At 59.7% G+C, this 57671-nt stretch carries 49 protein-coding genes (1 of these 49 running past the window's edge); 31 read left to right on the plus strand and 18 right to left on the minus strand.

Annotated features, from left to right (window positions below; all coding sequences use genetic code 11):
- The first annotated feature begins 452 nt into the window (after window positions 1–452).
- Both rhtA and K5E40_RS00010 read left to right on the plus strand, forming a co-directional pair.
- Complete coding sequence (gene rhtA, locus K5E40_RS00005; RefSeq protein ID WP_221729124.1) at window positions 453–1340, plus strand: threonine/homoserine exporter RhtA; 888 nt, start codon at window positions 453–455, stop codon at window positions 1338–1340.
- Between the two features lie 172 nt (window positions 1341–1512).
- Window positions 1513–1794 (plus strand): hypothetical protein, encoded by a 282-nt coding sequence (locus tag K5E40_RS00010; RefSeq protein WP_221729125.1) that lies wholly within the window; start codon window positions 1513–1515, stop codon window positions 1792–1794.
- A gap of 1 nt (window position 1795) precedes the next feature.
- Here K5E40_RS00010 and K5E40_RS00015 read toward each other — a convergent pair whose 3' ends face one another.
- The gene (locus K5E40_RS00015) at window positions 1796–2359 is read right to left on the minus strand and encodes a TetR/AcrR family transcriptional regulator (protein WP_221729126.1); all 564 of its coding nucleotides are present in this window, start codon (window positions 2357–2359) and stop codon (window positions 1796–1798) included.
- A gap of 89 nt (window positions 2360–2448) precedes the next feature.
- Here K5E40_RS00015 and K5E40_RS00020 point away from each other — a divergent pair, with 89 nt between their 5' ends.
- Entirely contained in the window at window positions 2449–3177 is a 729-nt protein-coding gene (locus K5E40_RS00020; protein WP_221729127.1) for an SDR family oxidoreductase, read from the plus strand.
- A gap of 34 nt (window positions 3178–3211) precedes the next feature.
- Window positions 3212–3808, plus strand: a complete 597-nt coding sequence (locus K5E40_RS00025; protein WP_221729417.1) for a 2-hydroxychromene-2-carboxylate isomerase — start codon at window positions 3212–3214, stop codon at window positions 3806–3808.
- A 48-nt stretch (window positions 3809–3856) separates the two neighbouring features.
- Here the strand turns inward: K5E40_RS00025 and K5E40_RS00030 are convergent, their stop codons facing one another.
- The 5 genes from K5E40_RS00030 to K5E40_RS00050 all read right to left on the minus strand — a co-directional run bounded on the left by K5E40_RS00030 (window position 3857) and on the right by K5E40_RS00050 (window position 8581).
- A complete protein-coding gene (locus K5E40_RS00030; RefSeq protein ID WP_221729128.1) occupies window positions 3857–5665 on the minus strand; it encodes an aminopeptidase P family protein in 1809 nt (602 codons plus the stop codon).
- A gap of 55 nt (window positions 5666–5720) precedes the next feature.
- Window positions 5721–6887, minus strand: coding sequence for an aminotransferase class V-fold PLP-dependent enzyme (locus K5E40_RS00035; RefSeq protein ID WP_221729129.1), 1167 nt, complete (start codon window positions 6885–6887; stop codon window positions 5721–5723).
- Between the two features lie 205 nt (window positions 6888–7092).
- Complete coding sequence (locus K5E40_RS00040; RefSeq protein ID WP_221729130.1) at window positions 7093–7707, minus strand: LysE family translocator; 615 nt, start codon at window positions 7705–7707, stop codon at window positions 7093–7095.
- A 101-nt stretch (window positions 7708–7808) separates the two neighbouring features.
- A complete protein-coding gene (locus K5E40_RS00045; RefSeq protein WP_221729131.1) occupies window positions 7809–8078 on the minus strand; it encodes a hypothetical protein in 270 nt (89 codons plus the stop codon).
- A gap of 137 nt (window positions 8079–8215) precedes the next feature.
- Window positions 8216–8581, minus strand: a complete 366-nt coding sequence (locus K5E40_RS00050; protein ID WP_221729132.1) for an antibiotic biosynthesis monooxygenase — start codon at window positions 8579–8581, stop codon at window positions 8216–8218.
- A 93-nt stretch (window positions 8582–8674) separates the two neighbouring features.
- Between K5E40_RS00050 and soxR the strand changes: the two genes are divergently transcribed.
- The 10 genes from soxR (at window position 8675) to K5E40_RS00100 (ending at window position 16197) form a co-directional block, all read left to right on the plus strand.
- The gene (gene soxR, locus K5E40_RS00055) at window positions 8675–9121 is read left to right on the plus strand and encodes a redox-sensitive transcriptional activator SoxR (protein WP_221729133.1); all 447 of its coding nucleotides are present in this window, start codon (window positions 8675–8677) and stop codon (window positions 9119–9121) included.
- 119 nt (window positions 9122–9240) lie between these two features.
- On the plus strand, window positions 9241–9699 hold the full coding sequence (locus tag K5E40_RS00060) for a VOC family protein (RefSeq protein WP_221729134.1): 459 nt from the start codon (window positions 9241–9243) through the stop codon (window positions 9697–9699).
- Between the two features lie 294 nt (window positions 9700–9993).
- On the plus strand, window positions 9994–11193 hold the full coding sequence (locus tag K5E40_RS00065) for a PepSY domain-containing protein (RefSeq protein ID WP_221729135.1): 1200 nt from the start codon (window positions 9994–9996) through the stop codon (window positions 11191–11193).
- Window positions 11190–11732, plus strand: a complete 543-nt coding sequence (locus K5E40_RS00070) for a thiamine pyrophosphate-binding protein (protein ID WP_221729136.1) — start codon at window positions 11190–11192, stop codon at window positions 11730–11732. Before K5E40_RS00065 ends, K5E40_RS00070 begins: the two co-directional genes overlap by 4 nt.
- The gene (locus K5E40_RS00075) at window positions 11729–12070 is read left to right on the plus strand and encodes a hypothetical protein (RefSeq protein ID WP_221729137.1); all 342 of its coding nucleotides are present in this window, start codon (window positions 11729–11731) and stop codon (window positions 12068–12070) included. Before K5E40_RS00070 ends, K5E40_RS00075 begins: the two co-directional genes overlap by 4 nt.
- Window positions 12067–12642, plus strand: coding sequence for a DUF6162 family protein (locus tag K5E40_RS00080; RefSeq protein WP_221729138.1), 576 nt, complete (start codon window positions 12067–12069; stop codon window positions 12640–12642). Before K5E40_RS00075 ends, K5E40_RS00080 begins: the two co-directional genes overlap by 4 nt.
- A gap of 35 nt (window positions 12643–12677) precedes the next feature.
- Window positions 12678–13607 (plus strand): metal ABC transporter substrate-binding protein, encoded by a 930-nt coding sequence (locus K5E40_RS00085; protein WP_221729139.1) that lies wholly within the window; start codon window positions 12678–12680, stop codon window positions 13605–13607.
- Window positions 13604–14383 carry a metal ABC transporter ATP-binding protein gene (locus tag K5E40_RS00090; protein WP_260455448.1) on the plus strand — a complete coding sequence of 260 codons (780 nt, stop codon included), beginning with the start codon at window positions 13604–13606 and terminating at the stop codon, window positions 14381–14383. Before K5E40_RS00085 ends, K5E40_RS00090 begins: the two co-directional genes overlap by 4 nt.
- Window positions 14383–15282, plus strand: coding sequence for a metal ABC transporter permease (locus tag K5E40_RS00095; RefSeq protein ID WP_221729140.1), 900 nt, complete (start codon window positions 14383–14385; stop codon window positions 15280–15282). The genes K5E40_RS00090 and K5E40_RS00095 overlap by 1 nt, the downstream gene beginning before the upstream one ends.
- The gene (locus K5E40_RS00100; RefSeq protein ID WP_221729141.1) at window positions 15283–16197 is read left to right on the plus strand and encodes a metal ABC transporter solute-binding protein, Zn/Mn family; all 915 of its coding nucleotides are present in this window, start codon (window positions 15283–15285) and stop codon (window positions 16195–16197) included.
- Window positions 16198–16280: 83 nt separating this feature from the next.
- Here the strand turns inward: K5E40_RS00100 and K5E40_RS00105 are convergent, their stop codons facing one another.
- The 5 genes from K5E40_RS00105 to K5E40_RS00125 form a co-directional block, all read right to left on the minus strand.
- Complete coding sequence (locus tag K5E40_RS00105) at window positions 16281–16505, minus strand: MbtH family protein (RefSeq protein WP_221729142.1); 225 nt, start codon at window positions 16503–16505, stop codon at window positions 16281–16283.
- Between the two features lie 83 nt (window positions 16506–16588).
- The gene (locus K5E40_RS00110; RefSeq protein ID WP_221729143.1) at window positions 16589–18001 is read right to left on the minus strand and encodes an aspartate aminotransferase family protein; all 1413 of its coding nucleotides are present in this window, start codon (window positions 17999–18001) and stop codon (window positions 16589–16591) included.
- A gap of 143 nt (window positions 18002–18144) precedes the next feature.
- Window positions 18145–18630, minus strand: a complete 486-nt coding sequence (locus tag K5E40_RS00115) for a GNAT family N-acetyltransferase (RefSeq protein WP_221729144.1) — start codon at window positions 18628–18630, stop codon at window positions 18145–18147.
- Window positions 18631–18846: 216 nt separating this feature from the next.
- Window positions 18847–20169 carry an ATP-binding protein gene (locus K5E40_RS00120; RefSeq protein ID WP_221729145.1) on the minus strand — a complete coding sequence of 441 codons (1323 nt, stop codon included), beginning with the start codon at window positions 20167–20169 and terminating at the stop codon, window positions 18847–18849.
- Window positions 20169–20849 (minus strand): response regulator, encoded by a 681-nt coding sequence (locus tag K5E40_RS00125; RefSeq protein WP_221729146.1) that lies wholly within the window; start codon window positions 20847–20849, stop codon window positions 20169–20171. Before K5E40_RS00125 ends, K5E40_RS00120 begins: the two co-directional genes overlap by 1 nt.
- A gap of 269 nt (window positions 20850–21118) precedes the next feature.
- Between K5E40_RS00125 and K5E40_RS00130 the strand changes: the two genes are divergently transcribed.
- The 5 genes from K5E40_RS00130 (at window position 21119) to dsbG (ending at window position 26020) form a co-directional block, all read left to right on the plus strand.
- On the plus strand, window positions 21119–21811 hold the full coding sequence (locus K5E40_RS00130; protein ID WP_221729147.1) for a hypothetical protein: 693 nt from the start codon (window positions 21119–21121) through the stop codon (window positions 21809–21811).
- A gap of 76 nt (window positions 21812–21887) precedes the next feature.
- Window positions 21888–22580 carry a hypothetical protein gene (locus K5E40_RS00135; RefSeq protein ID WP_221729148.1) on the plus strand — a complete coding sequence of 231 codons (693 nt, stop codon included), beginning with the start codon at window positions 21888–21890 and terminating at the stop codon, window positions 22578–22580.
- Window positions 22581–22671: 91 nt separating this feature from the next.
- Window positions 22672–24405, plus strand: a complete 1734-nt coding sequence (gene dsbD, locus K5E40_RS00140; RefSeq protein WP_221729149.1) for a protein-disulfide reductase DsbD — start codon at window positions 22672–22674, stop codon at window positions 24403–24405.
- Window positions 24405–25274 carry a TlpA disulfide reductase family protein gene (locus tag K5E40_RS00145; RefSeq protein WP_221729150.1) on the plus strand — a complete coding sequence of 290 codons (870 nt, stop codon included), beginning with the start codon at window positions 24405–24407 and terminating at the stop codon, window positions 25272–25274. The genes dsbD and K5E40_RS00145 overlap by 1 nt, the downstream gene beginning before the upstream one ends.
- Entirely contained in the window at window positions 25250–26020 is a 771-nt protein-coding gene (gene dsbG, locus K5E40_RS00150) for a thiol:disulfide interchange protein DsbG (RefSeq protein ID WP_221729151.1), read from the plus strand. Before K5E40_RS00145 ends, dsbG begins: the two co-directional genes overlap by 25 nt.
- Window positions 26021–26128: 108 nt before the next feature.
- Here dsbG and K5E40_RS00155 read toward each other — a convergent pair whose 3' ends face one another.
- Window positions 26129–26944 carry an alpha/beta fold hydrolase gene (locus tag K5E40_RS00155; RefSeq protein ID WP_221729152.1) on the minus strand — a complete coding sequence of 272 codons (816 nt, stop codon included), beginning with the start codon at window positions 26942–26944 and terminating at the stop codon, window positions 26129–26131.
- Between the two features lie 121 nt (window positions 26945–27065).
- On the minus strand, window positions 27066–40064 hold the full coding sequence (locus K5E40_RS00160; RefSeq protein WP_221729153.1) for a non-ribosomal peptide synthetase: 12999 nt from the start codon (window positions 40062–40064) through the stop codon (window positions 27066–27068).
- Between the two features lie 366 nt (window positions 40065–40430).
- On the opposite strand from K5E40_RS00160, the gene K5E40_RS00165 reads away from it, so the two are divergent.
- Window positions 40431–40985 carry an RNA polymerase factor sigma-70 gene (locus tag K5E40_RS00165; protein WP_221729154.1) on the plus strand — a complete coding sequence of 185 codons (555 nt, stop codon included), beginning with the start codon at window positions 40431–40433 and terminating at the stop codon, window positions 40983–40985.
- Between the two features lie 137 nt (window positions 40986–41122).
- On the opposite strand, the gene K5E40_RS00170 is transcribed toward K5E40_RS00165, so the two are convergent.
- The 3 genes from K5E40_RS00170 to K5E40_RS00180 form a co-directional block, all read right to left on the minus strand.
- Entirely contained in the window at window positions 41123–42136 is a 1014-nt protein-coding gene (locus K5E40_RS00170; RefSeq protein WP_221729155.1) for a GNAT family N-acetyltransferase, read from the minus strand.
- 86 nt (window positions 42137–42222) lie between these two features.
- Complete coding sequence (locus K5E40_RS00175; protein ID WP_221729156.1) at window positions 42223–43020, minus strand: ABC transporter substrate-binding protein; 798 nt, start codon at window positions 43018–43020, stop codon at window positions 42223–42225.
- Window positions 43021–43112: 92 nt separating this feature from the next.
- The gene (locus K5E40_RS00180; RefSeq protein WP_221729157.1) at window positions 43113–43736 is read right to left on the minus strand and encodes a TetR/AcrR family transcriptional regulator; all 624 of its coding nucleotides are present in this window, start codon (window positions 43734–43736) and stop codon (window positions 43113–43115) included.
- A 184-nt stretch (window positions 43737–43920) separates the two neighbouring features.
- On the opposite strand from K5E40_RS00180, the gene K5E40_RS00185 reads away from it, so the two are divergent.
- The 8 genes from K5E40_RS00185 (at window position 43921) to K5E40_RS00220 (ending at window position 53178) form a co-directional block, all read left to right on the plus strand.
- On the plus strand, window positions 43921–45711 hold the full coding sequence (locus K5E40_RS00185) for an acyclic terpene utilization AtuA family protein (RefSeq protein ID WP_221729158.1): 1791 nt from the start codon (window positions 43921–43923) through the stop codon (window positions 45709–45711).
- Between the two features lie 12 nt (window positions 45712–45723).
- Window positions 45724–46593 (plus strand): SDR family oxidoreductase, encoded by an 870-nt coding sequence (locus tag K5E40_RS00190; RefSeq protein ID WP_221729159.1) that lies wholly within the window; start codon window positions 45724–45726, stop codon window positions 46591–46593.
- A 3-nt stretch (window positions 46594–46596) separates the two neighbouring features.
- Window positions 46597–48213: a geranyl-CoA carboxylase subunit beta gene (gene atuC, locus K5E40_RS00195; RefSeq protein ID WP_221729160.1), complete on the plus strand. Its 1617-nt coding sequence runs from the start codon at window positions 46597–46599 to the stop codon at window positions 48211–48213.
- Window positions 48214–48243: 30 nt separating this feature from the next.
- On the plus strand, window positions 48244–49401 hold the full coding sequence (gene atuD, locus K5E40_RS00200) for a citronellyl-CoA dehydrogenase (RefSeq protein WP_221729161.1): 1158 nt from the start codon (window positions 48244–48246) through the stop codon (window positions 49399–49401).
- Window positions 49398–50195: an enoyl-CoA hydratase/isomerase family protein gene (locus K5E40_RS00205; protein WP_221729162.1), complete on the plus strand. Its 798-nt coding sequence runs from the start codon at window positions 49398–49400 to the stop codon at window positions 50193–50195. Before atuD ends, K5E40_RS00205 begins: the two co-directional genes overlap by 4 nt.
- Window positions 50196–50247: 52 nt before the next feature.
- Window positions 50248–52209, plus strand: coding sequence for an acetyl/propionyl/methylcrotonyl-CoA carboxylase subunit alpha (locus tag K5E40_RS00210; RefSeq protein ID WP_221729163.1), 1962 nt, complete (start codon window positions 50248–50250; stop codon window positions 52207–52209).
- 70 nt (window positions 52210–52279) lie between these two features.
- Window positions 52280–52822, plus strand: a complete 543-nt coding sequence (locus tag K5E40_RS00215; RefSeq protein ID WP_221729164.1) for an exonuclease domain-containing protein — start codon at window positions 52280–52282, stop codon at window positions 52820–52822.
- Between the two features lie 71 nt (window positions 52823–52893).
- Entirely contained in the window at window positions 52894–53178 is a 285-nt protein-coding gene (locus tag K5E40_RS00220; RefSeq protein ID WP_221729165.1) for a pyrimidine/purine nucleoside phosphorylase, read from the plus strand.
- A 72-nt stretch (window positions 53179–53250) separates the two neighbouring features.
- Here the strand turns inward: K5E40_RS00220 and K5E40_RS00225 are convergent, their stop codons facing one another.
- Window positions 53251–54057, minus strand: a complete 807-nt coding sequence (locus tag K5E40_RS00225) for an MOSC domain-containing protein (protein ID WP_221729166.1) — start codon at window positions 54055–54057, stop codon at window positions 53251–53253.
- 91 nt (window positions 54058–54148) lie between these two features.
- Window positions 54149–55084 carry a chemotaxis protein CheV gene (locus K5E40_RS00230; protein WP_221729167.1) on the minus strand — a complete coding sequence of 312 codons (936 nt, stop codon included), beginning with the start codon at window positions 55082–55084 and terminating at the stop codon, window positions 54149–54151.
- Between the two features lie 453 nt (window positions 55085–55537).
- On the opposite strand from K5E40_RS00230, the gene K5E40_RS00235 reads away from it, so the two are divergent.
- From K5E40_RS00235 to K5E40_RS00245, 3 genes are all read left to right on the plus strand, one after another.
- Entirely contained in the window at window positions 55538–56008 is a 471-nt protein-coding gene (locus tag K5E40_RS00235; RefSeq protein WP_221729168.1) for a hypothetical protein, read from the plus strand.
- Window positions 56009–56496: 488 nt separating this feature from the next.
- Window positions 56497–57390, plus strand: coding sequence for a sensor histidine kinase (locus K5E40_RS00240; RefSeq protein ID WP_221729419.1), 894 nt, complete (start codon window positions 56497–56499; stop codon window positions 57388–57390).
- On the plus strand, window positions 57387–57671 hold the start of the coding sequence (locus K5E40_RS00245) for a response regulator transcription factor (protein ID WP_160058885.1). 375 nt of this gene lie beyond the right edge of the window; only the first 285 of its 660 coding nucleotides appear in the window; its start codon is at window positions 57387–57389; its stop codon lies beyond the right edge, outside the window. The genes K5E40_RS00240 and K5E40_RS00245 overlap by 4 nt, the downstream gene beginning before the upstream one ends.

Below are 57671 nucleotides of genomic sequence, written 5' to 3' on the forward strand. Positions count from 1 at the left end.
GCGGTTGGTTAAGATCTTTCGTCTCAACCGAGGCGCGCATTCTACAGCAGCCTCATTTGCTGTCAAGTGATTATTTTCAGAAGCTTTCGAAGAATTCTTCAACAACTTCAACCACTTGCGCCTCCGATCTCTCGTCAGCGGGAGGCGAATTCTACAGCGTTACACGCTGCTGTCAACACCTCTTTTTCAACTTCTTTCTGGCCTCGATAACCTGAAGCAACCCACTGCCGAAAACATCATAACTCATTGAATCTCAAGGAGTTTTCCGTTTCGACTGCGCCGGAAGTGGGGCGAATTATAGGCTTCCAGAATCTGCCGTCAACCGTTAATTTCTTTTTTCTATCGGTAGCCGGAAAAAGCCCCGTATATATAGACGCAGCCGCAGCGAGTGCGCAGTATATTGCCCAACGCCTAGAACAATACCCAGTTCCCACCTTGGACGATACCGCGCAATGAATGACCAACCCCGCTCTCTTGCCTCCATGCTGTTCCCGGTTGGCCTGCTCTTAATAGCCATGGCATCTATCCAGTCCGGCGCGTCTTTGGCCAAAAGCATGTTTCCGGTGGTTGGCGCTCAAGGGACAACCACCCTGCGCCTGATCTTCGCCAGCGTGATCATGTTGTTATTGCTGCGCCCATGGCGAGCGAAGCTAACCGCCAAGTCGTTGCGCACAGTGATCGTCTACGGCATGGCATTAGGCGGTATGAACTTCCTCTTCTATATGTCTTTGCGCACGGTTCCGCTGGGAATCGCCGTTGCTCTCGAATTCACCGGTCCGCTGGCTGTAGCTATATATGCATCCCGTCGCGCCATCGATTTTCTATGGATCGGCCTGGCAGCAACCGGGCTGCTGCTGTTGATACCTACAGGAGCAACAACCGCCGGCATCGATGGGGTCGGCGCCGGGTATGCGTTAGGTGCCGGCGTCTGCTGGGCGCTTTACATCCTGTTCGGTCAGAAGGCCGGTGCCGACAACGGTGTTACAACCGCTGCGTTAGGCGTGATGATCGCGGCTTTGTTTGTGGCCCCCATCGGTATCGTGCATGCCGGCGCGGCTCTACTGACGCCATCGCTGATTCCGATTGCCATTGGCGTTGCCATCCTGTCCACCGCCCTTCCCTACACGCTGGAAATGGTCGCACTCACGCGTATGCCCGCACGCACCTTCGGTACGTTGATGAGCATCGAACCCGCGTTCGGAGCGTTGTCGGGACTGCTGTTCCTGCAGGAATACCTCACACTGTCACAATGGCTGGCGATCCTGTGCATTATCCTGGCTTCCGTCGGCGCGACCATGACTATGGATAGCGCGGCCAAGCCTGTCATTGCGGCAGATTGAAACAGGATTTGACGAAGGTCTGGCAATTGGCGTTCATTTAGGCCATGTTTAAGCCCTTAACTCAGTGCCAGATATGGATTTTTTCGGATAGGGATATCGAAACGCTTAGAGTGCGAGCGAATACAGGCAGACCCGAGCGAGAGACTCGTGGCCGCTAGCTATAAGGACAGTAATGAAGCGAATTTTGATACTGGTAGCCGTACTCGCAGTCGCTGGCTGCGCGGCAACTTCGAAAACTTCGGTAAAGCACGGCAAGAAAGGACTGCACATCAACTGTTCGGGACTCTCGTCCTCTTGGGATCGGTGCTATACCAGCGCAGCTAATTCCTGCGCTCCGAAAGGCTACAGGGTCATCGCCAAATCGGGGGATGCCGTGGAGGAACCAGGCGACTATCCGTTTGGCCTCAACCCCGCTGGCTACACAAGTCGCAGCATGATCGTCATCTGTAAATAGATCACGGCTGTGTAGCGATCTGGCGTCCAATCTCGTTGTGACTGGACTTCAGCACCGCTCGCTGAATGTCCGGCGTGGCCAGCATACGCGCCACCACCAGTGCCCCAACACACTGCGAAAGGACCGACCAGGCCAGACTGTCGCTCTCAAGTATCTGCGCCCAACGCTCTTGAAGCCGGCATATCCACAACTCTGCCTGTTCACGCACCTGAATGTCCGAACGTGCGATTTCCGCCCCTAACGCTGGCAAGGCACAGCCGGATTCAGGCTGTTCAACGTGGGCCATACTCAAATAGTGCTTGAGACAGCGTTCCAGTCGCTCACGATCCTGCGTGCCATGCCCGCCCAGTCGCTCAAGGCTTTGACCCAACTCTCGCTCGACGATGGCAGAGAACAACGCATCCTTCGACGAGAAGTGGCTGTAAAACGCCGCACCACTCAAGCCAATGGCCTTCATCAAGCCATCGACGCCAACCGTGGAAAACCCGGATCGCTTGGCTGAAAGCGCACTGCTCTGCAATAGTTTTTCCCGGGTTTCCAGTTTGTGACTGGCGGAGTAACGCATGTGTTTGCCCTCGATTGGCCGCCTTGACGTTGCCTGGATCCTAGCATAACGTTCGTTCACTTAACGATCGTTTAATAAAGGGGCTACCCATGAATAACAAGAAGGTCGTATTGGTTGTCGGCGCAGGCGATGCGACAGGCGGCGCGATTGCCAAGCGCTTTGCCAGGGAGGGATTCATCGCTTGCGTCACGCGGCGCAGCGCCGACAAATTGCACCCGCTGGTGGAGTCGATTCTGGCCGAGGGTGGCGAAGCTCACGGTTTTGCCTGCGATGCGCGCAAGGAAGAAGACGTCATCGCGCTGATTGAAGACATCGAAACTCGCCTCGGTCCGATTGAAGTCTTCGTATTCAATATCGGCGCGAATGTGCCGTGCAGTATTCTCGAAGAAACCGCTCGCAAGTATTTCAAGATCTGGGAAATGGCCTGTTTTTCAGGTTTCCTCAATGCTCGCGAAGTGGCCAAACGCATGGTTACCCGTCAACGCGGCACCATTCTCTTCACGGGTGCTACCGCCGGACTTCGCGGGGCGTCGGGTTTCGCCGCGTTCGCGGGCGCCAAACACGGTATCCGCGCTCTGGCACAGAGCATGGCGCGTGAATTGGGGCCGATGAACATTCACGTCGCGCATGTAGTGGTCGATGGCGCCATCGATACCGATTTCATCCGCAACAGCTTCCCCGAGAAGTACGCCTCCAAGGACCATGACGGTATTCTGAACCCCGAACACATTGCCGAAAACTATTGGTATCTGCACAGTCAGCCACGGGATGCGTGGACGTTTGAGCTGGACCTGCGCCCTTGGAACGAGCGCTGGTAATCCCCTCCATAACAATAAAGAGAGTTCAGCGATGATGAGCAAAACCGTGGAGTTCTATTTTGACCTCGGCAGCCCTGCCACTTACCTCGCCTATACCCAGTTGCCGAAGATATGCGCTGCGACCAACAGCGAGTTGATCTACATGCCTATGCTGCTGGGCGGCGTATTCAAAGCCACCGGCAACGCCTCCCCGGCAATGATTCCGGCAAAAGGTCGCTACATGTTTCAGGATCTGGACCGCTACGCCAAACGCTATGGCGTCCCCCTGAGGTTCAACCCACACTTCCCCATCAACACGCTGATACTGATGCGCGCCGTAACAGGTGTCCAACTGCGTCAGCCAAATCGTTTCCAGGCCTTAATTGATTGCCTGTTTCGTGCACTTTGGGTAGAAGGCCGCAGCCTGGATGAACCAGCAACTGTCGCAGCGGTATTGAGCGAGCACGGTTTCGATCCACAAGAAGTACTGGCACTGACCAACGACGAAACCGTCAAAGCCGTTCTTAAGGAAAATACGGAAACAGCGGTTAAACGCGGAGTTTTCGGCGCGCCGAGCATGTTTATTGGCAAACAGATGTTCTTTGGCCAGGATCGCCTCGACTTTGTCGAGGAAGCGCTGCGCCAAGCCTAGAGGAAGCCGTGACTCAGGCGCTGGTATCAGCGCCTGAGTTGCAGTCGATCAGATAGCCATAGTGCGAGTGTTCAGCCATTCCAGCGCCGCACCATTGAGCAACGGGCTCAGACGCTCACGCACTTCGGCATGATAGGTGTTGAACCACTGTTTCTCTTCCTGCGTCAGCAGCGCTGGCTCCAGGCACCGAGTGTCGATCGGGCACAGCGTCAAGGTTTCAAACTTGAGGAATTCACCGAATTCACTGCTGCCCGCCTCACGGTTCATCGCCAGGTTCTCGATACGCACGCCCCAACGACCCGGACGATAAGTGCCAGGCTCGATGGACGTGATCATCCCTGGCTGCATCGCCGTCTGCGGTGCCGGCGCCGCTTGATAGGCAATGACTTGTGGGCCCTCGTGAACGTTGAGGAAATAGCCCACGCCGTGACCGGTGCCGTGACCGTAATCCACGCTCTCGGCCCAGATTGGCGCACGAGCGATGGCATCAAGCAACGGCGACAGAATGCCTTTCGGAAATTGCGCTCGCGACAGTGCAATCACGCCTTTCAAAACGCGCGTGCAATCGCGCTTTTGTTCTTCAGTCGGCGTACCGACCGGCACCATCCGTGTGATATCGGTCGTGCCGCCCAGGTACTGACCACCGGAATCGATCAGCAGCAGACCATCGCCCTCGATCACCGCGTGCTCTTCTTCGGTGGCGTGATAATGCGGCATCGCGCCATTGGCGTTGAACGCAGCAATGGTGTTGAAACTCAGCGAAACATAATCAGGACGACGTTCACGGGCAGCGGTGAGTTTCTCGTCGATGGTCAATTCGGTGATGCGTTCTCGGCCCCAGGCCGACTCCAGCCAGGCGAAAAATTCGCACAACGCTGCGCCATCCTGCTCCATTGCTTTGCGAATGTGCTGGGCATCGGCTTCGCTTTTTTGCGATTTGGCCAGCGTGGTCGGGTTCAAACCTTCGACCAGTTTCACGCCGCTGTCGAGGTTATCCAGCAGACCGCTGGTGACTCGGGCCGGATCCACCAGCAGGCTGGCGCCATTCGGCACAGCGCGCAAAGCGTCAGCCACTTCGCTGTAATCGCGCAGCGTCACGCCATCTTTTTCGAGCACTGCGCGCAAATCTGCATCAACCTTGCTCAAGGCCACGAACAGCATGGCTTGCTGTTGATTGATCAACGCGAAGGAAACAAACACCGGGTTGAACGACACATCGCCGCCACGCAGGTTAAACAACCATGCAATGTCGTCGAGGGTGGCGATGAAATGCCAGTCGGCTCCGCGCTCGTGCAGTTTTTCGCGCAGTTTGCCCAACTTGTCGACACGGCTGACAGTCGCCTGTGGCGGCAGATGCTGATAGATCGGAGCATTCGGCAGGCTCGGGCGATCGCTCCAGACTTCCTTCAGCAAATCGATATCGGTACGCAGACGAGCGCCGCGTGCTTGAAGTTTACTGCTCAAGGTGCGCGCTGAAGCCACAGCCATCACCGCACCATCGACCGCAACTACGCTACCTTCCGGCGTCTGCTCGGCCAGCCAGTCCAACGGACTCGGCTGACCCGGTTGCAACTTGACCAGTTCAATGCCGCTCCCCTTGAGCTCCTTGGTCGCCTGTTCCCAGTAACGACTGTCGGCCCAGACGCCGGCGAAATCTTCGGTGACAATCAAAGTCCCGACCGAGCCATGAAAGCCCGAAAGCCATTGCCGGCCTTGCCAGTAGCCCGGCAGGTATTCCGACAAATGCGGATCGGCCGACGGCACCAACAACGCATGAATGCCTTCGCGGCGCATCAGTTCGCGGGTCTGCGCGAGGCGGTGGGGCACCGATCCTTCGGTCGAGGTCTGGTTACTCATCATGTCTCCTGCCAATCACTTCATCGTTATTATTCGTAGCCGTTAGGTCGGCTGGTTAAAGACCTGTCGCCCAGAATGCCGGAGCACTGGCGCAGGCGGTTTTGATCAATTCTACGGCCTTGTCGATATCCTCGGCCGTTGTAAAACGGCCAAGGCTCAAGCGAATGGTGCGTTCGGCCAGACGTGCGTCATGCCCCAGCGCCAACAGCACATGGGACGGCGCGTTGCTTGCCGAGTTGCAGGCCGAGGTTGCGGAAAACGCCATCGAATGGCTCAGCGCCGCGCTGTTGAACTCGCCTTCGCCGAAGGTCAGGCTCAAGGTGTGCGGGATACGTTGGCTCGCGCTGCCGTTGAGATTTACGCCCGGCAGGCTCAGCAGTGGTTCGAGCAGGCGCTCGCGCAGCGCGACGATGGACGTCTTCTCTTCATCAAAGGAGGCTGCAGCCAAGGCAAACGCAGCGCCCATTCCGGCAATCTGATGGGTCGCCAGAGTCCCGGAACGAAGCCCTCCCTCGTGGCCGCCGCCATGAATCTGCGCCTGCAAACGTTGCTGCGCCCGCGGGCCGACATATAACGCGCCGATGCCTGTGGGACCATAAAGTTTGTGCGCCGAGAACGACATCAGATCCACTGGCCACTGCGCCAGGTCAATCGCTACCTTGCCAGCGCCCTGCGCCGCATCGACATGGAACAGTGCTTGGCGGCCACGCACGACCTCGCCGATGGCGGGGATGTCGTTGACCGTGCCGAGTTCGTTGTTGACCAGCATCAGTGACACCAGAAAGGTGTCATCGCGCATCGCTTCGCTGACAGCCTGCGGCGTGATCAGGCCGTCGGTGTCCGGCACCAGATAGGTCACGGCGATGCCGGCGTCCTGCAATTGGCGGGCGGTATCGAGGACGGCTTTGTGTTCGATCTGGCTGGTAATGATGTGGCCGCCCGGCACACCGCGCGCTTGGGCCACGCCTTTGAGGGCGAGGTTATTGGACTCGGTGGCACCGGAGGTCCAGACGATCTGTTCGGCTTGCGCGCCAACCAGTTCGGCGACTTGCCGGCGAGCCTGCTCGACCGTTTTCCGGGCCTGTTGGCCGAAGGTGTGGGAGCTGGAGGCCGGGTTGCCGAAGTTACCGTGAAACCCAAGACATTCGATCATCACCTGGATGACCCGCTCGTCCACCGGGGTGGTGGCGGCGTAATCGAAATACAACGGACGTGTGTTCATAAAAGACTCGCAGAGCGTGTTCCGGGATCAGGAGACTCGTGTCTGCAAACGGCACAGCGCAGCCTCGTGAGCTGCGCGTCGGTTCGAGAGCGTCATCAATACCTGATCGGATGCCGTTAAAGAAGAACAACTTCATTTAAAAGTGCGTAGGAACGCTCCTGAAGCCGAGCTTAACAGGCATCGGGCCGGCGATTGAAGCAATGCGTCAGCTAAAGCTTTCGAGAAGTAACGGGTACAGCGAAATTACCAGTAACGTGGCCATTCCCCAGTTGAAAACACGCAACCAGCGCGGATCCTTCAGCACATTGCGCAATAGCGTACCGCACGCGGCCCAGACGCCGACGCTCGGTAGATTGATAATGGCGAACACGGCGGCGATCACCAGCACATTGGTGAAGTAACCCTGCATCGGCGTGTAGGTACTGATGGCACCGATGGCCATGATCCACGCCTTGGGATTGACCCACTGGAACGCCGCAGCGCCCAGATAGCTGATCGGCTTGCCTTCGCCTTGCGCGCTGTCACCGACAGGCCCAGAGCGCGCGATTTTCCACGCCAGATACAGCAGGTACGCGGCGCCGACATAGCGCAGCACCGTATAGAGAATCGGATAGTTCTGAAATACCGCACCCAAACCAAAACCCACCGCCACCACCAGCACAAAGAAGCCGCAGGTGATGCCGAGCATGTGCGGGATAGTACGGTTGAAGCCGAAATTCACCCCCGATGCCAGCAACATGGTGTTGTTCGGCCCCGGCGTAATCGAGGTGACAAGGGCAAACAGGGCAAAGCCCAGCAGAAGATCAAGCGAGAGGGTCATGGTGGGCAATCCATCAAGGTCATTCAGATGTCGACCCTATCCCACGCTGTCCATTAAACCCATGGACAGTTAGGTAAAACTTCAAGCAGTACAGTTGGCTTTCAGCTTGAACGGCCGTGTAGCTGTACGGCACGCTCGGCACTCATTTCGCCTTGTTTATCGAAACCAAATGCTTTTTGCGACTGGCCAAGCAACAAGGCTTTTTTCGCGTGGTATTCGTCAAAGGACAAACCACTGCGGTTGAGGGCCTCCATCGCTAACTCACGGGTTTCTTCGGGGGTGTAAGGACGTTGTTCCGGGGAGACATGGGTGGCACATCCGGCAAGCACGGAAACCACGAGCAACAGCGAAAGGGTCAGTAAACGATTCATGGGGCGCGTCCTGGCAAGCAGTGAGGAGTCGATGGACAAAGGCTACGCCCGGCCGCGCTCGTGCAAAAATCAACGCTCTCGATAGTGGCTATCAGAATTTGACCATCTCCCCGCGAACGGCTGATCCAGCTTTCGAACTACCCGACCAAATGGCAGTGCAGCGCATCGTCATGACTGCGGGCGATGCTGCTCAGCACCTGAAACGAATTGAACGTTACGGTTTTCGCCTGATGGGCGCGGATCAACTGCCAAAAATCCTGTTCACCATTCTCGAAACTGCTGAATGCCGCCTCCCCCGCCTCGCGGCTCTGCCATTGCACAAAACTCAACACCCGCCGGCCATCGTCGCTGGCCTGCACACTGGCGCTGACAAACCCCTCGTAGCGCAGGGCCAAACGCTCGGTCTGCACCGACAACGCCAAGACCAGTGCCGTTTGCTGCCGAGGTTCGATCTCGAATTCGATCAACTGGGTGAAGCTACGATTTTTCGCTGATGCTTGCATGAAAAGCCCCCTCGTATCTGTAAGGCGAATCTTGCGACTCGAAGGAGCGCAGGGTAAAACCTCTAGTTAAGTCAAGGTCAAGAGCTGTTTCAGATGATCACCAAAGAAAACCTACACAAGCCGTTAACCGTGGGCGAAGTCGCGGCCCGCAGCGGCGTTGCAGTCACCGCCCTGCACTTTTATGAAGCCAAGGGGTTGATCAAGAGCCAGCGCAATGCTGGCAATCAGCGGCGTTATCCACGCGCAGTGCTACGGCGGGTAGCGCTGATCAAAGTTGCACAGCGCCTGGGCATTACGCTGGCGGAAATTGGCGAGGCATTGAAAATCCTGCCGGATGATCGCGCCCCGACCGCGGCGCACTGGAAGATCCTGTCGCAGCAGTGGCAGCGCGAACTGGATGAGCGGATCAACCAACTGACGCTGCTGCGCGACCGACTCAATGGCTGCATTGGTTGTGGCTGCCTGTCGATGGAGGCTTGTCCGCTGCGCAATCAGGGCGATGTGCTGGGAGAACAAGGGCCCGGGCCGCACTTTCTCTAATACCGATAATGGGTGCTGCTCGTCGGGCAAAAATCCTCGCCGCAAGGACAGTTCTATAGTGAATTTTCCACCTTTCGGGTGGAGCCACATCTCTTCGAATAAAAATCAGGGAGAACGTCATGAGCATCAAGCCCATCCCGGAGGGGTATCACAGCATTACCCCATACCTGGGCATCCAAAAGGCCGCCGAGGCCATCGATTTCTATAAGAAAGCCTTCGGTGCCACCGAAGTCATGCGCCTGGCCATGCCCGATGGCGGCATCGGCCACGCGGAACTGCGTATCGGCGACAGCGCAATCATGCTCGGCTCGCCGTGTGATCAAGGGCCACTGAGCAGCCCCGACAAAGCGGTGTCGGTCGGTTTGCATCTGTATGTGACTGATGTCGACAAATCATTTCAACGGGCGCTGGACGCCGGGGCGACGACGGTGTCCGAGGTCAAGGACCAGTTTTACGGTGATCGCAGCGGCACGTTGAAGGATCCCTATGGGCATTTGTGGTTTCTGGCCACACGCAAGGAGGATCTGACAGAGGAGCAGATCAGACAGCGGGCGATGGAGATGTTCAGTCAGGGTTAGATTTTTGGGTGGCAGGTCTGGCCTCCTCACGAGTAAGCCCGCTCCCACAGGGTTGTTTGGCGCGGTTGCTTCACCTGCCAGCGCTACTTACCGAGATCCCCAAGAGCAGTTCTGGATAATCGGGAGAATTGCGAAACATTTACTTTCATATCGTTTATCGGGATTTGCTTCGCTCATCCGTCTTATAGGGATACAGGCCTTTCGCGTAGGCAAAAGCCACGACTGCGCCTTTCAGGGACGCCAACTACGAAGCCCGTAGTCACGCGGCCTTTCACCGAATCAAGACGCGTAATCATGTCGAAGAAATCCCGCTCCAAACTGTGGTTCCTGGCACATAGCTGGCTCGCCTTGCCCATCTGGTTTTTTGTCCTGATCGTCTGTGTGACTGGCACGCTGGCGGTCGTCAGCCAGGAGATAGTCTGGCTAGCCAACCCGCAAATGCGCGCCAGCCAGCCGTCGGACAATACCCCGCTGCTCAGTTATGACCAGATTCTAGCTGCGATCAAAAAGGCCGAGCCCCAGACACGGGTGCAAAGCATCAGCCGTCCGGACGAATCACACTTTGCCCTTGATGTCGAAGTCAGCTACCCCGACGGGCGTTCACTGACGGTCTACGTCAACCCGTACACCGGCGTCATTCAGGGCACTGCGCCCGCCTTCGACTTCAAGGCTTTCACCCGCGCCCTGCATGGCTGGTGGCTGGTGCCATTCACCAACGGTTTCAGTTGGGGCTGGTATCTGGTGTCGTTTCTGGGCGTGCCCATGCTGGTGTCATTGATGACCGGATTGGTGGTCTACAAGCGCTTCTGGAAAGGTTTTCTGCGCCCGACCCTGCGTGTGCGCCACGGAGCACGCATCTTCTGGGGCGACTTCCATCGACTGTGCGGCATCTGGTCGATCTGGTTCATTGCGGTCATTTCCATCACCGGCATCTGGTTCCTGATCCGGGCGATTCTGTTTGATAACCAGATTTCCATCTCCAGCGAACCGATCATCCCGGCCATGTCCCGAGAAAGCGTACCCATTTCAGCGGCTGGCACGCCGCCGCCACGTATCAGCCTGGATCACGCCATCGAGATCGCTCAACAGAAGATTCCGGGGCTGCAAGCCAGTTTCGTCAGCCTGCCGGGTAACGCCTACAGCCACATGAGTGTCGGCGGTCGCGGCTGGTATCCATTGATGTTCCAGACCGCGACGCTCAACCCGTACAACGGTGACCTGGCCGCTTTACGGTTGCTGTCCGATCGCTCCTCGCTGGAGTTCGTAACCGAATCCATGCGCCCGCTGCACACCGGTGACTTCGGCGGAATCTGGATCAAGCTGATCTGGTTTTTCTTCGGCCTGCTGCTGAGCATGATGGTGCTCAGCGGCTTGCTCATCTGGACCAAACGTACCGCCCTGGCGACCGCCAACGCGCTGAAGCGCGAGGACAAGAAAACCCGCATCAAGGCGCAAGCGGCCATGAGCCGTGAACCTTCGCAGGCCAGCCTGTGAGCAAGTCCACCTTGATCAAGCGGCCATCCCGACTGTCTCGCTTCTGGCACAAGTGGCGGTTTCACATCAATGTTCTGCTGCTGTTGATCCCGTTGGGCTTCATGCCCAAATACTTCGCCGATGCCTCATTGTTTCGCGGCGATAGTGGCCTGGGTCAGCACGAGATCGGCGATATCCAGGTCGGGCCCTGGAGCCTGCGATTGGCCGAACTTCGTAATGAAGCCCCCATCCTCACGGGGCCGGCCGGCTATATGAAGAGCTTCAGCGCCGCCCTTTGCGATACCTGTATCGAACAGGTCAAGGCCACCTATCTGCGCATCGGCAAGCCGCGCAGCCTGCGTACAGCCGGCGTGATCTTCTTCGGTACGCCTTACCGAATGGACACACAACTGCCGATCCCGGAAAAAACCAAAGCTGACGCCGAACTGTGGATCACCCTGGAGGGCTGGGACGGCAGCATGCATCAGGCCTCGATTCCCCTGAGCCAGGCCTCCCCCGCCACCATTGCCTGGCTGAACAAACAAGGAGCCAACCCATGAGCCACGCTCAACGCCCTTCCCGTCTGCGACTGAGCGCCGCGCTGCTGGTACTGTGCGCCGGTTTCAGCGCCAGCGCCCTGGCGCACAACCCGATGTGCGAGTGCAAAGCCATTGATGCCGAACAGATCAAATGCACTGGCGGTTTCTCCGACGGCAGCGGCGCACCGGGGGTAACCCTCGACGTGATCGGCTACGACGAGACGATTCTGGTGCCGGGCAAACTCGGTAGCGACTCGACCCTGACCTTCAAGAAACCCGGCGCCGAGTTCTACGTGCTGTTCGACGCCGGTCCCGGGCATGTCGTGGAAATCGACCAAGCGGACATCGAGGCACCATGAGTACGCCAACCACCCAAGTTGTGCGCCCGGCAGGAGCCGGCCATGAAACCCTCAACGTGTTGCTGATGTGCCTGTTGATCCTCGCGATAGCAGGGTCCGTGGTGGCATGGCGCAGGGTTTCCCACGAACCGGAGCCTGTTGCCAGCCATCAGTTCGATGCCCGGCGCGACCTCAGCGCCGCCGAGCAGGGCATTTATGCCGATCTGCGCGTGACGCTGGACGAAATCCAGTTGCTGCGCGAAGAACAGAAAACCCTGCCGTCCCCACAAGGCCTGGCCGATGAAGGTTTCGCCCCGTTTGCTCAGGACGTCAGCGCGATCAGCCGTGGCGGCCATGCCTGGCAAATACTCGCGGACAGCGCCTACTTCGGCCATAGCCAGACACCCGCCGTCGCCGGTTCGTTTCTGATGCGCGTAGCCGCCGATGACAAGGCGGCACCGGATATCTGGCTCAATCGTGATGCGGGTCTGCAAGCCCCATCGGAGCTGACCGACACCGCCCTGTCCGCCGCTGGGTGGAAACAGATCGTCGCGCAATACGATGCCGGGGTTACCCGCGAACATCGTCATTGATTCCTCGCCCTTATTCGAGAGAAGACCGCTTGCCCATGTCTATTTCATCGCCTCGCCGTCCGTTGTTACGTTTGTTTCTAGCGGGCCTTTGCGCCTGCCTGCTGAGCCCGCTGGCGAGCGCCGATCCGGCCAAACGCCTGCGCATCGGCATCACCTTGCACCCTTATTACAGCTATGTGGCGAACATCGTTGGCGACAAGGCTGAGGTCGTGCCGCTGATTCCTGCGGGTTTCAATCCGCACGCCTACGAACCACGGGCCGAGGACATCAAACGTATCAGCGGTCTGGATGTGATCGTGCTCAACGGTGTCGGCCATGATGATTTCGCCGACCGCATGATCGCGGCCAGCGAAACGCCGAACGTCAACACCATCGAAGCCAACGAAAACGTGCCGCTGCTGGCCGCCACCGGGGTCGCCGCACGCGGTGCCGGCAAAGTCGTGAATCCGCATACGTTCCTGTCGATCAGCGCCTCTATCGCGCAGGTCAACAACATCGCCCGCGAGCTGGGCAAACTCGATCCGGACAACGCCAAGACCTACACCCAAAATGCCCGCGCCTACGGCAAACGTCTGCGGCAGATGCGTGCCGATGCGCTCGCCAAACTGACCCAGGCACCCAACGCCGAATTGCGCGTCGCCACTGTTCACGCCGCTTATGACTACCTGCTGCGCGAATTCGGCCTGGAAGTGACCGCGGTGGTTGAGCCGGCCCACGGTATTGAACCAAGCCCGAGCCAGTTGAAAAAGACCATCGACCAGTTGCGCGAACTGGACGTAAAAGTGATTTTCTCGGAAATGGACTTCCCGTCCACTTACGTCGACACCATTCAGCGTGAGTCAGGCGTGAAGCTGTACCCGCTGTCGCACATTTCTTACGGTGAATACGCGGCAGACAAGTACGAAAAGGAAATGACCGGCAACCTCAACACCGTGGTTCGGGCGATTCAGGAGTCCGGCGCATGACGATAAAAGAACCCCTTTCTGACGCATCCAGATCCGCTGTGAGAGCGAGCTTGCTCGCACAGGTTTCGGGGCCGACGCTGGATTTTGCCGAAGTCAGTCTGACGCTGGGGCGCACCACGATTCTCGACAACGTAACCTTTGAGGTGCAGCCCGGCAGCGTGCATGCACTGGTCGGTCCCAACGGGGGTGGCAAGAGCTCGCTGATCAAGACGTTGCTGGGGCAAATGCCGCATCAGGGGCAGTTGAGCCTGCAATGGCCCGGCATGCCCGGCACCATCGGCTACGTCCCGCAGGCGCTGGAATTTGATCGCGGTTTGCCGATGACAGTCGACGATTTCATGGCCGCCATGTGCCAGCGCCGGCCGGCGTTTCTCGGTTTGAGCAAGCGCTACGCCGGCGCCATCGGTGCGGCACTGGAGCGCGTCGGCATGCAGGACAAACGCAAACGCCGCATGGGCGCGCTGTCCGGCGGTGAACGTCAGCGAGTGCTCCTCGCGCAAGGGCTGATCCCGGCGCCGCAACTGCTGGTGCTCGACGAGCCCATGTCAGCTCTGGACGAAGCAGGGATTCAGGTGTTCGAACGCCTGCTCGGCGACTGGCGCGCAGCGGGCATCACCGTGCTGTGGATCGAACATGATCTGGACGCGGTCGGGCGTCTGGCCGACCGCGTCACCGGTCTCAACCGTCGCGTGCTGTTCGACGCCACACCGCAACAGGCATTGACTCCGGAACGCCTGCTGAGTTTGTTTTCGACCCATCCACGGAGCGTTGCCTGATGAGTTATGAAGCCTTTCGTCTGATGGTCCAGGGCTGGGCCTCCTCCGGTTACCTGCCCGAAGCGCTGGCCTATGGTTTTGTGGTCAATGCATTGCTTGCCGGTCTGTTGATCGGCCCGGTACTCGGTGGCCTCGGCACGCTGGTGGTGGTCAAGCGCTTCGCGTTTTTCTCGGAGGCGGTGGGCCATGCGGCGCTGACCGGTGTGGCCATCGGCATCCTGCTCGGCGAACCCTACACCGGACCTTACGGCAGCCTGTTCGGTTACTGCCTGCTGTTCGGCATCCTGCTCAATTACCTGCGCAACCGCACCGGCCTGGCACCAGACACCCTGATCGGCGTGTTCCTGTCAGTGTCGCTGGCACTGGGCGCGAGTCTGCTGCTGATTCTGGCGGGTAAGATCAACGTGCACATTCTGGAAAACGTGCTGTTCGGTTCGGTGTTGACCGTCAACGGCAACGATCTGGCAGTGCTGGCCATCGTCGGTTCGCTGGTCATGGCGCTGGCCCTGCCGCTTTACAACCGCATCATGCTCGCCAGTTTCAACCCGCAACTGGCCGCCGTGCGCGGCGTGGCCGTAAAGACTCTGGATTACCTGTTCGTGATTCTGGTGACACTGATCACCGTCGCGGCCGTGAAAGTCATCGGCGCAATTCTGGTGGGTGCCCTGCTGGTGATTCCTGCGGCGGCCGCGCGGTTACTCAGCCAGTCGCTGAAGGGCTTTTTCTGGTGCTCGGTATTGATTGCCACCATCAGCACTTTGTGCGGCATTCTCGCGCCGATCGTGTTCGATCTGCCGATTCCGTCCGGCGCCGCGATCATTCTGGTCGCTGGCATCGCCTTCGCCCTCGCCGCCATTGCGCGCGGTGTCGTCCCCAGTCTGAAAGGGAACCTTGGATAAATGGCTTTTTCATTGCGCAACCTGACGTTGGCCATGGCCCTGTGCGGCGTGGTCTCGCCCCCTCTGATGGCCGCCGAAAGCACCAAACCCCTGCGAGTGCTGACCTCACTGCCAATCACCTATGGCCTGAGCGAGGTGCTGCTCAAAGGCACCGACATCAGCCTGGAACGTGCGGCACCGGTCAACCTGCCGGGCAGTCGCCAAACCGCCTACTTCACCGGGCGCGGCGCGCCGGCGTTGAGCAAACTGGCAACCGGCGCCGATGCGGTGATCGGTGTGCGCTCGTTGTGGGCCGATGATCCGCTGTACCCGATCGCCCGCCGCAGCAACATCCGTATCGTTGAAGTCGATGCTGCCCGTCCGGTCGACGGCGCCCTGCCCGGCATCGCTGTGCAACCGGGGTCGAAGGTCGATGGTTTGAACAGTCAGCCATGGCTGGCGAGCAACAACATGGGACGCATGGCCGACGTGATGGCCGCCGATCTGGTGCGTTTGGCACCGACCGCCAAGCCGAAGATCGAGGCGAATCTGGCGGAGCTGAAACAGCGCTTGCTCAAGCTCAGCGCCGACAGCGAAGCGCGTCTGGCCAGTACCGATAATCTGAGTGTGATGAGCTTGAGTGATCACTTCGGGTATCTGATCAGCAGCCTGAACCTGGAACTGATCGCTCAGGATCCGCGCCCTGATGCTGACTGGACGCCGGAAGATCTGAAGCAACTGACGGCGACGCTAAAAGACAATGAGGTGGCGGTGGTATTGCACCATCGACAGCCGTCGGAGGCGGTAAAAGCGGCAATTGCTGAATCGGGCGGTCGGCTGTTGGTCTTGAGTACAGATGCGGCGGACCCGGTGGCTGAGCTGGAAGGCAATGTCGACGCCCTGATCAAGGGGCTGAGTGCAGTTACAGCGCATTAACGCTCTGCATGATCAAATCCCGGAAATGACAAAACCCGCTGACTGCATCCAGTCCAGCGGGTTTCTTTTTTTTGCCCGGCAGCTTATTGAGCGGCTGTCAGACCTTCCATCTTCTGACGCAGGCTCAGCGGACGCATGTCAGTCCAGACTTCCTCGATGTAGGCCAGGCATTCCTTCTTCAGGCCGCTCTTGCCCACGGTGCGCCAACCCTCTGGCACGGCCTTGTAATCCGGCCAGATCGAGTACTGCTCTTCGTGGTTGACCACGACCTGAAAGAGGATGTCCTCGCGGTCGAATACTGACGTCATGCTGATTCTCCATCGTTGTAAGGGTGGGCTGCTCGAAGGGTGCAGCCGGGTATGTAGAAAGAACGTTCGGCGTGGTGAGAAATTTAGAGTGCCGCGATGGCCGCGCCCAGAGCGCGACCGAAAATCTCGGCAACACGGTCGATCTCGGCAGCGGTGATCACCAACGGCGGCAGGAAACGCACCACCGCGCCATGACGGCCACCCAGTTCCAGAATCAAGCCACGCTTGAGGCATTCGCGCTGCACCAGTGGCGCCAGGCGCGCAAACGACGGTGGATGGCCGAGCGCATCCGGGGCGCCATTCGGATCGACCAACTCGACACCAAGCATCAAACCGCGACCACGAACATCGCCCAGTTGCGGGAAATCCCGTTGCAGGATGCGCAGGTGCTCACTCAAACGCTCGCCCATGGCGGCGGCGTGTTCGCAAACCTTGTGTTCGACCAGATACCGCATGACCGCAGAGCCTGCAGCCATCGCCATCTGATTGCCCCGGAACGTACCGGCGTGGGCGCCCGGTTGCCAGGTGTCGAGCCAGTCGCGATAGACCACCACCGCCAGCGGCAGACTGCCGCCGATGGCTTTGGACAGCACCACCACGTCCGGGGTGATGCCAGCGTGTTCAAAGGCGAACATTTTGCCGGTACGGGCGAAACCGCTCTGGATCTCATCGACAATCAGCGCCACGCCAGCCTTCTCGGTGATCCGGCGCAAACCGCGCAGCCATTCGATATCGGCGGGGATCACACCGCCCTCGCCCTGCACCGCCTCGACGATCACCGCCGCAGGCAATTGCACGCCCGCTTCAGGATCGTTCAGCAGGTTTTCCAGATAGCTCAGGTTTGCCTTCACCCCCGCCGCGCCACCGAGGCCAAACGGGCAACGGTAGTCATACGGGAACGGCATGAACTGCACGCCGCTGCTGAGCAAAGCCCCCAGCGGTTTTTTCGGCCCCAGGCTGCCCATCAGGCTCAATGCCCCCTGGCTCATGCCGTGATAACCGCCGGAGAACGACAGCACCGTGCTGCGCCCGGTGGCGGTGCGCACCAGTTTCAACGCCGCTTCCACCGCGTCAGTGCCGGTCGGGCCGCAGAACTGGATCTTCGCTTGCGACGCCAGCGCCGGGGGCAGCAGACCGAACAGATCCTGGACAAACTGATCCTTGACCGGGGTGGTCAGGTCCAGCGTATGCAGCGGCAATTCATCGGCCAGCACCTGCTGGATCGCCTCGATCACCACTGGATGGTTATGCCCCAGCGCCAGCGTGCCGGCACCGGCCAGGCAGTCGATGAACGTACGCCCCTCGACGTCTTCGACATACAAGCCCTTGGCGCGCTTGAGTGCCAGTGGAATGCGGCGTGGATAGCTGCGGGCATTGGATTCCTGCCGGGCCTGACGGGCCAGCAATGGCGATTCATTGAACTGATACAAGGTTTCCGCTGGCGCCGAGATGACCCGGGCCGACGACTCTTCGATAAGGCTGGTGGCGACTGACATCTCTCGACCCCTCAATTGGCTATGAATAGCGACCAAAACAGCACACCCGACAGTTACGCACTCCCGTCACGGGGCGCACTTGCAGGTTTTCCTGTTCTGGAAACGCTTAAGCGAGGTGAGGATTTAGGCCCTTGATCGACTCGTCATCCGGGCAACGGCAGCGGCTTGTACATGGGTAGGACCTGCAAGCCTTGGTGTGCCAGGGATGGTTCAGATTCGTGATACCCCAGATGACGATAAAAGGCTTCACCGGTGCGAGTGCTGTTGAGGTGGGCGTGAAGCGCCCCCCGAACCCGCAGCCAGCCTTCAAGATCACTCATCAACGCCCGCCCCACGCCACGGCGAAAGGATTGCGGCTGTACATAGCAGAACACAATGTCGCCGCTGACCCGGGCCATGCCGACACCGACCGGTTTGTCCGCAAGCAAAGCGACACTCAAGTAGAAGTGCGGATCGGCGAGCCGGGCACTGATGACGTCGGCGCAATGCTGCCGGGTCCAGCCACTGACAAGCGGCGGGTCATTGCGATGATCGAGCGCACAACCGAAACGGATCGAATGTTCGATGATACGGCTGATGATTCCGACGTCGGCCAGAATGGCCGGACGAATGCAGATGGGTGCTTCCATGGCGCAGTTCCCTCAATCCATTGAGTCAAAGCTGGGGTGACCTTAACCCCAAGCCAGCCGGATAGCGAACGCCGAGAAGTTACATTTGATGAGCCAAAACACTGATCCTTTGTGGGAGCGGGTTTGCTCGAGAAGGTGTTGTGTCAGTCGACATCAATATCAACTGATCAGACGCCTTCACGAGCAAGCCCGCACCCACAGGGATTCATGCTGGATTCAGGCCGGTTGTAACGGCATGGTCAGTTCAACCCGCAACCCGTCCGGGCGGCTGTCGAAATGCAGCGCGCAGTCGCAACGCTGGACGATTGCCTGAACAATCGCCAGACCCAGGCCGCAGCCCGTGCTCTGGCCGTTGCGCCAGAAGCGCTGGGTCAGATGCTGCAGATCGTTCTGCGCAATGCCGGGACCGTGGTCACGCACGACAAAGCGTACACGGTTGCCGATGGTTTCCAGGCTCACCTCGACCGCACAGTCCTCGGGCGTATGGCGCAGGGCGTTGTCGAGCAGATTGCGCAGCGCGGCAATCGACAGCACCGCTGGCATTTGCAATGGCGCTGCCGAGAGATTGGCCGGCAACTTCAATTCGATCCGCTGACGTTCACCACCCGTGGCGTCCTGAATGGCGAGTCTGGCCACTTGTTCGGCGCTGCATTGCGAGCCGTCATCAAACGAGAGACTGCCCTCAACCCGCGCCAGCAACAGCAACTGCTCAAGCGTGCGATGCAAGCGATCAGCGCCCTCCTCGGCCCGTGCCAGCGACTGATCGCGGGCACTGCCGTCGGTCATGCGTGCCACTTGCAGGTGCGTCTTGATCGCCGTCAGCGGGCTGCGCAGTTCGTGGGCCGCGTCTCCGGTCAGGCGACGTTCACGTTCGATGGTCTTGCCGATGCGCTGGAACAACTGATTCTGGGTGTCGAGCAAAGGCTTCAGTTCGCTGGGAAACGACTGCAACTGCAACGGCTCAAGCGAATCGGCATTACGCCGCATCAAGGCTTCGCGCAGACGGTTGAGCGGCGCCAGCCCTTGGCCGATCCCCAGCCACAGCAGGCACAGACATCCGAGTAACGCCACCCCCACCGGCACCGACGCCGCCAGCAGGATCGACATGTTCAGGGCTTCGCGCTCAATCTGCCGGTCCGCCGTGGTGATCCGCACGTCGCCCCGGGCGAGGGTGAAACTGCGCCACGGCGCGCCGTCGATCATCTGGTCGTGGAAGCCCATTTTCTCGGCCTCCAGCGCTTGTTCAGGATGGTTGTGACTGCGGGCAAGAATCTCCCCGCGCAGCGAACTGACCTGACAGGCCATGCCGCCGGGAATGTTCAGTTGCTCGGCACTGAAATGGGTGCCCTCGCCTTTGCTCGGCAAGGCTGGCAATTGCTCCAGCAGCCCGGCAACCATGCGCGCTGAAGCCACCAGACGCTGGTCGAGGGAAAACATCATCTGATTGCGCAGATCGCTGAGCATCCAGGCCGCTGCCAACGCCCAGATCAGCGCAAACGCAGCGCCGAGGGTCAGGCTCAGGCGCAATCGCAGGCTCATCACTTGTTCTGATCTCCACCATCGGCCGGCCCGAGGCGATAGCCCAGCCCTCGCACGGTTTCGACTATGCCTTTGCCGAGTTTGCTGCGCAGGTGGTGGATATGCACGTTCAGCGCGTTGCTTTCCAATTCATCATTGAAACCGTAGACGCTGTCTTTCAATTGTTCGGTGGAAAGCACTCGGCCCCGGTTGTGCAGGAGGGCTTGCAGCAGCGATTGTTCGCGTCGCGACAAATCCACCGGTTGCCCCGCCAGGGTGGTTTCACGGCTGCTCGGGTCGTAGGTCAGCGCACCGTGTTCGATCAGGTTGACGCTGCGCCCGGCCACTCGACGCAGCAAGGTTTGCAGACGCGCAAAAAGCTCACGCAGGTCAAACGGTTTGAGCAAGTAATCGTCAGCGCCGGCCTGCAAACCGTTGACGCGGTCGGTGACCGAATCGCGCGCAGTCAGAATCAGCACGGGAATCTCCAGGCCTTGTTGGCGTAGCTGCTGCAACAATTTGAGGCCATCTTCGTCGGGCAGGCCGAGATCAAGCACCATCACGTCAAACTCGGCGACCTTGAGTATCGCCCGCGCCTTGGACGCGGTGTTGACGTGCTCCACAGTCAAGCCCTGGGCAGTGAGACCGGCGACGATACCGCTGGCGATCAACTCATCGTCTTCACAAACCAGTACGTGCATGGCAACTCCCTGAGCAAAAAACGTGAGTGAAGCAAGCGAGGATTAAGCGGCAATTATGGCGATCCCCGATGGTGACGCAAAGCACAGTGAACAATCGAGTGGGCATGCGCCCTGTGATCGCCCACTCCAATAGTCAGATGTCGCGCAAGATCATTTCCATCCAGCGTTTCCAGAAATAAAAAACCACACCTTTTCACTACATACAAATAACGTTTCCAGATAGTTTGAACACGCTTCAAAAAACAACCCTAACTAAATGGACTTAAAACATGCCTCAATTAAAAAATTTCGTCGCCGTCGACTGGCGCTCTGGCCCTGACCGCATTTATTTTTTCTTTAAGGACACCGACACTTATTCTCGATTCGATATCGGCGATCGACAAGTGCCGGACGGTTATCCCGGCCCCACTGAAGGCAGTTGGGACAAGTTCGACCCGTACACCAAACACTTGCGCTTCGGCTTCACCACCACGTCACTGGGTTTTAACGCCGGTGGCGACGAAGATATCGCCTGGCTGTTCTTCTACAACGGCGACACACCGACAGTCTGCAAGTACAACCAGGATGAAGATAAAGTGTCGGGTATTTACAAACTGGCCGACACGCTCTGGAAGCCGATACTTCCTTACTTTGACAAGATCATTACCGGCACATGGGCAGAGATTACTGGCCATTCTTTCCTGTTCAGATTCATCCTCAATGACGGGCATTACCTGACGTTCGACTACAGAGCAAAAACACTGACCCGCAATGCTTTGGGCCAGCAGAGACTGGGCGCCCTTATTCCTTATAAAAACCGGATCATCACCGGCGCACAAAATGATCGAACTTTCGCTGACAGCTATTGGTATATCTTCCTGACCGGCAACCAATACCTTGTTTACAACATACAGACAGACCGGCTCGTCTCCGGCCCGCACAATATCAATGAAACCAATTGGCCGGGACTGCTGCGCGACTGAACCTGTGTGTGGCAGCCGCCGTACAAACAAACCTTAAAGCAGCAAACTTACCGCTTTTATATGAATGGAATCAGACATGCCTGAATTAAAAAATTTTGTCGCTGTGGACTGGCGCGCAGGAAAAGACCGGATTTATTTTTTCTTCAAAGACACCAATACCTACTCACGCTTCAACATCGGTGACAATGAAGTACCGGCGGGTTACCCCTCACCTGTCGAGGGCAGTTGGGATACTCTCAATGACGTAAAGAACCTGCGCTTCGGCTTCACAACAACCGGATTCCCTCGCAAGAGCGTATTGTTCGACGACCGCGATATTCTGTGGTTGTTCTCTTATCAGAATAAAACTCCAGTGGTGACGTGGTACAACCAGGATACCGATAAAGTCATGGGCCAACAGTACGTTGAACATTCAATGTGGCATCGCCTGCAACCTTATTTTGAGCGGATTGTCGGAGGTACCTGGTGGCCACGTCCCGCAAACGACAAATATTTCCGGTTTCTGTTAAGCGATGGCACCACCGTCAGCGCCAACCTGGAACGCGACACTATTTGTCACGACACGATCAACGAAAATAACTGGCCCGGCTTGTCGCGCTATAAACATCGAATTATTTCCGTTGCACAAAATGATCGAACGTCAGACAGTTCGGTGCTTTACATCTTCCTGACTAACCACGAGTACCTGAGATACGACATGAGCAAGTCACGAACGTACGGCCCAAAGTCGGTCAATGACGGTACGTGGCCAGGACTGTTGCGTGACTGACTGGCCAGGAGGCGTCACAGGGCGCGGTTAATCATCGGTTAATCGCGACCGCCCATTCTGCGCTTCACTTGCACAGGGACAAGGCTCCTACATGCGTCATTTCTTTCTACTGTTTGCGCTCTTGATCTCGGGCCTTGCCCAGGCCGGGAACAATCCATTTGAAACAAAACCCGAGTTTTTGCCGGTCGACAAAGCATTCGTCCTTACATCCGAGCGCCTGGAGTCCGGTGAGAACCAACTGTTCTGGCAGATCGCCGACGGTTATTACCTCTACCAGAAGCGCCTGAAATTCGACGGGCTGACCGCCGAACAACAACCGTTGCTGCCTGAAGGCGAATCCCACAGCGATGAGTTTTTCGGTGAACAACCGGTCTATCGTCAAGGGCTTGAGGTGAAGATCCCGGCGGCGGCTACCGGCCAGATCAAAGTCAGTTACCAAGGCTGTGCCGATGCCGGTTTGTGTTATCCACCGCAAACCCGGGTGATTGACCTGGGCGGTAAAGCGGCCGTGGCGACAGGCGCAGAAGCTCCGGATCAAGCCTTGGCCAGCAGCCTGCAACAACGGGCGCTGGGCTGGAGCCTGCTGGTGTTTTTCGGCCTCGGCCTGCTGTTGGCATTCACCCCCTGTACGCTGCCGATGCTGCCCATTCTGGCCGGGATGATTGTCGGCAGTGGTGCGACGCCACGCCGGGGTTTCGCGCTGGCCAGCAGTTATGTGATCTGCATGGCACTGGTGTATGCAGCGATGGGCGTGATTGCCGCACTGCTGGGGGCGAACCTGCAGGCCTGGTTGCAAAATCCGTGGTTGCTGGGCGCCTTCGCCGCCGTGTTTGTGGTGCTGGCATTGCCGATGTTTGGTTTCTTTGAATTGCAATTGCCGGTCGCGCTGCGGGACCGACTGGAACACGCTTCGCGCAGCCGCACCGGTGGCAGCCTGATTGGCGCAGGTGTACTCGGCGCGCTGTCCGGTTTGCTGGTCGGCCCATGCATGACCGCGCCACTGGCCGGTGCGCTGCTGTACATCGCGCAGAGCGGTAACGCACTGCATGGCGGTCTGATTCTGTTCTCGCTGGGGATCGGCATTGGCGTACCGCTGTTGCTGCTGGTGACAGTCGGCAATCGCTTCCTGCCAAAACCCGGTGACTGGATGAACCTGCTCAAAGGCGTATTCGGCTTCCTGTTCCTCGCCACCGCATTGTTGATGTTGCGCCCGGTGCTGGACCCGTCGTTGTGGCAGGGTTTGTGCGGTGCCCTGTTGTTGATCGCCGCTTATAGCGCCTGGAAGCAATCCGACGGTTATGGCCGGGTTGCCCAGATGTTCGGTGCCACGTCCTTGCTGCTCGGGTTGTGGGGCAGTTTGATGGTGATCGGCGCCGCTGGCGGCAGCGACGATCCGTACCAGCCGTTGCAGGTCTACAGCGCCGGCCGTGTCACCAACGCAGCAACGAGTGGCCATGACGCGTTCACCACTCTCAAGGATCCGGCGGCACTGCAACGCGAACTTGATACCGCCAAGGCCCAGGGCCAGTGGGTGCTGCTCGATTACTACGCCGACTGGTGCGTGTCGTGCAAAGTCATGGAAAAGCAGGTGTTCGGCAAGGACAAGGTGATGCAGGCACTGAGCGATGTGCGCCTGCTGCGACTGGATGTCACCGCTGACAACGCCGCCAGCCGTGAACTGCTCGCTCGCTTCAAAGTACCGGGGCCACCCAGCTTCGTGTGGATCGGCGCCGACGGCGAGGAACGTCGTAGCCAGCGCATTACCGGCGAAGTCGATGCCGATACGTTCCTGCAACGCTGGACCGCCACCAGGGACGCCAACTGATGCTGACCTTCACTCTCGGCACTTTTGCCATCGCGCTTAATCACCTGCTGCTGATCAGTGCATTGGCACTGGCGACCTTTGTTGGCTGGCGGGTGGCCAAACGTGGTGGTGATAACCCCGAGTCAGCGTTGTTCAGCCTGTTTCTGCTCGGCATACTCGCGGCTCGCGTCGCATTTGTCGCGATGTACTGGAGCCACTATCGCAATGATCCGTGGCAGATCATCGACCTGCGCGATGGTGGTTTCCTTGCCTGGCCTGGGGTGATCGTATTGCTGCTGGCTGCGCTGTATCGCGGCTGGCGTCGCCCGGGATCGCGTCGACCGCTGGGGTTCGGCGTCGCCAGCGGCGTGGCATTCTGGCTGCTGGCGACGCTGTCGTTGAATATCTACGAACAAGGTACCCGCTTGCCGGACATCTCCCTGCGCAACGCGGCCGGAGAGACCATCAAACTCAGCGACTATCAGGGCGGGCCACTGGTGATCAACCTGTGGGCGACCTGGTGCCCGCCCTGCCGGCGGGAGATGCCGGTACTGGAAAGTGCCCAACAGCAACGCCCCGATTTGACCTTTCTCTTCGTCAATCAGGCCGAAAGCATGCAGAGCGTGGCCACGTTTCTCGAAACACAGGGCCTGAGCCTGAGCAACGTGTTGTTCGACCGTGGCGGCCGCCTGGGTCAGGCCGTGGGTTCCATGGCATTACCGACTACCCTGTTCTATAGCCCTGACGGCCGGCTGTTGGCCAGTCATCTGGGCGAGCTGTCCAACGCCAGCCTGGCCCGCGCCCTGGAAAACTTCGACGTCCCGAACCGAGCCACTGGCCCGGCCACCTCTGCAAGGAAACTGCCATGCACCGCCTCCGCCACCTGCTGACGCTGACCCTGGGCACTGCCCTGCTGCACCTGCCGTCCGTTCAGGCCGCTGAAGAGTTACCGGCCGCGATCAAAAAGATCGAAGCCAAAGGCGCAAAAATCGTCGGCCAGTTCGACGCCCCGGACGGCTTGCGCGGTTATGCCGCGCAATACCAGAACCGTGGCATGGCGCTGTACCTGACCCCGGACGGTCAACACGTTTTGCTGGGTAACCTGTACGACGCCGACGGCAAGGACCTGAGCAGTGAACCGCTGCAAAAACTGGTCTACGCGCCGATGGCCAAGGAAGTCTGGGCCAAGTTTGAAGCGAGCAACTGGATTCAGGACGGCAACAAGGATGCACCCCGCACGGTGTACCTGTTCAGCGACCCGAACTGCCCGTATTGCAACATGTTCTGGGAACAGGCACGGCCGTGGGTCAACTCCGGCAAGGTGCAATTACGGCACATCATGGTCGGGATCATTCGCGAAGACAGCCCGGGTAAATCTGCTGCGCTGCTGGCCGCCAAGGATCCGGCAAAGGCACTGCAAGACCACGAAAAGGCAGGCAAGGGCAGTTCGCTCAAGGCGTTGAAAGACATCCCGGCGGCGGTGCAGACCAAACTGGCGGCAAACATGCAGTTGATGGAAGACCTGGACCTGCAAGCCACGCCGGCGATTTTCTATATGGACGACAAGGGCGAACTGCAACAGCAACAAGGCGCGCCGACGCCGGACAAGTTGGCGAAGATTCTTGGGCCTAAGTAACACTGGACATTGTTGAGGCTACTGCCCCTTCGCAAACGAGCCCGCTCCCACATTGGAATGCCATCCTTCTGTGGGCGCGGGCTCGCTCGCGAAGAGCGATGACGCGGTCTAACCGTTGCGCTCACTCAGGAAGTTAAACAGCACCTCAGTCACAAACGCCGGATTCTCCAGATTGGAGATATGCCCCGCCTCCGGCACCAGTACCCAAGGGCAACCGATCAGCTCTGCCATTTCCTGCGCTTCCGACGGTGGTCGTGGTTTGTCCTGATCGCCGCACAGCACCAGTGTGGTGGCTGCATTCAGCTCACTCAGACGCGGCAGGAGGTCATCACGACCAAAGGTGATGCGCCCCATCGGCACGATGCTTTCGCGTAGCCGGTCAGAGGTGTAAGCCGCGAGTTTTGCGCGAAAATCCTGATACAACGCCGACTGCGGATCAATGCCCGGCCGGAAGAAGATCGGCACGACGATGTCGAGCAACTGTTCCGAGATTTCCCCGGTTTCTTCGATCTGTTTAAACAGCGAGAAGTAGTACTGACGGGTGGGCTCGGGTTCGACGCCGACGTAAGTGTCCATCAGCACCAACCCCTTGAGCCGCTGCGGTGCCGACAGCGCCAGACGCACGCCCCACATGCCACCCACCGACAGCCCGACCAGCGTGACCTTGTCGATGTCCAGATGATCAAGCAACGCCTGCGCCTGACGGGCGATGTCATCTAGCGATTGAGTGCCATCGGGCAGACGTCCGGACTCGCCGTGCCCCCATAGATCCAGCGCAATCACTCGATAGTGCGGCGATAACGCGGCGATCTGCGGCGCCCACATAGCCTGGTCCCACAAATAACTGCCGGCCAGCAACACGGCCGGGCCTGTGCCTTGATCAATGTAATGAAGTGCTTGTCCGTCCACCTTGAAAAAGGGCATCGATTCACCTGCGCGGTAAAAAAGTGAACCGGCAGACTGAGCTGCCGGTTCGGGGTCGTCAACCTTGAAAATGTACTCGAATGTGGCGGTTGAAGTGTGTTGAGTTCAATGACGCCAGAGACTACAAACCCTCCAGCTGCGCCATCAGATCATTCAAGCGATCCACCTTCTCCTCGGTGATATCACTGGCCGCCAGCCCCTCAATGTATTCGGCCAGCGCCTCGACCGTGCTGCACTCAAACATCGCCCGTAGCGGCACGTCGCGTTGCAGGGTCTTCTGCACCCGCGAAGCAATCTGCGTGGCCAGCAACGAATGCCCGCCCAGCTCGAAGAAGTTGTCGCGCACACCGACCTTCTCGACCTTCAACACCTCAGCCCAAATACCCGCCAGGGTCTGCTCAAGCTCATTGCGTGGCGCCCGATAATCGCGGCTCTGCAACTGACCGATCTCCAGCGCAGGCAAAGCTTTGCGATCCAGTTTGCCGTTGGTGTTGAGCGGCAACTGCGCAAGCCACAACCAGTGCAGCGGCACCATGTATTCCGGCAATTCGCTGCGCAGACGTTGTTTGATGCGCTCCAGACGTTCGTTCGGGTTGAGCGCGGAATCCGCCGCAACCAGATAGCCGACCAAGTGCTTGCCGTTGACGCCCTCCTGCACCCCGACCGCCGCATCGCGCACTTCCGGTTGTTCGTGCAGACGCGCTTCGATTTCACCCAATTCGATCCGGTAACCGCGAATTTTCACCTGATGATCGACCCGGCCAACGTACTCCAGCACGCCATCGCTGCGACGTCGCGCCAGGTCACCGGTGCGATACAGACGCTCACCCGGCGCACCAAACGGATTCGGTACAAACACCGGTGCTGTGCGCAGCGGATCGCAGACATAACCGCGCCCGACCCCGGTGCCGGCCACGCACAATTCACCTACCGCACCCAACGGCACCAGTTCCAGCGCGCCATCAAGCAGATACAGCACGTTGTTGTCGGTGGGTGTGCCGATCGGCAGATAGCTGCCGCGAGTCGAGGCCATGTCGACACGGAAGAACGCCACGTCATCGGAACATTCCGCCGGGCCGTAAGCGTTGACCAGACCGATCTGCGGGTAACGCTGCAGCCATTGGAGCGCCAGCTCCGGCGGCATCGCCTCGCCGGTCGGTAGCATCCAGCGCAGACCGTCGAGGCTCAGGTGATCCGAGGCCAGCATGCCCTGAATCAGCGACGGCACGCTCTCCAGCACGGTGATGCCCTGCACCTGCACATGCGCCAGCAAACCTTGCGGATCATGAGCGATGGTGTTCGGCACAATGTCCACTCGCGCCCCGAACAGCGGCGCGGCGAGGAACTGCCAGACGGAAATGTCGAAACTTTGCGAAGCGGTCTGTGCGATCACGTCGGCCTCGCTCAAATCGAGGTACGGGCGCTTGCTCAACTGGTTGTTGAGCATGCCGCGCTGTTCGACCATCACGCCCTTCGGCAAACCGGTGGAGCCCGAGGTGTAGATCACATAAGCGAGGTTGTCCGGGCCGCTGTGAATGCCCGGGTTTTCCATCGATGTCGCCAAGGTCTGAATCTCTTCCCAGACCAACAACCGTGGGCGGTTGGCGCAACTGAATTCGTCCAGCAAGACCTGCGCCTGTTCACGGCACGCCTCGCTGCAGACCAGCACCGGCGTGCGGCTCAGTTCGATGATGCGTTGCAGACGCTGACTCGGCAGGCCCGGGTCCAGCGGCAGATAACCTGCACCGGCCTTGAAGCTGCCGATGATCATGCCCAGCAGATCGAGGTTACGTTCGGCCAGCAACGCCACCGGTTGATCCCTCTGCACGCCGGCCGCTACCAATGCATGGCCCAGGCGGTTGGCATTGTGGTTCAGCTCGGCATAACTCTGTTGCTGATCAAGGTAACTGGCGGCGATGCGGTGCGGATGTTGCACAACCTGCGCTTCGAACAGCGACACGTAGCTGTGCTCCAGCGGATAGTCATGCCCGCTCTGGTTGCAACCGTAAAGCAGAAAGTCTTGTTCTTCGCGGCCGAGCAGCGGCAGATCGGCCATGTCGCCATGGAAGCCGTCAACCAGCGCCAGCAGCAGTCGCTTGAACTCGCCGAGCATGCGCTCGACCGTCGATTCGTCGAAATAACGCTGGTCATAAGACAGATGCAGGCCGAGGTCATCGCCCGGGTAACACACCGCCGTCAGCGGGAAGTTGGTGTGGGTGCGGCCCGAATCCGAGGTCGCATTCAGGCTCTGCGCCCGGTCCAGCACCGAGACTTCTACCGGCGCGTTTTCAAACACGAACAGGCTGTCGAACAGCGGCTGGCCTTTGGGTAATTCACTCTGTTCCTGGATATTCACCAGCGGCAGATATTCGTATTCGCGCAGTTGCATGTTGCTGTCGAGCAGACCGCTGAGCCACTGACGCACGCCACAGCGCTGATCGTCCGCCGGCATCTGCACCCGCAGCGCGACACTGTTGATGAACAGGCCAACGGTGCGTTGCATCTGTGGCATGTCCACCGGGCGCCCGGCCACGGTGACGCCAAACAGCACGTCGCGATCACCGCTCAGGCGTCGCAGCACCAGTGCCCACGCCGCTTGGGCAAAGGTGTTGATGGTCAGTTGATGGGCCTGCGCCAGTTCACGCAGACGCGCACCGTCCTCGACATTAAGGCGGGTGTAGCGGTCGCCGACGATCATGCCGCCGCTTTCACCGGCGTGCTCACGCAGGAACGGACGGTCGCTCGGGATCGGCGTGGTGCGTTCGAACCCTTGCAGATTCTGCTGCCACCACTGCCGCGCCTCGGCCAGGCTCTGGCGTTGCAGCCAAGCGATGTAATCGCGATAACGCGGCGGCACCGACAACTGCGCTTCACGACCTTCGCCGAGGGCGGTGTAGATCTCGAAGAAATCGTTCATCAACAACGAACGGCACCAGGCATCGATAAGGATGTGGTGGTTGCTCATCATGAACCAGTAATGCCCCGCGCCGACCTTGATCAGACGCAGGTGGAACGGTGCCTGATTGAGCAGATCGAAGCCGGCCTCGCGCTCGCTTTTCAGCAGCGCTTGCAACTTGGGTTCCTGCTCGGTGTCGGCGATGGCGCTCCAGTCCAGATATTCGATCGGCGTGCGGCCCGGTGTGTGGATCACTTGCAGCATGTCTTCGCCAACGTTCCAGCAGAACGACGCACGCAACGCTTCGTGACGGGCGACCACCGCTTGCCAGGCCTGAGCGAAACGCTCGGGGTCGAGTTCGCTGTTGATGCGATAACGATCCTGCATGTAGTACAGACCGGTGCCCGGTTCGAGCAAGGTGTGCAGAAGCATGCCTTCCTGCATCGGCGTGAGTGGATAGACGTCTTCGATGTGCGCGGCCGGCACCGGCAAGGCATCGAGTTGCGCCTGGGTTAGCCTGGCCAGCGGGAAGTCCGACGGCGTCAGGCCTGCGGCCTCGCTTTGCAGGCAATGAGCGATCAGGCTTTGCAATTCGCCAAGGTAGGCATCGGCCAGATCGTTGATGGTCTGCGCGTTGTAACGCTCGGCGCTGAAAGTCCAGCGCAGCAGCAGTTCACCACCATAGACCTGACTGTCGACACTCAACTCGTTCGGCAGCGGCGCCTGTGGATCGTGGGCAGCCCCGACCGGCTCGTCCAGCGGGCGGAACAGCGCATCGCTGCCGAAACTCTGGTCGAACTGACCGAGGTAATTGAAGGTGACCGGCGCATTCGGCAACGCCGCCATGCTGCGCTGGCAGACGTCATCGGCCAGATAACGCAGCACGCCATAGCCCAGACCTTTGTGCGGCACGGCGCGCAGTTGTTCCTTGATCGCCTTGATCGAAGCGCCCTGCCCGGCCGCCTCTTCGATGTTGTGCGGGGTCAGGCGTAATGGATAGGCGCTGGTGAACCAGCCGACCGTGCGGGTCAGGTCGATCTCGTCGAACAGGGTTTCACGGCCGTGGCCTTCGAGTTGAATCAACGCCGATTCTTGACCGCTCCAGCGGCACAGGACACGGGCCAACGCAGTCAGCAACAGATCGTTGACCTGGGTGCGATAGGCCCTCGGTGCCTGTTGCAGCAACTGCTGGGTGCGCTCGGCATCGAGTCGCACGCTGACGGTTTGTGCGTGACGATTGTGTTGGCCGCCCTGCGGGTGTTTGCACGGCAAGTCAGCGTTCGGGCCGGCCAGTTGCGACTGCCACCAACTCAATTCTTCACGCAGGGATTCGCTGCCGGCGTAAGCCTGCAAACGCGCCGCCCAGTCCTTGAAGGCGCTGGTTTTTGCGGGCAGTTTCAGCGACTGCTCGCTGTCGAGTTGGCGATACACGGTTTGCAAATCGTCGAGCAATACACGCCACGACACACCGTCGACCACCAAGTGATGGATGGCGATAAACAGGCGTTGCTGCGCCTGCGGACCATCGACCAGCAAGGCGCGCAGTAACGGGCCGTTTTGCAGATCGAGACGGCGCTGGGCATCGGCGAACAGCGCTTCGCACTTGTCCATCGACGTGACACGCACCTGCCACAACACGGCCGTTTCAGACACCGTTTGATGCGTCGCTTGCCACTCGCCTGCGACTTCGCTGAAACGCAGGCGCAAGGCGTCGTGCTGCCCAATCACCGCCCACAGCGCTTGCTCCAGACGATGGGGCTCCAGCGCCACGGTCGGCTCCAGCAACAATGCCTGGTTCCAGTGCTGACGCTCAGGGATGTCAGTGTCGAAGAACCAGCGCTGAATCGGCGTCATACGCGACTCACCAACAACCAGACCTTGCTCGGCCGTCACCTGCTGCGTGCGACTGGCCACGGCGGCCAGCGTCTGCACCGTCTGGTGCTGGAACAGATCACGCGGGCTGAAATGAATGCCTTGCTGGCGCGCACGGCTGACCACTTGAATCGACAGGATCGAGTCGCCACCGAGTTCGAAGAAGTTGTCGTTGAGGCCGACCCGTTGGACGTTAAGCACTTCGCACCAGATCTGCGCCAGGGTCTGCTCCAGTTCACTGCCGGGGGCAACGTAGTCCTGACGATTGAGCTCCGGATCCGGCGCCGGCAAGGCGCGGCGGTCGAGTTTGCCGTTGGCCGTCAGCGGCATGCTCGCCAGCAGGATCAGGTGCGTCGGCACCATGTAATCCGGCAGTTTTGCCTTCAGATGGGACTTGAGCGCTTCACGCAACTCGGCCTGTCTGGCTTCGCCTTGCTCGGCAACCGCCGTCACCAGATAGGCCACCAATTGCTGACCACTCGGCGCGTCCAGTGCCAGCACCACCGCTTCACGGATCGCGTCGTGATCGAGCAAGCGCGTTTCGATTTCGCCCAACTCGATACGGAAACCACGGATTTTCACCTGATGATCGATGCGCCCCAAGTACTCCACCAGACCGTCGGCGCGCTGGCGCACCAGGTCGCCGGTGCGGTACATGCGTGCGCCATCGGTCGCAAACGGGTCAGCGACAAACCGTTCGGCGGTGATGCCCGCACGGTCGTGATAGGCCTGAGCCAGTCCCGCGCCGCCAACGAACAATTCACCCGTCGCGCCTTGCGGCACCAGCGCCAGATCGGCGTCGAGAATGTAAGCGACGCGCGCGCCGATCACGCTGCCGATCGGCACGCTGCCGGCGCCTTCTTCCAGCACCTCGGGAGCGAGACTCGCCAGCGGCATGACCACGGTTTCGGTCGGGCCATAAGCGTTGAAGAACAGGCTCGGTTTGAACGCTGCACGAATGCGCTGCAGGTGTTCGCCGGTCAACGCTTCGCCACCGGTGATGATCATGCGTACCGGGAGGATTTCGTTTTGCGTCGCCAGCCATTGCGCCAACTGGCTGCCATAGCTGGGGGTAAAGCCAAGAACATTGATGCGATGACGGCGAATCAGCCCGCAGATTTCTTGCGCATCCCACTGCCCTTGCGCCCGCAGCACAACGTGCGCACCGCTGAGCAACGGCACCAGCAGACGCTCGGTGGCGGCGTCGAAGTTGATCGAATAGAAGTGCAACTCGCAGTCATCCGCACGCATGCCAAAACGCTCAATCACCGCGAGGCAGTGCATGGCAATTTCACCGTGGCAGACCACAACGCCTTTCGGTTTACCGGTCGAGCCCGAGGTGTAAATCAGGTACGCCTGATGTTGCGGCAGGCTAATGAAGGGCAGCTCGGTGGCCGGGTAATCGGCCAGTGCGGCGCGGTCATCTTCAAGACACCAGCGCGCCACGTTCGATGGCAATTGGCCAAGGGCTTTGAACATGGCGCGGTCACTGAGCAGCAGCCCGATACGGCTGTCTTCGATCATGTAATGCAGACGATCGAGCGGGTATTCCGGATCCAGCGGCACATAGGCGCCGCCAGCCTTGAGGATCGCCAGTAGACCGACGACCATTTCCAGCGAACGCTCCAGCGCCAGACCAACCCGCACTTGCGGCCCGACGCCGCGCTCACGCAGCGCCCAGGCCAGACGATTGGCGCGGGCATCGAGTTCGCTGTAGCTCAGGGTCTGTGCGGCGAAAGTCAGGGCCGGTGCGTCTTTTCGCGCCAAAGCCTGCTCGGCGAACAGGTGATGGATGCATTGATCGAGACGATGCTCGCCCGGCTCGACGCCGAGGCTGTCGAGCAATTGCTGGCGTTCAGGTTGATCGAGTAGCGGCAGCTCGCTGAGGCGTTGTTGCGGATCGGCGATCAGTGCTTCGAGCAGGTTGCACCAATGTCTGGCCATGCGTGCGATGGTCGACTCATCGAACAAATCCGTGCTGTAGGTCAGGCAGCAACCGAGGCGATGGTCGAGGTCGGTGACTTCCAGGTTGAGGTCGAACTTGGTCGCCCGCGCATCGTTGGCCAGGTATTCGACGGTCATGCCAGCGAGCGTGCGGCTCTGTTGGAACTCCCAGCGCTGCACGTTGCACATCACCTGAAACAGCGGGTTGTAGGCAGCGCTGCGCGGTGGCTGCAAGGCCTCGACCAGATGATCGAACGGCAGATCCTGATGCGACTGGCCTTCGATCACCGTATGACGAACCTGGTCGAACAACTCGCCGACCGACATCTGCCCGTCGAGCTGACAACGCAGCACCTGCGTGTTGAGGAACGCACCGATCAACCCTTCGCTTTCAGGACGAATACGGTTGGCCACCGGCGCGCCGATGCGCAGATCGGTCTGGCCGCTGTAGCGGTAGAGCAGCGTGGCGAGAGCGGCGGTCATGGTCATGAACAGGGTCAGACCGTTTTGCGCATTGAATGCCCGAACCCGAGCAGCAAGATCGTCGCTCAGATCGAAGCGCAACAGTTCGCCCTGATGGCTTTGCACCGGCGGACGCGGACGGTCGCCCGGCAGTTCCAACAGCGGGTGTTCGCGGCCCAATTGCGCGGTCCAGTAGTCGAGTTGGCGCTGACGCTCGCCGGACTCCAGCCAGTCGCGCTGCCAGACGCTGTAGTCGAGGTATTGCACCGGCAGCGGTTCCAGCGGCGAATCGCGGTCATCGATGAACGCCTCGTACAACGCGCTGAGCTCGCGGGCAAAGATGTCCATCGCCCAGCCTTCGGTGACGATGTGGTGCAGGGTCAGGACGAAGTAATGCTCTTGCTCGGCGGTCTTGACCAGACAGGCGCGCAGCAACGGACCGGTTTCCAGGTCGAACGGCAGGTGCGCTTCTTCGTCGGCCAGTTGCTGGACGTTTTGCTCACGCACGTCAGCCGCGAGTTGGGAGAAATCCTTCCAGCCCATGCGTACACCGGTTTCGGCATGCACTTGCTGACGGGCCACGCCGTCGACGCTGGGGAACGTGGTGCGCAGGGTTTCGTGGCGCAGGATCAGCGCCTGCAATGCCGCCTCGAAATGCTCGACATGCAACACGCCACGCACGCGCGCCATGCCGCCGACGTTGTACGCTGGGCTGTCCGGTTCCATTTGCCAGAGGAACCACATGCGTTGCTGTGAGTAGGACAGCGGCACCGCTTGGCGACGGTCGACTTTAGCAATCGGCGGTTGTTGGTTGGTGCGGCCGCTGACCTGGATCAGGCGAATCTGCTCGGCGAAGTCGCCGAGTTCGCTGTGTTCGAACAAGGCGCGCAACGGTAGTTCGACGTCGCAAGCCTGACGAGTACGCGAGATGATTTGCGTGGCCAGCAGCGAGTGGCCGCCGAGGGCGAAGAAATCGTCGCGCAGACCGACTTGCGCCAGACCGAGCACTTCGCGCCAGATCGCGGCGATTTGCCGTTCCAGTTCGCTGACCGGCTCGACGTGTTCACGCACTTGCCATTGCGGCTCTGGCAAGGCGCGGCGGTCGAGTTTGCCGCTTGGGCTCAGGGGCATTTCGTCCAGACGCATCAGTTGCGCCGGGACCATGTACTCCGGTAGTTCGGCGGCCAATGCGGTTTTCAGGCGAATGATCTGCGCGTCCTGATCCTCGCGGCCATCAAGGGCGGTGAAGTAGCCGATCAGTTGCGCGCCAGCGGCGGTTTCGCGCACCTGCACCACGGCTTGGGCAACGCCGTCCTGAGCGAGCAGACGCGCTTCGATTTCTTCCGGTTCTACGCGAAAGCCGCGCAGTTTGACCTGCTGATCGAGACGGCCGAGGTATTCGATCACTCCAGCCGACGTCCAGCGTGCGCGGTCGCCAGTGCGGTACAGCCGCGCGCCCTGCTCGCCCAATGGATCGACCACGAAACGTTCGGCGGTCAGTGCCGGGCGGGCGAGATAACCACGGGCCAGACCGCTACCACTGATGCACAGTTCACCGGGTACACCGGCCGGTACTGGATTGAGATCGGCGTCGAGCACACGGCAGACCACATTGCCCAGCGGTCGGCCAATCGGCGAGCGCTCGCCATCGGCGCGGGTGCAATGCCAATGGGTGACGTTGATCGCGGTTTCGGTCGGGCCATAACGGTTGTGCAGTTGGACCACCGGCCATTGCGCGAGCACGCGGTTGCGCAGCTCCGCCGGCAAGGCTTCACCGCCAGAGAAGACCCGACGCAGGCTGGTGCACTCGGCGCTGAGCGGCTCGTCGATGAACAACGCGAGCAGCGGTGGCACGAAGTGCAGCGTGGTCACGCCGTACTGCTGAACCAGTTGGGCGATGCGATGCGGATCGCGGTGCTCGCCGGGGCCGGCGATCAGCAAACGGGCACCGGTGATCAGCGGCCAGAAGCACTCCCACACCGACACGTCGAAACTGATCGGCGCTTTCTGCATCAGCACGTCGGTTTCGTTGAGGCGATAGCTGTTCTGCATCCATTGCAAACGTTCAGCGAGCGCCGCGTGGGTGTTGCCGACGCCTTTGGGTTGGCCGGTGGAGCCGGAGGTGTAAATCACATAGGCAAGGTTGTCGCCGTGCAGGCGCAGGCCCGGTGCCTCGCTTGGCCAGTTTTCCAAATGCAGCGCGTCCATGGCGATGACGCTGACACCCGCGCTGGCCGGCAAGCGGTCGAGCAGTGCGGTCTGGGTCAACAGCAGTTCAACGCCGCTGTCGCTGAGCATGTAGGCCAAGCGATCGGCCGGATAATCCGGGTCCAGCGGCACGTAGGCGCCGCCTGCCTTGATGATCGCCAGCAGGCCGATCAACAGTTGCGGCGAACGCTCGGCGGCGATGGCCACGCAGACATCCGGGCCAACGCCTTTGTCGCGCAAGCAGTGCGCGAGGCGGTTGGCCTGGGCGTGCAATTGGGCAAAGTCGAGGCTACCGCCCTCCCACACCAGTGCGCTGCGTTCAGGGGTCTGGCGTGCCTGTTCATTGAGCAGTTCCGGCAACCATTGTTGCGCCGGAGCACACGGCGCAACGCTCCACTGTTGCTGTTGATCGTGCTCGTCGGCAGCCAACAGTTGCAGGTCGCCGATGGCTTGTTGCGGGCGTTCACAGACCTCACGCAACACGTTGCTGAAATGCTCGGCCAGACGCTCGATGGTCGCGGCGTCAAACAGCTCATTGGCGTAGTCGAAGGACAGGGTCAGGCGCCCGTTGCGGTCTTCTTCACTGTGCAACTGCAGATCGAACTTGGCTTCGCGGCTGTGCCACGGCAGCTCCTCGGCGAGCAGACCCGGCAGACGTTTGAGCGCACTCAGATCGCGTTGCTGGTGGTTGAACATGACCTGGAACAGGCCTTGCTCACGGGCCTGCGGGAAGGCTTCGAGCAGTTGTTCGAACGGCAGATCCTGATGGGCCTGAGCACCGAGTGCGGCGTGGCGGGTCTGGGCCAGCAATTGGAGAAACGACGAGCGCGAATCGACTTCCGCGCGCAGCACTTGGGTGTTGATGAAGAAGCCAATCAGGCCCAGGGTTTCCAGGCGCGGACGGTTGGCATTGGGCACTCCGATGCGAATATCGCGCTGGCCGCTGTAGCGGTGCAACAGACTCTGCCATGCCGAGAGCAACAGCATGAACGGCGTCGCTTCGTGCGCCTGCGCGGTGTTGCGGATCGCTTCGCTGAGGCTGACGCTCAGACGCACCGTGTGTCGTGCGGCGCTATGAAGTTGCTGAGCCGAACGCGGATGATCGGTGGCCAGTGCCAGAGGCGGATGCTCATCGCCCAACTGCTCTTTCCAGTACGCCAGTTGCCGCTCGCCCTCGCCTTGCGCCAGCCATTGACGCTGCCAACTGCCATAGTCGGCGTACTGAGTGGGCAGCGGCGCGAGATCAGCGGTGGCGCCTTGCGAGGCGGCGGCATACAGGCGCGAGAACTCATCGATCAGCACGTTCAGCGACCAGCCATCAGCGATGATGTGATGCATCGTCACCAGCAGTTGGTGGTCTTCGTCATCGAGACGAATCAGCTTCACCCACAGCAACGGACCTTTTTGCAGATCAAAGGGAGTGCGCGCTTCGTCCTCGCGGATTTGTTGCGCACGGGTTTCACGCGCATGGACTGGCAGATCGCTGATGTCGATCCGTTGCAGGTTGAATTGAGCCGTCGCATCGACTTGCTGCAGGGCCACACCGTCACGTTCGAAGAAGCGCGTGCGCAGGGATTCGTGGCGTTCGATCAGTTGCTGGAAGCTGCGGCGCAAGGCGTCTTCGTCCAGCTCACCGCGCAAACGCAAGGCACCGGGAATGGTGTAAGCGCTGCTTTGCGGGTCCAGTTGCCAGGTGATCCACAAACGATTCTGTGCCAGCGATTGCGCCATCGGCTCAGTGCGCGGCACAACGGTGATTGCGCCCTGAGCGTGGCCGCCGTCCTCTTGCTGTTGCGCCACGGCGGCGGCAAAAGCAGACAGGGTCGGCGCTTCAAACAGCAGGCGCAGGTTCAGTTCCAGGCCGAGTGCTTCGCGAACACGGGCGATCACTTGGGTGGCGGCGATGGAGTTACCGCCGAGCAGGAAGAAGTGGTCATCGTTGTTGACCTGTTTGACGTTCAATTGCTCGGCCCAGATGTTGCCGATCAGGGCTTGCAGGTCAGTGGTTGGCACGGCCGGTTCGCTGCTTGAGGCTGCAGCCGAAGGGAACACCGCGTAGCTGTCGAGGCTGCCATCGGCCAGACGAAGGCGGCAGGCTGAGCGCTGAAGTTTGCCGCTGGACGTCTTCGGCAACGCGCCCGGATTGAGCAGCACCACCACGCTCGGTGCTTGCTGACAAGCCTCGGCCACCGCTTGGCGAATCGCATTGATCAGCGCTTCGGGCGGCAGGATTTTCTGCACGCTGCGGCTGATTTCTGCGGCAATGCCGATGCCCTCTTCGCCATCCTGGCTGACCGCAAACGCGGCCACGCGCCCCTTGCGCACCACTTCCACTTCGCGCTCGACGGTTTGCTCAATGTCCTGCGGATACAGGTTGTGACCGCGCACGATCAGCATGTCTTTCAACCGACCGGTGATGAACAGCTCACCGTCGCGGATGAAACCCAGGTCACCCGTGCGCAGCCATGTGCGACCGGCGTGCTGAACGAAGGTCTTGGCACTGGCCTCGGGGTTGCGCCAATAGCCCTGAGCAATGCTCGGGCCGGCCGCCCAGACTTCACCGACGACGTTATCGGCAAGTTCTTCAAGACGGGTGGGGTCGACGATCAGCACCGCGTGTTCCGGCTGACTGATGCCACAACTCATGATCGGGCTGCCGTCACCAGGCTCGGCGCGGTTTTGTGCCAGCGCCTGATCGTCCACGCGCAGCGCAGCAATGCCCGTGCCGCGCGGTGTGCCGGCAACAAACAGTGTGGCTTCGGCCAGGCCGTACGAGGCCATGAAACTGTCTTCACTGAAACCGCACACGGTGAACTTTTCGGCGAAACGCTCCAGGGTGTCGAGGCGGATCGGCTCGGAGCCGGAATACGCCACACGCCAGCGGCTCAGGTCGAGACGCTCAAGCGCCGATTCGCTGACCCGCTCGCTGCACAAGCGGTAAGCGAAATCCGGCCCGCCGCTGATGGTGCCGCCGTATTGGCTGATCGCTTCGAGCCAGCGCAACGGCCGGCCGAGGAAGTACGCCGGCGACATCAGGATGCACGGCACACCGCTGAAAATCGGCTGGAGCAAACCGCCAATCAGCCCCATGTCGTGGTACAGCGGCAGCCAACTGACGATCACGTCGTCGGGGTTCACGTCGATACCAAAACCGTGGCGGATCAGCAATTCGTTGGCGACCAGATTTCCGTGGCTGACTTGCACGCCTTTGGGCAACGCGGTGGAGCCGGAGGTGTATTGCAGGAAGGCGATGTGATCCGGCGGCAGGGTCGGTTCAACCCAACGCTCGGCCAGAGCGTTGTCGAGGGTGTCGACGCACAGCAACGGCGGCGCCCCTTCGATCTGCTGCAAGGCGTCACGCAGATCAGCGCTGGTCAGCAACAGACGCGGTTCGGCGTCGGCGATGATCGACAGCAATCGCGCCTGATGGTGACGACGAGCAGACTCCGGCGGATAGGCCGGTACCGCAATCACCCCCGCGTACAGACAACCAAAGAACGCCGCGACGTAATCCGGACCGCTGGGAAACAACAGAACCGCGCGATCACCAAACTCGGCTTCGGCCTGCAACGCAGCAGCAATGCTGCGCGCACGCTGATCGAGTTCGCGATAACTGAGCACCACAGCCTGCTCTTCGTTTTCGGCGAGAAAACGCAAGGCCAGTCGATCCGGCGTCAGGGCCGCGCGGCGCTGGAGGGCGTGGACCAGGGTGCTGGGGAGTTCTAACGCGTCGGTCATTTGGTTTCCTGCCTGAATTCGGCTTGCTAGTGGAATCGGGTTGCTGCGTCACGCCCTTCGAGGGCATGCAGGGCGCGGTCTACGCCGACCGCGCAAGGCATGGGAATGCTGTCTGGTTGGGATTGTTAACCCGCAACCATTCACCAATGAGAACGGATGACGTCTTGAAATAATTAGTCGCCAAGCGGGCTAGCCAATGGGACCGGAGTGCGGCGGCGTGCCGCAGTTCTCAGACCGCACCTTGATGGATCATTAATTCTCTTTCTCAATTGACAATCATTATCATTCAACATAATTTGTCGCTCGATGTGTAGGACGCCCCTCCCCCAGGCGCCCCACTAACCTATTGGCAGCAAGGTGATTTCCATGACGGAACAAGTATCCACAGGCAGGTGCGATTCACCGCTACTTCAGGCCTTTGTCGACAACCGACTGATTCTGGTCAAAATTGCAGCGCGCATTACCGGCTGCCGATCGCGGGCCGAAGACGTGGTGCAGGATGCGTTTTTCCGACTGCAATCAGCGCCACAGATCACCTCGTCGATCAAGGCTCAACTGAGCTACCTGTTCCAGATCGTGCGCAACCTGGCCATCGATCACTACCGCAAACAGGCGTTGGAGCAGAAGTATTCCGGCCCTGAAGAGGAAGGGTTGAACGTGGTCATTCAGGGGGCCTCCCCGGAAATCTCGCACATCAACTTCTCGACCCTGGAACACATCGCCGACGCCCTGACCGAGCTGCCCAGCCGCACTCGCTATGCATTCGAGATGTACCGCTTGCACGGTGTGCCGCAAAAGGACATCGCCAAGGAACTCGGCGTTTCGCCGACCCTGGTCAACTTCATGATTCGTGATGCGCTGGTGCACTGCCGCAAGGTCTCGGGCAGTCGTCGGGATGCCGTGGCGGTGGGTGGTCGCTAACCCGTAGAGTTTTCAGCGCTCCCAATCGCGAGCAGGCTCGCCCCCACACTGGATTTGTCTTGTTCATCAGCCCCCTGTGGGAGCGAGCCTGCTCGCGAAGGCGGCCTCTGGATCACCCTGATCCTGAGGCCCGATCATCAAGCCAATTTGCATCGATCAAAAAACCGCTCACGCCCCAGAATCATCAGCGCTGCGCGTTTGTGCGGGAAGTCGAACTCTTTCTCGCAATGAAAGCACTGGTTCTGCATATGGCCGATCATCTTCGCGTTGTCTGCACGGGGCTCAGCGACCACCCGTTGAGTGCGCGGATCATCGAGAAACAGGTAATGCACCAGCGCCGATAACCAACTCGCCACTTTGTGCGGGCCACGGTGATCTTCCTCCCCCACCAGCATGTGAATGCCACGATCGTAATTGTCCGCGTCGTAGAACGGTGCAATGCGATCCTCCTTGGCCCAATAGGCTTCGAAATAGGCAAACGGCTGATCATCGAAACAACCGATCAGGGTCAGGGTGTGCGGGTCGACGTCAAGCTTGCTCAGGTATTCGCGATGCTGATCAAGGCTGCCCTCTTCCTGCCAGAAACTGGCCACCCGCGGACTGTTCTGCCAGCGATTGAAGCGCGGCAGGTCTGCTTCGATTTCGACGGTACGCAGGGAAATCCAAGCGCCCAGGCGCGCATCAAAACGCCGATAAACCTCGCCGCGCGGCTTCATCGGTCGCAACGGATGGCGCTTGCCAGCGCTGACAACCATTTGCTGCGGATAGCTGCCGGTCAGCGAAGCGCCGAGCCACGGTTGCGGCAGTTGCCAGAACAGCGTGCGTTCGCAGCGGTATTCACCCGCCACGTCGGTGCTCACCAGCAAACCGCTGAGCAAGGCCTCAGTCGGCGGCTGATCCAGTTGCCAGGTCAATTGCTGGCACTCCGGGTCCCGCGCGAACAGCCAGTAACAGGCAGCCCACAGCGCCTGGCCTGGCGGCAGGGCAAAACGCTCATCGATCTGGATCGGCCCCTTGGCCACACGATCCAGACGCAGGCGAATCAACGGTTGCCCTTCCAGACTCAGGCTCAGACGGCTTTCGGTTGCATCGGCTACCAATTGGCTGCCCGATGGCAAGGCCAGGGCAGTCAGGTCATTCAGCTTGGACATGGGTCGGGCTCACGGTAATCGTCGACAGTTAAACGATGGAACGTGGGCCGAGAGGGGAAATTTAGGTTTGGAGGTCAATCAGTGCCTCAGTGATGAGGCACTGGCACCACGGCAATCTGGTACGGCTGGAAAATCTTCAGCATCTCGCCGTTGTCGCGCAAACCCTGTAGCAGCTTGCCGAACGCTTCGCCACTGATCGGCGCGGTCGGGCGAAGAATGGCGTAGTGGTGATAGACCTGATCAATGCGTTGCGACACCAACAACTCATCGCGCACTTTTTCGTTACGCAGCAGGTAATCACTCAAATAGGAGCGGGTCACCAGCGCGATATCCGCCCGCCCGCGCAGCACCATCAGCAGGTTGCTGTCGTGGGAATAGGTGAGCGTGGCGTTGAAGTGCTGCGTGAGGAATTTTTGGTCGGCGTTGAAGTTGGCAAATTCGTAGTGATAACCACTGAACAACGCCAGGCGTTTGCCGGAGAGGTCAGCAAAGTAGTTCTGCTGGCGACCAGCCTCGCGCTGCGCGACGAAGATCTCGGCATCTTCAAGGCCCATGTCGACGTCGGTGTGGGGAATCTCCTTCCAGCCCCAGTCAGGGTTCTCGAAGATTGCCATGTCGATCCGGCCTTGCTTGAAATCGCCGAAACGTCGGGGAATCGACGTCGGCACAAGCACGAACTGATAGTCGCTTTGCAGGCGATTAAGCGCCTCAACCAACTGTGGTAACAGACCGGTATCGGCACCATTTTCGGGGCGAACGGTGTAAGGCGGAAAATGCGCCGCGCCGACCCGAACCAATTGCGCTGCCTGAGCGGGCAATACCCATAATGCAGCCAGCACTGCGAGCACTAACCCCGCGACTGTGCGAATTGGCGAAGACTTCAAAACACCCCACTCCCCGAAAAAATATCGATCAATGCATTCAAGCTAGGCGGTTTTGCCCAGTTAGCCAGTTTCCCGGACGGATAGAAAGCGCCTCAACGCTCTTCGAGGACCAGAATCAGGGCTTCATCCGCCAACTGATCAAGGCTCAAACTGCCACCTGCGCGAAACCAAGTGGTCGTCCAGGACAATGCGCCAGTGAGGAAACGTCGGGTAATAAATACATCGCCGCGGATAAACCCGGCGTCCTTGGCCTCACCGAGCACTTGCAGCCAGATGTCTTCATAGACATCGCGCAACGCGAGAACCTTGGCCTGACCTTCCTCGGACAAAGAGCGCCATTCATAGACCAGAACCGCCATGGCTTCGCCGCTGCCGCCCATGATCGACTGCAACTCGCAACGGATCAGCGCCAACACCCGCTCACGCACGCTGGTCGCTTCGGCGAGCGCTGCGCGCATCAACGCGGTGTTGTAACGAATGGTTTCTTCCATCACGGCACGGAGAATTTCATCTTTGCTTTTGAAGTGATGAAAAATGCTGCCCGACTGAATCCCCACCGCGCCGGCCAGATCGCGCACCGTGGTGCGTTCATAGCCTTTGTTGCGGAACAGGTGAGCCGCCACTTGCAGCAGTTTGCCGCGGGCGCTGTCCGGGTCGGTCAACTGGCCTGCATCGACCAATTCGCGCATGACCCTGAGGGCTTTTTGCTCGTCCACCCGTTCTCTCCTACAGTCGATCAGTCTGTTGCCCCCTGAAACCGCAGGGTTGCGCGCAATTTAAGCCGCTGGCGGCGACCAAGCAAGCGCTCGGGCAGAAGATAGTTTCAAGTGTTTACAAACCAAGCGCTTGCTTGGTAGCCTCCAGACACTTCTGTCGCAGGTTCCTGAGTCGGAGATAAAAATGCCAACCACCGTCCGCATCGGATGCGCCAGTGCCTTCTGGGGTGACACGTCGACCGCCGCCGCTCAGCTTGTGGCAGGAGGACGCCTGGATTATCTGGTGTTCGATTACCTGGCCGAGATCACCCTGTCGATCATGGCTGGCGCACGCATGAAAGACCCACAGGCAGGATTCGCCAGCGACTTCATCGACGTGCTGACGCCGCTACTGCCGCAACTGACCGAGCAGAAAATCCGTGTCATCAGTAATGCCGGCGGGGTCAATCCACTGGCTTGCGCCGCCGCCCTGCAAGCCGCCTGCGACAAGGTTGGCACCCCATTGAAAATCGCCGTGCTGCTGGGCGATGACCTGCAAGCGCAATTCAAGTCACTCACCGGCCAAGGCATCACCGAGATGTTCAGCGGCGCCCCGCTGCCACCGATGTGCGTATCGACCAACGCCTACCTCGGCGCGCCGGGCATTGTCGAGGCACTGCGCCTGGGCGCCGACATCGTCATCACCGGGCGGGTGGTCGACAGTGCCGTGGTCAGCGCAGCGCTGGTGCACGAGTTCGGGTGGTCGTGGCAAGACTACGACAAGCTCGCCCAAGCCTCGCTGGCCGGGCATATCATCGAATGTGGTGCGCAATGTACCGGCGGTAATTTCACCGATTGGCGCGATGTTCCGGATTACGAGCACATCGGCTTCCCGATCGTAGAGGTCAGTGCCGACAGCCAATTCATCGTCAGTAAACCCGAGGGCTCCGGCGGACTGGTGACGCCGCTGACCGTCGGCGAGCAGTTGCTCTATGAAATCGGCGATCCACAGGCGTACCTGTTGCCCGATGTGGTCTGCGATTTCAGTCAGGTCAAACTTCAGCAGCAAGGCAAAAACGGGGTGCATGTGCGGGGTGCCAAAGGCCTGCCGCCCAGTGACAAATACAAAGTCAGTGCCACGTACCCGGACGGTTTCCGCTGCACCGCCAGTTGCCTGATCGCCGGCATTGACGCGGTGGAAAAGGCGCGCCGCGTCAGTCAGGCAATTATCGACAAGACTGCGCAGATGTTCAGCCAGCGTGGTTGGGCGCCCTACAGCGAAACCAGCATCGAACTGCTCGGCAGTGAAGCCACTTATGGCCCCCACGGCCGGCGTCGCGACACGCGAGAGGTGTTGATCAAACTGGCTGTACGCCATCCAAACAAGCAAGCGCTGATCCTGTTCTCCCGGGAGATCGCCCAGGCTGCCACGGGTATGGCGCCGGGTCTCACCGGCATCGTCGGCGGCCGGCCGACGGTGTACCCGGTCATTCGTCTGTTCTCGTTCCTGATTGATAAAAGTGCCTGCACCCTGCAAATCGACATGGCCGGCGAGCGCCATCCCTGCGCCCTGCCCGCATTGATTGCTCTCGACAGCCAGAACCTGCCCATCGCCGATCAACCACCAAAACCTGAGGGCCGCGCCGACGCCAGCGTCGCGTTGGTGAAACTCGCCGTGGCGCGCTCTGGCGACAAGGGCAACCACAGCAACATCGGTGTGATGCCGCGCAAGCCTGAATACCTGCCATGGATCGCTGAAGCGCTGACCCCGGCGGTCATCGTCGACTGGATGAGCCACGTCCTCGACCCGCTCCACGGTCGGGTCGAACGCTGGTACCTGCCGGGCACCCACAGTTTGAATTTTCTCCTGGAAAACGCTCTCGGCGGCGGTGGCGTGGCCAGTCTGCGTATCGATCCGCAAGGCAAAGCCTTCGCCCAGCAACTGCTGGAAATCCAGATCCCGGTGCCGCAGAGCATCGCCGAACAGCTCGACTAGAGGATTGTTTGCATGGCTTACGCGTCGATTTTCAGAGCCGATTTGTTCAGCGGCCAAACCATCATCGTCACTGGCGGCGGCAGCGGCATCGGTCGCTGCACCGCCCATGAACTGGCGGCGCTCGGTGCCAAGGTGCTGCTGGTCGGACGCAAACCTGAAAAGCTGCAGAAGGTCGCCGCCGAAATCGCCGAGGACGGTGGCCGTGCACACTGGAAGGCTTGCGATATTCGCGATGAAGAGGCGGTGAAGGAATTGGTCAAGGTGCTGATCGTCGAGCACGGGCCGATCCACGGTTTGGTCAACAATGCCGGCGGCCAATATCCGTCGCCATTGGCCTCGATCAATCAGAAAGGTTTCGAAACCGTGCTACGCACCAATCTGGTCGGCGGTTTCCTGATGGCCCGGGAAGTGTTCAACCAGTCGATGAGCAAACACGGTGGCAACATCGTCAACATGCTCGCCGACATGTGGGGCGGCATGCCCGGCATGGGCCACTCGGGCGCCGCGCGTTCAGGCATGGACAACTTCACCAAAACTGCCGCCTTCGAGTGGGGATACGCCGGGGTGCGAGTCAACGCGGTCGCGCCGGGCTGGATCGCCTCCAGTGGCATGGACACCTACGAAGGTGCGTTCAAAGCGGTGATCCCGACCCTGCGTGAACATGTGCCGCTCAAGCGCATCGGCACCGAATCGGAAGTCAGCGCGGCGATTGTGTTTCTGCTCAGCCCGGCAGCGGCATTCATCAGTGGCAGCACGCTGAAAATCGATGGTGCCGCCAGCATCGGCTGCCGTGCATGGCCGTTGCACAAGGCGACCCACAGTGAGTCATTCAACGGTTTCCACCGTGCGTACCTTCCCGACGTTTTGCAGGACAAGGAGTAAGCCATGGCGCAGATCCAGTCCCAACTTGACCCGCACAGCGAAGCATTCGCCCGCAACCGCGCAGCGATGATCGCCGCCATCGAACACGTCCAGCAACTCGAACAGAACCTGTTGAACAAGGCCGCCGAAGCCAAGCCGAAATTCGACAAGCGCGGCCAACTGTTGCCCCGAGAACGCCTGAACCTGCTGCTAGACCCCGGTGCTCCGTTTCTCGAACTGGCCAGCCTCGCCGGTTACAAACTGCACGACGACAAGGATGGCAGCGCGGCCGGTGGCGGCTTGATTGCCGGCATCGGTTACGTGTCTGGCATTCGTGCGCTGGTGGTGGCGAATAACAGTGCGATCAAGGGCGGCACGATCTCGCCGAGCGGTCTGAAAAAATCCCTGCGTCTGCAACAGATCGCTCAGGAGAACAAACTGCCGGTCATCACCCTCGCCGAAAGCGGTGGCGCCAACCTCAATTATGCCGCGGAGATTTTCGTCGAAGGCGCACGCAGTTTTGCCAATCAGGCGCGGATGTCGGCCATGGGTTTACCGCAGATTACCGTCGTACACGGCTCGGCCACGGCTGGCGGCGCGTACCAACCCGGGTTGTCGGATTACGTGGTGGTGGTGCGCGGCAAGGCCAAGCTGTTCCTCGCCGGCCCCCCTTTGCTTAAAGCCGCCACTGGCGAAGTCGCCACGGATGAAGAATTGGGCGGCGCCGAGATGCACGCGCAAGTTGCCGGGACTGCCGAATACCTGGCCGAAAACGATGCCGACGGGGTACGCCAGGTGCGCGAAATCCTGCGCATGCTGCCGTGGAACGAGCAACTGCCGTGGTTGCCGGAACCGCAATATAAAGAGCCGCTCTACCCCATCGACGAGTTGCTGGGGCTGATACCGAACGACCCGAAAAAGCCCTACGACGTGCGTGAAATCATCGCGCGCATCGCCGACGAATCCTGCTTCCTCGAATTCAAAGGCGAATTCGATCAGCAAACCCTTTGCGGCCAATTGAGAATTCAGGGACGTGCCTGCGGGTTCATCGGCAACAACGGCCCGATCACCCCCAACGGCGCGAGCAAAGCGGCGCAATTCATTCAACTGTGCGATCAGAGCCAGACGCCGCTGCTGTTTTTCCACAACACCACCGGATTCATGGTCGGCACCGAGTCGGAGCAGCAAGGCGTGATCAAACATGGCTCGAAACTCATTCAAGCCGTGGCCAATGCCAGGGTGCCTAAACTGACGATTGTCGTGGGCGGCTCTTACGGCGCCGGCAACTACGCGATGTGCGGGCGCGGTCTCGATCCGCGCTTCATTTTCGCCTGGCCCAACAGCCGCACGGCCGTGATGGGTGGGGCTCAGGCGGGTAAAGTCCTGCGCATCGTCACCGAAGCCAAGCAGCTCAAGGACGGCCTGACGCCTGATCCGAAAATGCTCGACATGCTCGAACAGGCCACCGCGCAGAAACTCGACAGCCAATCCACAGCACTCTATGGCAGCGCCAACCTGTGGGACGACGGCCTGATCGACCCGCGTGACACCCGCACCCTGCTCGGCTATCTGCTGGATATCTGCCACGAAGCCGACATACGCGCACTGCAACCCAACAGCTTCGGCGTCAGCCGGTTCTGACCGCCACGGATCTTACGGAGAACAATAAAAATGATCTTCACCCCGGAACACGAAGCGCTGCGCCGCACTGTCCGCCAATTCGTCGAGCACGAGATCAATCCGCATGTCGACGAATGGGAAAAGGCCGGACGCTTTCCGATCCACGAGATTTTCCGCAAGGCGGGCGATCTGGGCTTGCTGGGGATTTCCAAACCGGAAAAATTCGGCGGCATGGGCCTCGATTACAGCTACTCGATTGTCGCGGCCGAAGAGTTTGGCACCATTCACTGCGGTGGCATTCCGATGTCGATCGGCGTGCAGACCGACATGTGCACCCCGGCGCTGGCCCGCTTCGGCTCCGATGAACTGCGTGAAGCATTCCTGCGCCCGGCCATCAGCGGCGAGCAGGTCGGCTGCATCGGTGTCTCGGAAGTGGGCGCTGGCTCCGACGTCGCCGGGCTGAAAACCACCGCCCGCAAGGACGGCGACGACTACGTGATCAACGGCAGCAAAATGTGGATCACCAACTCACCAAGCGCTGATTTCATCTGTCTGCTGGCCAATACCTCCGACGACAAGCCGCACATCAACAAATCGCTGATCATGGTGCCGATGAACACACCCGGGATCAGTCTCAGTTCGCATCTGGACAAACTCGGCATGCGCAGCTCGGAAACCGCTCAGGTGTTTTTCGACAACGTGCGCATCCCGCAGCGCAACCGCATCGGCCATGAAGGCGCCGGCTTCATGATGCAGATGCTGCAGTTTCAGGAAGAACGTCTGTTCGGCGCGGCGAACATGCTCAAGGGCCTGGAATACTGCATCGACAGCACCATCGAGTACTGCAAGGAGCGCAAAACCTTCGGCAACGCCCTGATCGACAATCAGGTTATCCACTTTCGCCTCGCCGAATTGCAGACCGAAATCGAATGCCTGCGGGCACTGGTCTACCAGGCCACCGAGCAATACATCAAAGGCCAGGACGTCACGCGCCTGGCCTCGATGGCCAAGCTCAAAGCCGGGCGTCTGGGTCGCGAAGTCAGCGACAGTTGCCTGCAATATTGGGGCGGCATGGGGTTCATGTGGGATAACCCGGTGGCCCGTGCTTACCGCGATGTGCGGCTGGTGTCGATTGGCGGCGGCGCCGACGAAATCATGCTGGGGATCATCTGCAAACTGATGGGCATCCTGCCGGGGAAAAAGAAATGAGCCCCCTGCCCGATTGCCAGACACTGCTATTGGAGCGGCACGGCGGCGTACTGCACGTCACCCTCAATCGCCCGCAGAGCCGCAATGCAATGAGCCTGCAGATGGTCGCCGAACTGCGAGCGGTGCTGGCGACGGTTCGCGATGAACGTGCCATTCGAGCCTTGGTGCTCAGTGGGGCCGGTGGACATTTTTGTGCAGGCGGCGACATCAAGGACATGGCCAACGCCCGCACTCAGGGTGCAGACGCCTACCGCCACTTGAACCGTGCGTTCGGGGCATTGCTGGAAGAGGCGCAGCACGCGCCACAAGTGTTGGTTTGCGTGCTGCAAGGCGCCGTGATGGGCGGCGGTTTCGGACTGGCCTGTGTCAGCGATATCGCGATTGCCGATCACAAGGCGCAATTCGGTTTGCCGGAAACCAGCCTGGGCCTGATCCCCGCGCAGATCGCACCGTTTGTATTGCAACGCATCGGCCTGACTGAAACCCGCCGACTGGCGCTGACAGCAGCACGTTTCGACGGCCATCAGGCACGCCGTTTGGGGCTGGTGCATTTTGTCGAGCAGGATGCGCAGGCCCTGGCCGAGCGCCTGGATGAGGTGCTGCAGCATGTCCTGTGTTGCGCGCCGGAGGCGAATGCTGCGACGAAGAAATTGCTGCTGGCCAGTGCCGGGCAACCGTCAAGTGAATTACTCGATGAAGCCGCGCAGTGGTTCAGCGAAGCCGTGACGAGTGCTGAAGGCATCGAGGGCACCATGGCGTTCATGCAAAAACGCAAACCCGGATGGGCCACCTAAAAGCTTCGCGAGCAGGCCAGCACATACACCGCAACTTTCGAGGGAACAGCCCATGCCCGCCATTCAGAAAATTCTGATCGCCAACCGCGGTGAAATCGCCTGCCGTATCCAGCGCACCGCACAGGCCCTGGGCTACCGCACCGTCGCCGTGTTCAGTGACGCCGACGCCGATGCGCTGCACGTAAAAATGGCTGATCAAGCCGTGCCCATCGGCCCGGCGCCAGTGCAACAGTCCTACCTGAACATCCCGGCCATTCTCGATGCCGCCCGCCGCAGCGGCGCCGATGCCGTCCACCCCGGCTATGGTTTTCTTTCGGAAAACGCCGCATTCGCCCGCGCCTGCGAACAGGCTGGTTTGACCTTCATCGGACCAAGTGCCGACGCCATCGAACTGATGGGCAGCAAACGTCTGTCGAAAATCGCCATGCTCGAAGCCGGCGTGCCGTGCATCGCCGGCTACCAAGGTGCAGAACAGGGCGACAGCACATTGCTGCGCGAAGCCGAACGCATCGGCTATCCATTGATGATCAAAGCCAGCGCTGGCGGAGGCGGACGCGGCATGCGTCTGGTGCACGACGCGTCGCAATTGCCGGCGCAATTGCGTACAGCACGCTCGGAAGCATTGAACGGATTCGGCAGTGACGAATTGATCCTCGAACAAGCGCTGATCGAGCCGCGCCACGTTGAAGTGCAACTGTTCGGCGATCAGCACGGCAACCTTATCTACCTCGGCGAACGCGACTGCTCGATCCAGCGTCGTCATCAGAAAGTCATCGAAGAAGCACCCTGCCCGGTGATGACCGCCGAACTGCGCCAGGCCATGGGTGAGGCCGCGCTCAAGGCCGGACGCGCAGTGAACTACGTCGGCGCCGGTACCGTGGAGTTTCTGCTCGATGCCCGCGGGCAGTTCTACTTTCTGGAGATGAACACGCGCCTGCAAGTGGAGCACCCGGTGACTGAGTTGGTTACCGGGCTGGACCTGGTCGCCTGGCAACTGTTGGTCGCCGAAGGACAGCCGCTGCCGTTGACTCAGGATCAGGTGCAACTCAATGGCCATGCCATGGAAGTGCGGCTCTACGCCGAAGATCCTGCACAGGACTTTCTGCCGCAAACGGGGCGCATTGAAGCTTGGGAGCCGGCGCTTGAGCACGGCGCACGCATCGATCATGGCCTGCTCGAAGGTCAAACGATCAGCCCGTTCTACGACCCGATGCTCGGCAAACTGATTGCCCATGGCGCCACCCGCGAAGAGGCGCGGCGCAAACTGTTGCGTGCCGTGCAGGACACGGTGTTGCTGGGCGTGCAAAGCAATCAGCGTTTGCTGGTCAGCCTGCTGCAACAGGCGCAATTTGTCAGGGGTGCGTTCAGCACGGCGTTCATTGCCCAGCACTTTTCGGATCACGAAAGCCTGCACAGCTACGTGCCAAGTGCCGAACAACTGGCAATCGCCGCGGTGCTGTTCTATCAGGCAGGCGCCCGCCTCCACCGCACGGCATTGGCGGGTTGGCGCAACAATGCCAATGTGCCGCTGCACTATCGCCTCGGGCTTGAATCGCAGGACTGGACGCTGCAACTACTCCCCCGGGGTCAAAACACCTTCCAGGTGCAAGTGGCGCAACAGCCCCTGGAATTGAAAATCATCGACCACACGCCACAGGCGTTGACGCTGGAGATCGACGGTTTGCGCCAGCGACACGCCTATCGGCTCAATGCTGAGCAACTCTGGCTGTTCACCCATCCCGGCAACCTGCGCCTTGAGGATCGAACTCACGCGGTCATCGGCAGTCAGACCAGCGTCAGCTCCGGCACGCTAAAAGCACCGATGGACGGCGCCATCGTCGACGTATTGGTCAGCGAAGGCAGCGCGGTCAGCAAAGGTCAGTTGCTGGTGGTGCTGGAGGCAATGAAAATGGAGCACCCGCTCAAGGCCGGCATTGACGGCGTGCTCAAGCGGGTGCAGGTCAAGGTCGGCGATCAGGTAAAAAATCGTCAGATCCTGTTGCAAGTGGAGTGAGTCGCCAGGCGCAAACGCAGGGTTTGACTACGCTCTGATGAATCAGGACGCGGAAATCAGGAACCCTGCGATGCCTCACTGGCTGGTCATAGATCTGGAAGCCACCACCGACGAGGGTGGCTGGCCGGTCACCGAGATGGAAATTATCGAGATCGGCGCCACACTGGTTGATCGTGCCGGACGCGAGCAGGATCACTTCCAGCGCTTCGTCAAACCGACGCGACGGCCCTTGTTGACGCCGTTCTGTCGCGAACTCACGCACATCACTCAAGCCAATATCGACGCAGCGTTGCCGTTGACCGAGGTTTGGCCGGCCTTCGAACGCTGGCTCGGTCAGCATCAGACGCGCCTCGAAGGCTGGGTGAGTTGGGGCGATTACGACCGCAAACAGTTACTTCAGGAATGGCAGCGGCTGCAATTCGACAGCGCCTTAAGCCGGGTACCGCACATGAACCTCAAGCAACGCTTCGCCAAGGCCCGGCGCCTGGAGCGGCCGCTGGGCCTTAATGGCGCGCTGCAACTGGCCGGGATGCAGTTCAGCGGTCAGCAACACCGAGCGCTGGAGGATGCACGCAACACCGCGCGCCTGCTGCCGCTGGTGCTGCCGCTTTAGGGGCGTGACGGCGTTAAAAGCCTTGTGCATACTGGCCGCCTCACTTTTTAGCCCTTTTCGAGGAATCGCCCATGTTTAAAGTCAACGAGTACTTCGACGGCACCGTCAAGTCGATCGCCTTTGGCACCGCTGAAGGTCCGGCGACCATCGGCGTCATGGCCCCGGGCGAATACGAATTCGGCACCAGCCAGCGTGAAATCATGCACGTAGTGTCTGGCGCACTGACCGTCAAACTGCCCGACAGCAACAACTGGGAAACCTTCGCCGCCGGAAGCCAGTTCAACGTGCCGGCCAACAGCAAATTCCAGCTGAAAGTCGCGGTCGACACCGCTTACCTGTGCGAATACCGCGGCTAAACCCATCGGGTTCCTGCGCGATAAAAAAATGCCCGTGTCCAAGGACACGGGCATTTTTCGTTCTGGCATTGATTACTCGAGAATGTCCACTGACATCCCGACTTCCAGATGACCATTGCCATCGTTGACCAGATTCTGACCGAACATCGCGCCATCGGCCTGGGCGCGGGTTTTCTGCAGGGTCGCCAGCGGTTCACGATCAGCGCTGCGCTCGCCGGTCTGCGGATCAATCGTGGTCAGAATGCAACGCGAGCATGACTTGACCACACGGAATTCGACATCGCCGATACGGATACGCTTCCAGCTGTCTTCGGCGTACGCCTCGCTGCCTTCGATCACCAGATTCGGCCGGAAACGCAGCATTTCCAACGGCCGCCCGACCTGTTGCGACAGGTGTTGCAACGAGGCTTCACCGATCAGCAACAGTGGAAAACCATCGGCGAAGGCGACTTGATCGTCGTCCTTGCCGAAACCGGCCTGAGTCGTGCGGGCTCGGTCCAGCGGCACTTGCACCAGACGGGTCGGTTTACCGATGAATTCGCTGACCCAATTTGCCGCTTCGTCACCGGCATCCGGCACACGCAACGTGTCGCGCCAGATGGTCACGCCACGTAACTGCGCATCGCTGGCAGGCAAGGTGATGTCGATTGAAGCATGCTCAGGCGCGCTCAAGGTGAGGCCACCCTGAGCATTCCAAAGCGCGGACAGCTGGCTCATTTTCGCTTCGGCGCGTTGGGTCAGGAAACGGCCGCTGGCTTCGTCGACCAACATCCAGCGTCGATCACCCTCCAGTCCCAGCTTGTCCACGCTGATCCCTTGCAGAACCTCGGCCTTGCCAGATTTCAACGGGTAACGATAAAGCGCGCTCAGACGCAGCATGGCCAGCTCCCTTGTGGGCAAAAACGCCACCCTATACGAGCTTCACCCGCGAATCAAAGACTGACGAGAGGTCAGCCTTCGAACAGATCCATCACGCTGGAACTTCGTCGAGCATCAGACGCTGGCGTACCACGTCGACCAGTTTGTCCGGCTGGAACTTGGAGAGGAAATTGTCGCAGCCGACCTTCTTCACCATCGATTCGTTGAAACTGCCGGACAACGAGGTGTGCAACACCACATACAGACCACGCAGGCGTGGATCGTTACGAATTTCGGTGGTCAGGCGATAGCCGTCCATCTCTGGCATTTCCGCATCGGTGAATACCATCAGCAGTTTGTCAGTCATGTTCACGCCGGTATCAGCCCACGCCTTGAGCATGTTCAGTGCCTTCAGACCATCGCTGGCAATGTGCATTTTCACGCCGAGCTGGCCGAGGGTGTCACGCAATTGCGAGAGCGCCACGTTGGAGTCGTCCACCAGCAGCACTTCGCGATCACGGGCGCGTTCCAGCACCGGATCGTCGAGTTTGTCACGCGAGACCTTGGCGTTGTAGGGGACGATCTCTGCAAGCACTTTCTCGACATCGATGATCTCCACCAGTTGATCGTCGACTTTGCTGATCGCCGTCAAATAGTGCTGACGGCCAGCGCTGGCCGGCGGCGGCAGAATGGCTTCCCAGTTCATGTTGACGATGCGATCCACACCACCGACAAGGAATGCCTGCACCGAACGGTTGTACTCGGTGACGATGATGGTGCTGTTCGGACCTGGTACCAATGGACGCATACCGATCGCTTGCGACAGGTCAATCACCGGCAAAGTCTGCCCACGCAGGTTGACCACGCCGCAGACGAACGGGTGACGCTGAGGCATCAGGGTCAGCTTTGGCAGTTGCAGCACTTCCTGAACCTTGAACACGTTGATCGCGAACAATTGGCGCCCGGCCAGTCGGAACATGAGAATTTCCAGGCGATTCTCACCCACCAGTTGCGTGCGTTGGTCTACCGTGTCGAGAATGCCGGCCATCAATGACTCCTGGGCTTGTTCTGATGAATTCACTAAAAGGGGTTATCGGCTGTCTATGACGAATCTTGATTCCCGCAAAATTCACCATCAAAATGCCATAACGCACCATTGATGTCACATTAACATCATGCTTTACTGGCGCCGTGATTTTCATCTGCTACATTCTTTGCGGCGCGACCTCGGTTTGCACTGTAGGTTCCCGCGTCTAAGGGATTCCCCTAGTAACAATCAGGACCAACCTGATATTCGCAATATCCAATAGCCATTAATGTGACGCCATTCTCATTGCATGAACGGAGTCAGGCTATTGTGTGCGATCGCAGTTCAGTGGCAACAAACCCTCTGGAACCTCTCAGTCTGTGCACCTGCACGTCTGGGCGCGATCTCCCGACGATTCATGATCGTCGTCACACACGGCACTCCCTCACCAGACATGACGTTGTGGAGATAAGCATGCCGATCGACCGTAAAGAGTGGGCGCAACGCTTCCCCGAATTTCTGGTCGAGGCCGAAACGCTCCTGGCCAAGTCCGAAGAATGCCTCAGCCATCTGCAACTGATCAGCAACGACAAGGACGCCATCGACTGCATGCTCAGCACGCTGCTCAAGCTTGCAAGCAGGGCTGAGGCCCTGGCGCTTGAGGCTATTTCCGAGTTCTCCCGGCACCTTTACGACTTGCTCAACCTGGTGCAGGACCACGTCGACCTTAACGAACAGGCCCTGGTTGCCTTGAAGGATTGTTTCACGCTGATGGCCTGGCAACTTGAACTGGTCGATCAGAGCACCGGGCAGCTGAGCCTCGATAAAAGTGAACAGGCCTCGCTGATCGATGCCTTCGCCTTTCAGGTCGGTCAAACTCGGTTTCAGCCAGCCCCCACCGCCAAACGTTTGCCCCTCCTGGCCTATTCGGAGCGACAGGCCTGATACGGCGCGCGCCATGACTGAAGAGGTCGCCACACTGTGCCGCTGAATGTCGTAATTGAATAGTTCATGCCTGTTAGCGACAAATCGAATTAAATCATCGCACCTGACAACAATGGATATTTCCGGTCGGGCTCAGGGTTTGCCTGTGTGTTAAAAATCAACTTCAGGCACGCTGACATCTATCGAACACAATAGATTGACTTTTTCAATTATGGCACTCGCGTCCAATATCACGCATATTCCTGACTCCTCGGACATATATAGCAAGCGCGACCAACGGTATCTTAAGTGGTATTATGCCGCCCATTAGTTGCTCTCAAATTAATGGCACAGTGATATCCAGATATAGGCACTCCACCGAAGTTGGCAGCCAAACACGATCACTGACCGCGTTGAAATCAATAACATAATTGACAGCATTTTCAGACAGAGACCCGCCAGCCACCGGCCGGTCTACCCGCAGCGAACATCCATTGGCTCCATCCGTTATGTACGCCAGTCTCAAGTCAATCACCACATGGCCACCCTCTCGGGAAAACGCCCGCCGGTTCACACTCATCCTTTGTGTCGCGGCCACACTTGGCAGCCTGTTGACCTATGGCTTTTCCGCACACCTTGGCCTCGGACTGTTGTTGCTTGACGTCGCGGCTACCACCTGTGTCTGGGTGCAATATCGGTTGTCACGCAAATCAATCAAATTTCAGCCTCAGGAACTCGCCGACCGCCTGCTCGAAGTCCAGGAAAACGAACGCCACCGCCTTAGCCGCGAGCTGCACGATGATATCGGCCAATTGCTGACCGCCGCCAAGCTGCAGAGCGACTGGCTAAAACGGCGGATGCCGGAAGACTTGCAGGACCAATGCACCGCACTGTGCGAAACCCTTGAGGAAACGCTCGACAAGGTGCGTGATGTATCGGCCATTCTCAATCCTCGCCAATTGACCAGCCTTGGCCTTGAAGCCAGCCTGCGAGCACACCTGCTCAAGACATTGACTCATACAAGCGTGCACTGGAGCCTCGACTGCCAGCAACGCCTTAACGGCATCCCGGAAGAAATGGCGGTCGCCGCCTTTCGCATCACCCAGGAGGCTGTGACCAATATCCTGCGTCACGCGCAGGCGAAAAATCTGGTAATACGCGTGCAACGCCTGCCAGAGGGCCTGACGTTGCTGATCAGCGATGACGGACTGGGCTTTGCCCCTGCCGCCAATCCAGGTCGTGAAGGACAGCGAGGCATGGCCGGGATGGCCGAACGGATCGAGCAATTGGGTGGCACCCTGAACGTTATCAGTGAGCCGGGCAAAGGCACTCGAATCGAAGCACTTTTCCCCTGGGCGCCCCGTGCACTCGAACGGGCCAGTACGAATAAGGTTATGCGTTGACTTGCAACTTACTTCTGGTGGATGACCACTCGCTGATCAGGGCCGGCGTGCGCGCTCTGGTGCTGGATATTCCCGGTTACGCGGTGATTGGCGAGGCCAATGACGGCTCGCAACTGCTCGAAATGGTCGAGCAACTGAGTCCCGATATCGTGCTGCTGGATATTTCCATGAAAGAAACCGGCGGGCTGGAAGCTTTGCAACGGCTAAAGCGCGTGCGTCCGCAGAGCAAAGTGCTGATCCTGTCGATGCACACCGACCCTGCGTTGATCATGCAGGCACTG

It is taken from the genome of Pseudomonas baetica (genome assembly GCF_019733355.1).
GTDB classification, from domain to species: Bacteria; Pseudomonadota; Gammaproteobacteria; order Pseudomonadales; family Pseudomonadaceae; genus Aquipseudomonas; species Aquipseudomonas baetica_A.

What these genes read in the sequence shown, in the direction of transcription:
- rhtA (WP_221729124.1), top strand. Translation starts at nt 453, where the DNA reads ATGAATGACCAACCCCGCTCTCTTGCCTCCATGCTGTTCCCGGTTGGC.
- K5E40_RS00010 (WP_221729125.1), top strand. Translation starts at nt 1,513, where the DNA reads ATGAAGCGAATTTTGATACTGGTAGCCGTACTCGCAGTCGCTGGCTGC.
- K5E40_RS00015 (WP_221729126.1), bottom strand. Translation starts at nt 2,359, where the DNA reads ATGCGTTACTCCGCCAGTCACAAACTGGAAACCCGGGAAAAACTATTG.
- K5E40_RS00020 (WP_221729127.1), top strand. Translation starts at nt 2,449, where the DNA reads ATGAATAACAAGAAGGTCGTATTGGTTGTCGGCGCAGGCGATGCGACA.
- K5E40_RS00025 (WP_221729417.1), top strand. Translation starts at nt 3,212, where the DNA reads ATGAGCAAAACCGTGGAGTTCTATTTTGACCTCGGCAGCCCTGCCACT.
- K5E40_RS00030 (WP_221729128.1), bottom strand. Translation starts at nt 5,665, where the DNA reads ATGAGTAACCAGACCTCGACCGAAGGATCGGTGCCCCACCGCCTCGCG.
- K5E40_RS00035 (WP_221729129.1), bottom strand. Translation starts at nt 6,887, where the DNA reads ATGAACACACGTCCGTTGTATTTCGATTACGCCGCCACCACCCCGGTG.
- K5E40_RS00040 (WP_221729130.1), bottom strand. Translation starts at nt 7,707, where the DNA reads ATGACCCTCTCGCTTGATCTTCTGCTGGGCTTTGCCCTGTTTGCCCTT.
- K5E40_RS00045 (WP_221729131.1), bottom strand. Translation starts at nt 8,078, where the DNA reads ATGAATCGTTTACTGACCCTTTCGCTGTTGCTCGTGGTTTCCGTGCTT.
- K5E40_RS00050 (WP_221729132.1), bottom strand. Translation starts at nt 8,581, where the DNA reads ATGCAAGCATCAGCGAAAAATCGTAGCTTCACCCAGTTGATCGAATTC.
- soxR (WP_221729133.1), top strand. Translation starts at nt 8,675, where the DNA reads ATGATCACCAAAGAAAACCTACACAAGCCGTTAACCGTGGGCGAAGTC.
- K5E40_RS00060 (WP_221729134.1), top strand. Translation starts at nt 9,241, where the DNA reads ATGAGCATCAAGCCCATCCCGGAGGGGTATCACAGCATTACCCCATAC.
- K5E40_RS00065 (WP_221729135.1), top strand. Translation starts at nt 9,994, where the DNA reads ATGTCGAAGAAATCCCGCTCCAAACTGTGGTTCCTGGCACATAGCTGG.
- K5E40_RS00075 (WP_221729137.1), top strand. Translation starts at nt 11,729, where the DNA reads ATGAGCCACGCTCAACGCCCTTCCCGTCTGCGACTGAGCGCCGCGCTG.
- K5E40_RS00080 (WP_221729138.1), top strand. Translation starts at nt 12,067, where the DNA reads ATGAGTACGCCAACCACCCAAGTTGTGCGCCCGGCAGGAGCCGGCCAT.
- K5E40_RS00085 (WP_221729139.1), top strand. Translation starts at nt 12,678, where the DNA reads ATGTCTATTTCATCGCCTCGCCGTCCGTTGTTACGTTTGTTTCTAGCG.
- K5E40_RS00090 (WP_260455448.1), top strand. Translation starts at nt 13,604, where the DNA reads ATGACGATAAAAGAACCCCTTTCTGACGCATCCAGATCCGCTGTGAGA.
- K5E40_RS00095 (WP_221729140.1), top strand. Translation starts at nt 14,383, where the DNA reads ATGAGTTATGAAGCCTTTCGTCTGATGGTCCAGGGCTGGGCCTCCTCC.
- K5E40_RS00100 (WP_221729141.1), top strand. Translation starts at nt 15,283, where the DNA reads ATGGCTTTTTCATTGCGCAACCTGACGTTGGCCATGGCCCTGTGCGGC.
- K5E40_RS00105 (WP_221729142.1), bottom strand. Translation starts at nt 16,505, where the DNA reads ATGACGTCAGTATTCGACCGCGAGGACATCCTCTTTCAGGTCGTGGTC.
- K5E40_RS00110 (WP_221729143.1), bottom strand. Translation starts at nt 18,001, where the DNA reads ATGTCAGTCGCCACCAGCCTTATCGAAGAGTCGTCGGCCCGGGTCATC.
- K5E40_RS00115 (WP_221729144.1), bottom strand. Translation starts at nt 18,630, where the DNA reads ATGGAAGCACCCATCTGCATTCGTCCGGCCATTCTGGCCGACGTCGGA.
- K5E40_RS00120 (WP_221729145.1), bottom strand. Translation starts at nt 20,169, where the DNA reads ATGAGCCTGCGATTGCGCCTGAGCCTGACCCTCGGCGCTGCGTTTGCG.
- K5E40_RS00125 (WP_221729146.1), bottom strand. Translation starts at nt 20,849, where the DNA reads ATGCACGTACTGGTTTGTGAAGACGATGAGTTGATCGCCAGCGGTATC.
- K5E40_RS00130 (WP_221729147.1), top strand. Translation starts at nt 21,119, where the DNA reads ATGCCTCAATTAAAAAATTTCGTCGCCGTCGACTGGCGCTCTGGCCCT.
- K5E40_RS00135 (WP_221729148.1), top strand. Translation starts at nt 21,888, where the DNA reads ATGCCTGAATTAAAAAATTTTGTCGCTGTGGACTGGCGCGCAGGAAAA.
- dsbD (WP_221729149.1), top strand. Translation starts at nt 22,672, where the DNA reads ATGCGTCATTTCTTTCTACTGTTTGCGCTCTTGATCTCGGGCCTTGCC.
- K5E40_RS00145 (WP_221729150.1), top strand. Translation starts at nt 24,405, where the DNA reads ATGCTGACCTTCACTCTCGGCACTTTTGCCATCGCGCTTAATCACCTG.
- dsbG (WP_221729151.1), top strand. Translation starts at nt 25,250, where the DNA reads ATGCACCGCCTCCGCCACCTGCTGACGCTGACCCTGGGCACTGCCCTG.
- K5E40_RS00155 (WP_221729152.1), bottom strand. Translation starts at nt 26,944, where the DNA reads ATGCCCTTTTTCAAGGTGGACGGACAAGCACTTCATTACATTGATCAA.
- K5E40_RS00160 (WP_221729153.1), bottom strand. Translation starts at nt 40,064, where the DNA reads ATGACCGACGCGTTAGAACTCCCCAGCACCCTGGTCCACGCCCTCCAG.
- K5E40_RS00165 (WP_221729154.1), top strand. Translation starts at nt 40,431, where the DNA reads ATGACGGAACAAGTATCCACAGGCAGGTGCGATTCACCGCTACTTCAG.
- K5E40_RS00170 (WP_221729155.1), bottom strand. Translation starts at nt 42,136, where the DNA reads ATGTCCAAGCTGAATGACCTGACTGCCCTGGCCTTGCCATCGGGCAGC.
- K5E40_RS00185 (WP_221729158.1), top strand. Translation starts at nt 43,921, where the DNA reads ATGCCAACCACCGTCCGCATCGGATGCGCCAGTGCCTTCTGGGGTGAC.
- K5E40_RS00190 (WP_221729159.1), top strand. Translation starts at nt 45,724, where the DNA reads ATGGCTTACGCGTCGATTTTCAGAGCCGATTTGTTCAGCGGCCAAACC.
- atuC (WP_221729160.1), top strand. Translation starts at nt 46,597, where the DNA reads ATGGCGCAGATCCAGTCCCAACTTGACCCGCACAGCGAAGCATTCGCC.
- atuD (WP_221729161.1), top strand. Translation starts at nt 48,244, where the DNA reads ATGATCTTCACCCCGGAACACGAAGCGCTGCGCCGCACTGTCCGCCAA.
- K5E40_RS00205 (WP_221729162.1), top strand. Translation starts at nt 49,398, where the DNA reads ATGAGCCCCCTGCCCGATTGCCAGACACTGCTATTGGAGCGGCACGGC.
- K5E40_RS00210 (WP_221729163.1), top strand. Translation starts at nt 50,248, where the DNA reads ATGCCCGCCATTCAGAAAATTCTGATCGCCAACCGCGGTGAAATCGCC.
- K5E40_RS00215 (WP_221729164.1), top strand. Translation starts at nt 52,280, where the DNA reads ATGCCTCACTGGCTGGTCATAGATCTGGAAGCCACCACCGACGAGGGT.
- K5E40_RS00220 (WP_221729165.1), top strand. Translation starts at nt 52,894, where the DNA reads ATGTTTAAAGTCAACGAGTACTTCGACGGCACCGTCAAGTCGATCGCC.
- K5E40_RS00225 (WP_221729166.1), bottom strand. Translation starts at nt 54,057, where the DNA reads ATGCTGCGTCTGAGCGCGCTTTATCGTTACCCGTTGAAATCTGGCAAG.
- K5E40_RS00230 (WP_221729167.1), bottom strand. Translation starts at nt 55,084, where the DNA reads ATGGCCGGCATTCTCGACACGGTAGACCAACGCACGCAACTGGTGGGT.
- K5E40_RS00235 (WP_221729168.1), top strand. Translation starts at nt 55,538, where the DNA reads ATGCCGATCGACCGTAAAGAGTGGGCGCAACGCTTCCCCGAATTTCTG.
- K5E40_RS00240 (WP_221729419.1), top strand. Translation starts at nt 56,497, where the DNA reads ATGTACGCCAGTCTCAAGTCAATCACCACATGGCCACCCTCTCGGGAA.